This is a genomic window from Cupriavidus sp. NPDC089707 (assembly GCF_044748965.1).
Classification (GTDB): Bacteria; Pseudomonadota; Gammaproteobacteria; order Burkholderiales; family Burkholderiaceae; genus Cupriavidus.
Genome location: NZ_JBIVHB010000032.1, coordinates 1 through 57,671, shown reverse-complemented (window position 1 = coordinate 57,671; position 57,671 = coordinate 1). Strand labels below are relative to the sequence as shown.

Sequence of the window (57,671 nt, the reverse complement as noted above, 5' to 3'; positions counted from 1 at the left end):
AGCGCGATATCGCGCCCCAGGTCCTCCTCTACCATGGCAAGGATCAGGTCGAACACGGCGGTCACGCCGGCCGACGTCCAGACATGCGCGTCGCGAATGAAGATGGCGTCGGCATCCACCAGTATCCCGGGATACCGCTGCCGCATGAGTTCCGCCACACTCCAGTGGGTAGCGGCGCGCCGGCCGCCGAGCAGGCCGGCTTCAGCGAGGAAAAAGCTCCCCGAGCAAAGCCCGACAATGGTTTTTATCCTGTCGGCAGACGTGCGGCACCAGTCCACGACGGCGCCACACGCCGCCAGGACATTGACGATGTCGCGGGCCCCCACGATGACCACCACATCGGCGGGTGGCAGGCCATCGAGCGGCCGCACTGCCTCGAGCGAAATCAGCGTATCGGAACGGATGGCGCCGGCATGCGGCCCGACGATCCGCAGTTCGTACTTCGGATCACAGCCGAGCTGCCGCAAACGGGTGTTGGCATAGTCGAAGACATTGATAGCGCCAACGGCTTCTATTGCCTTGAATCCGGGATAGATGACGATGTCTACAGTAGTTCTCATGCTGCACAGGCGTCGGGTACGGCGCGGTCGGATTTCCTGACCGCATGCGTCAAACGCTGATTGTATCCACGGGCCTCGATATGAGGCACTGGATCGGAAGACATAGGACGTCACTTCGGTCCGCTGCTGAGTGCGCGCTGGATGCGGCGCGCCCAAAACCAGCCAACGCACTCTCTCCTGTTCGACGTGCCCTGCCCGCCTTAAGATTAATTGTTGGCTGTCGCTGGCCCCATCCGGGGGACAAAGCCCCATGCGCTGCGCAAACTGCGGGTTCGAGAATCCGACAGGCGCCAAATTCTGTGAGGAATGTGGCGCCAGGCAGGGGCGCGTCTGCCCGGCCTGCGGGCAGGAGGCGGCTGCAAGTGCCAAATTCTGCAGCGAATGCGGTGCTCCCTTAAGTGCTCCGGCAAGTGCTTCCTCAAGCGCACCCTCAAACGTACCCTCAAGCGCGACGCGGCCGCCCACGGCAACTGCGTCCGGCACTCCCATCGACTACACACCGCCCTATCTGGCCGAGCGCATTCGCTCGGCGCAGGCAGAGATGGAAGCCCGCGGCCAGGCCGACGGCGAGCGCAAGATGGTCACCGCCCTGTTTGCCGACATGGCGGGCTCGACCGCGCTGATCCATGATCTCGATCCCGAGGATGCCCGCCGCCTGATCGACCCGGTACTGGCGTTGATGATGGAGGCCGTGCATCACTATGAGGGCTTTGTGGCCAAGTCGATGGGCGATGGCATCCTGGCGCTGTTCGGCGCCCCCATCGCCAACGAAGACCATCCGCAGCGGGCCTTGCTGGCGGCCCTGCGCATGCAGGAAGCGATGCGCCATTACGCCGACGGCGTGCGCCTCGCCCAGGGCATCGCCCTGCAGATCCGGGTCGGCATCAACTCCGGCGAAGTCGTGGTGCGCACGATCCGCATCAAGGACCTGCACACCGACTACGACCCGGTGGGGAATTCGATCCATATTGCTTCGCGCATGGAGAGCATCGCCGTGCCCGGCTCGATCGTCGCGAGCGAACACACCCGCAACCTGACCGAAGGCTATTTCGCGTTCAAGGCGCTCGGCGCGACGCCGATCAAGGGCTTGCCCGAGCCGCTCGCGGTCTTCGAAGTCCTCGGCCTCGGTCCGCTGCGTACCCGGCTGCAAGTTTCGGCCAGCCGCGGGCTGGCGCGCTTTGTCGGCCGCACCCGCGAGCTCGAAGCCTTGCAGGAAGCGCGCGCACGGGCACGGGCCGGGCACGGGCAGATCGTCGGCCTGGTGGGCGAACCGGGCGTGGGCAAGTCGCGGCTTTGCCACGAGTTCAAGCTGCTTGCGCCGCGCGATTGCCTGGTGCTCGAAACCTTCTCGGTCTCCCACGGCAAGGCCTATCCATACCTGCCGCTGATCGAGCTCCTGCGGAACTACTGCCAGATCACCGCGCAGGACGATGAGCGCCGGCGGCGCGAGAAGCTTACCGGCAAGCTGCTCACGCTGGATCGCGGGCTGGAAGACAGCCTGCCTTATCTTTGCCACCTGCTGGGCGCCGCCGAGCCGGGCTCGGCACTGACGCAGATGGACACCCAGGTCCGGCAGCAACGCACCTTCGAAGCGATCAAGCGCCTGCTCGTGCGCGAAAGCCTGACCCAGCCGCTGGAGCTGATCATCGAAGACCTGCAGTGGCTCGACAGCGAAACCGAGGCATTCCTGGGCTTCCTCGGCGAGAGCGTGCCGAGCGCCCGCATCCTGCTACTGGTCAATTTCCGGCCGGAATACCGGCACGACTGGAGCCGCAAGAGCTATTACACCCAGCTACGCCTGGATCCCCTGGGCGCTGCCGAGGCGCGGGAACTGCTGCGCGCCTTGCTCGGCGACGCCAACGGGCTTGGCCGGCTCGAGCAACTGATCCTGGAGCAGACCGAAGGCAATCCCTTCTTTATCGAGGAAGTGGTGCAGGACCTGGTCGAAGGGCAGGTCCTGCGCGGCGAGCGCGGGCATTACCGCCTCGAGCAAGTTCCGGGCAAGCTGCACATCCCTGCCACCGTGCAGGGGGTGCTCGCCGCGCGCATCGACCGCCTGCAACCGGCCGAGAAAGCGCTGCTGCAAACCCTGGCGGTGATCGGCAAGGTCTTTCCCTGGAGCCTCCTGGTGCGCGTCGTCGAACAGCCGGAGGACAAGACGAAGACCCTGCTGGCGCGGCTGCAAGCCGGGGAGTTCATCTACGAGCAGCCGGCATTTCCCGAAGTGGAGTACAGCTTCAAGCATGCACTGACCCAAGAGGTGACCTACGGCTCCCTGCTGAGCGAGCGGCGCCGCGCACTGCATGAACGCACCGCCCAGGCGGTCGAGGCGCTGTTCGGCGCCCAGCTCGAGGAGCACTGCAGCGAGCTGGCCTATCACTTCAGCCGCAGCGGCAATACGCCGAAGGCAGTGGAATACCTGCACCGTGCCGGGCGCCAGGCCGTGCAGCGCTCGGCTGACGCCGAGGCGGTCACCCACCTCACCATGGCGCTCAACTTGCTCGCCACGCTGCCCGATGGCCAGGAGCGCGCACGCGAGGAACTCGCTATCCAGCTTGCCCTCGGTCCGGCCTGGATGGCCGCCAAAGGCTTTGCTGCCCCGGAGGTGGGAGACACCTACACGCGCGCGCTGGCACTGTGCCGGCAACTCGGCGAGACGGCCCAGTTGTTTACTGCCCTGATGGGACTGCGCACGTTCTATACGGTCCGTGCGGAACTCCGGACTGCGCGAGGGCTGGCGGACCAGCTGCTCGGCCTGGCCGAACAGGCGCAGGAGCTTGCGTTGCAGGTCCAGGCGCGCCGGGCCCTGGGCGCCAATCTCTTCTATCTTGGCGAACTGGTTCCTGCCCGCGAGCGTCTGGAACAGGCCATGGCTCTCTATGACCCGGAGCTGCACCGCTCGCATGCCTATGTCTATGGCCTGGAACCCGGCGTGCAGGGGCTCGCGCTGCTGGCCATGGACCTGTGGCTGCTCGGCTATCCCGACCAGGGCTGCGTGCGCAGCCAGGAGGCGCTGGCCCTGGCCCGGACCCCATCCCATCCTTCCGACTCGGCGGATGCGCTGATCGCCGCCGCCGAGGTCCGCCTGTTCCGCGGCGAGATCCAGCCGGCCCACGAACTCGCCCAGGCGCTCGTCGCCCTCGCCACCGACCATGGCTTGCCGTACGGTCTGGCCTGCGGAACCATACTGACGGGCTGGGCGCTGGCAGCAGAGGGTCGCACGGCAGAGGGCATTGACCTCATCCGAAATGGCTTGAGCGCCTACCGCGCCACCGGCGCCGAGCTGTTGCGGACGCATTTCCTGGCGCTACTGGCCGAGACCTGTGCCAGGGCGGGACAGCTCGAGGCAGGCCTTGCCGCAGTGGACGAGGCGCTGGGCGTCGCAGACCGGACGGACGAACGGATTCACGAGGCGGAACTGCATCGGCTCAAGGGCGAGCTGACGCTGCTGGCACCGGGCCGCCCGGAGGACGGCAACCGGTGCGCCCGCGACGCCGAAGCCTGCTTCCTGCGTGCGCTCGCGATCGCACGCGGGCAAGGGGCCCAATCGCTGGCATTGCGCGCCGTGTTATCCCTGGGCCGGTTGTGGCAGCAGCAGGGCCGGCAGGCCGAGGCCCGTCCCTTGCTGTCGGAATGCTATGGCTGGTTCAGCGAAGGCTTCGATACGGCAGACCTGCGCGCAGCCAGGGTTCTGCTCGCCGGACTCGGCTAGCGCCGCATCATTCGGCCGCGATCGTGGTGACCGGAATCCAGCGCCCATCCTTGACCTGATAGAGGGTCGACGTCGGATTTTTCAGGTCGCCGATCGCGTCGAAGGCAATCTTTCCGGTAATGCCTTCATATTGCGTGGCACGGAGTGCCGGCACAAATTCGGCCGGCTTTGCGGAATTGGCCTGCCTCATCGCGTTGATCGCCACCCACGCGGCGTCATACGCAAAAGGGGAATAGGTCAGGATATCTGTGCCAAAGCGCTTCCTGAAGGTCTGCATGAAGGCCTTGCCTCGCATCAGCGATTCGATCGGGCGCCCGTATTCCCAGGCCATCGCGCCTTCCGCATCGCGACCCGCTACGTTGAGAAAAATGCTGTCGGCAATGCCACCGCTGCCGACAAACTGGGCGCGCATACCCAACTGCTTCATGCGCTTCACGATGCGCGCGGCCTGGTAGTTGCCACCGCCGAAGAACAGCAGATCGGCGTTCGTCCCCCGGATAGTCGTCAACTGTGCGTTGATGTCGATCGCCTTGTCGTTGGTGTATTCCGCTATCGCGATCTTGCCGCCGGCGGCAGTGACGGCCTGCTTGAACTCGTCCACTGCCCCGTGGCCGAACGCAGTCCGGTCATCCATCACGGCAATGCGCTGCGCCTTCATGACATTGACAGCGTACTTCCCCGCCATGCCGGAGTTTTGCGTATCGGTCGCAATGATACGGAAGACCGTCTTCAGTCCTTGATGCGTGATGTCCGGATTGGATGCCGCGGGAAGGATCAACGGAATCCCTGCCTTGGCGAAGATCGGCGCGCACGGCAGGGCGACGCCCGAGTTGTAGTAGCCGACCACCGCGGCCACCTCGTCGTCGACCAGCTTCTGCGCGACCTGAACCCCGATGCGCGGATCGCTTTGGTCGTCCACCGCATCGATCTCGAAACGGACCTCCTGGCCGCCCAGCCTGATGCGCTGCGCATTGGCTTCTTCGACAGCCAGGCGAACACCGTTCTGCATGTCCTTGCCATTGGCGGCATTGATACCGGTCAGGGGACTGGACACCCCGATTTTGACAATTTGTTGCCCATAGGCCTGGCTGAAGGCGCAGGTCAGCAACAAGGCGCCCAGGCTTGTCACGAGCAGCCGTCGGGAAAGATCGATCATGGGTTCAATGCCGGCGACACAGTAATCGGGGGCGGCGCCATCCGTGCGCACCGTGACTCGATTCTAATGTAACCGTGGCGCCGGCGAGGCGCCGGCGGGGGATATCAGGGAGTACCTGGAAGATCCCCCGTGCCTGGCTTTGACCGTTACAGCCATTCGGTCTCGAACGGGAATGTCGATAACGGCGTACATCCCGCGTTGGTCAGCAAGACCTGCTGCTCGAGCTTGACGCCTTCTTCCCCACCTTCTTCGCCGATGTAGCTTTCAATGCACAACGTCATCCCGCTCTCGAAGACGCCGTCGTAGCCGCCGCCTTCCCAATCGCTGTAGTACGCCACCGACGGATATTCATCCACCATGCCGATGCCATGCGCCAGGCAGCTGTAGCGGTTCTGGTGGTAAGCCGACGGCATATCCCAGCTGCGCTGCGCATATTCCTTGAAGGTCATGCCGGGACGCAGCAGTTCCATGTTCGTGTGCAACTGGGTATGCGCCGCCGCATATAAACGACGCTGCTTGTCCGTGGGACGAACGTGGCCAACGGTCCAGGTGCGGGAAATATCGGCGCAATATCCGTGCGGGCCGATCAAGTCGGTGTCGAACGCAATCAGCTCCCCTTTCTTCATGATCCGCGGGCTGCATTCCTGCATCCACGGATTGGTGCGCGGGCCGGAAGCCAGCAACCGTGTCTCGATCCATTCTCCGCCGAGCCGGATATTCTCGTAATGCAGATGGGCCCACAGGTCCTGCTCGCTCATGCCTGGCGCCAGCGCGTCATGCATGCGCTGGATGCCCTGCTCGCAGGCCGCCACCGCGGCCTGCACCAGGACAAGCTCGTCCGCCGACTTGACGGCCCGTGCGCGCTCCATCACGGCCTGCCCGTCGGCAAGCCTGATGCCTTGCCCGAGCAGCGCGTGGACGCCTTCGGGATCCAGCCTGTCGACCGCGATCCGCATATCCGCGGGCGCATGCTGTCGCAACAGGTCCGCGATCTCGTTCGCCCATGCCCTGGCCTTGCGCTCCGACTCCGGGCCGGCGCTGAAGTAGTTCCAGCAGGTGGCCCCGCGGATTTCTGCATCGAGCGCGACGCCGCGCCAGACGTGCTCACAGTTGTGAAACTCGAAGGCGATTATCGGGCCATGCGCAAAGACGACAACATAGCGGGTCGGATTTCTTCCGGTCCATACCTGCATGTTCGACGTATCGGTCGCGTAGCGGATGTTCACCGGGTCGTACAAGATGATGGCGGGACAGCGCTGCGCCAGAAGTTCCTTCCTCACTCGCGCCAGGCGATATGCGCGCACACGTTCCATCAGGCCATCGGATACGGCGTGATTGCTTTCCGTTTCCTTCATCGATACAGCGTGCAGGGTGCTAACCGCGGACATTGCTCCTCCTATTAGTAGGTGTACTTAGGAGGCTCAGTATCGAAAGGAGGAAAATGCGAGTCAACGCGCTATATTTTCGCGCTGACATTACATTAAGTTATTCGACGGAAGGAAGCGCCGCGTTGGCGCGCCGGCGCTTCCTTCCGCGCCGGAGAATCCCCGCCGTCAACGGATGGCGACGTCCTCGCGCAGCCAGTCGATCAACCGGGTCACTACGGGGGTGATGGACCGGCCGTGGGGAACGATCACAAAATAGGCGTCCGTGGGCTTCGAGGATGCGTCCGTGAGACGAACCAGTTCCCCCTTCGCCAGCAGGTCGTGGACCATCCGGCTCCAGCCCAGTGCAACACCTTGCCCGAATCTCGCCGCCTGCACCGCGTCGGTGTACAGGCTGCAACGCAGCACATAGTTGAGTCTTGCCGGACGGTAACCCACCGAGCGAAACCATCCTTCCCACCCCATCCACCCTTCATAGGTGGAATCCGAGTCGATGAGCGGGAGCGTGGCGAGATCCTGCAGTGACTCCGGCGTCTTGTTCTCGGCCAGGAAGGCGGGTGAGCACACGGGAAATACTTCTTCGTCGAACAGCAGCGTCGAAGTGCCGTCTCCCCACTTGCCATCGCCATAGCGCACCGCAACATCCACCTCCACGTGCCGCAGGTCGGCCGTGAACATCTGCGTGGTCAACCGCAATTGCAGTGGTGGGTCCAGACGCTTGAGGTTCGGAAGTCTGGGCATCAGGCGGAACTGCGCGAACGGTGCCGTCGACGCAAGGACAAGCTCCTGCTGTTCAGACCCGGTCGACAGGCGGTCGAATACGCCGGCAATCTTCTGCATCGATTCGGCAACAACGAGGTATAGCGCCTGGCCCTCCTTTGTCAGAGCGATAGAACGATGCATCCGATGAAAGAGCCGGACGTTGAGCGTCTCTTCCAGGAAGCGGACTTGCCGGCTTACCGCCGCCTGAGTCACCCCCAATTCTGTCGCGGCGAGCGTGAAGCTGCTTAAGCGGGCGACCGCTTCAAACTCGACCAGTGCCGTCAAGGACGGCACGATCCGTCGGTATCCCTTCGTTACTTTTGTGGCTCGCATTGAATCTCTTGTCTCGGATAGCGCGGGACCTTCGGTCTTGCCTCTCGCAGGCGCTGTCGCCGGCGCTTCCGGAAGCACTGGATTGGGGTATTCCCTGCCCGGAAATCGTCGTTCCCTGCCTCCGGATTCACAAGGATGGGGCGCCCGCTTTGCATAACTTAGAGTAATGCCAAACGAAGAATAAAGCACGTTGACCCACCCCATGGCGAACACAATAATCGCCCTGCAAAAGCACAACGAAAAGCACAACGAAGTCAACGCCATTGGATTGGAGATACAACATGTCCGCCCCCACACTCAAGACTCATCGTGAACTGCTCGACAGCCGGGAGCCCGGCTTCGGGATGCCTGGCGAGCTATTCGGTCGACAAGACATCTTCGAAACGGATGTGGAAGTCTTCTTTCGCAAGCTGTGGATTCTTGTTGCCGTAACCGCCGACGTGCCCGAGCCAGGCGACGTCTACGCCGTCGACATCGGCAAGGAGTCGATACTGATCGTGCGCGACGACGATGAAAACATCCGTGCCTTCCGCAACATCTGCCGGCACCGTGGCTCGCGCCTGATGAAGCAGGCGGGCAAAGCCAGCGTTGGCATGCTGGTCTGCCCGTATCACCAGTGGACGTATGACCTGGATGGCAGCCTGCGCCATGCAACCCATATGGGCAAGGACTTCAACACAAAATGCCGGAGCCTGATTCCGGTTCACGTCAAGGTTGTCGGCGCCCACGTCTTCGTTTGCCTGGCGGACGAGGCGCCCGAGGATATCGCCAAGCTCGAGACGGTGATGACGCCGCGGTTTGCACCGCACCAGATGCAGCGCACAAAGATCGCGCACGAGATGAGCATCATCGAGAACGGCAACTGGAAGCTCGTCATGGAGAACAACCGTGAGTGCTATCACTGCGGCGGTACGCATCCGGAACTGACCCTTTCGTTCCTCGCGCACGACTTCGGATTTTGTCCGGACGGCCAGAGCGAAGAAACCATCCAGGACTATGAGCAATACCTGAAGCGAAATGCCGCCCGGAAGGACGAGTGGGAGAAGGACGGCTACGTTTGCGAACTGTTCGAATCCCTCGACGAGAGCGTGGAAACCAATTTCCGTACGCAACGGCTGGTGATTGCAGGCAACTGCGAATCCCAGACGATGGACACCAAGGTCGCAAGTACCAAACTGCTGGGCAATCTCGAGCGCCGCGACCTGGGCGATGTCCACATGTGGGGTCATCACTCCTGGACACATGTGATGAGTGACCACGCCATCATCGCGTGTATCCTGCCGCTTGCCCCGGATAAGACGCTGGTGCGCACCGTCTGGCTGGTGCATGAGGATGCCGTCGAGGGTGTCGACTATGACCTGAAGCGGCTCACGGAGGTCTGGACCGCGACGACACAGCAAGACGCGGAGCTGGTGGCCAATACCCACGCCGGCACGCAGGATCCTGGCTATATTCCCGGCCCGTACTCCAAGTACACGGAAGCCCCCCTCGATCAGTTCGCGCGCTGGTATGACGCGCGCCTGAAGGCACATGGCGTGTGAGCATTATCATGATAGTCAGAGACGCATTTTGTGTGAGCCAGCCGGCGTCGGACGCGACGGACCGTTTCACCACTTCCAGCACCTGGGAACGCGCCGACGCCCAGTGGGAGAGCCATGAGCGCCGGCGGCTGGTTTGCTGCCGGACTGTCGCGGAGACGCATGATGTGCGGACCTTCGTGTTCAGTGCCGAAAACGGACAGCCGTTCAGCTTTGAACCTGGCCAGTTCATTACCGTGTCGGCCGACATCGATGGCGAGACGGTCAGTCGTTGCTATACGATCTCGTCGCCACCGACCCGTCCCTACACGCTGTCCATCACCGTAAAGCGCACGCCTGGCGGGCGCATGTCAAACTGGCTGCATGACCATATGAAGCCAGGCGTCGTGCTGCACGCCTATGGTCCGGCTGGCATCTTCACGCCGGCGTCTGCCCCGGCAGCCAAGGCGCTCTATCTGTCCGCCGGCTCTGGCGTAACACCGCTCATGTCGATGACGAGGACGGCTTTCGATCTCGGATTGAATCGCGACATCGTCTTCGTGCACAGCGCGCGGAGCCCCGATGACATTATCTTCCGCGACGAGTTGAACGGGCTCTGCGCGGCCGCGGACAAGTTGAAAGTCATTCACGTGTGCGAAGGCCAGGGCACCGAGCGTGACTGGGGCGGCCCGCTGGGCAGGCTGAGCCTCGAACTCCTGCAACAGCAGGTGCCGGACTTCCGGGACCGCGAGGTGTTCACCTGTGGGCCGGCGGGATATATGAACTCGGTAAAGGAAGTCCTTCTGCAGGGCGGCCACAATCCCGCCCGGTACCATCAGGAAAGCTTCAATTTCGCCGAAACGGTGGAGCCGGTTGCCGATGCGCCTCCGTCGCCAACCGAGATCGGGGAATCGACCGCTTCCACGTACACGGTGCGCCTGGCGAAATCCGGAAAGACGTTCGCAATAACACCCTCCGAGACCGTCCTCGCAGCGGCACGAAAGGCCGGTGTCGCCTTGCCCTCCTCCTGCAGCCAAGGGCTGTGCGGCACGTGCAAGACAGCGGTACTGGAAGGCTCCGTCGAAATGCGCCACAACGGTGGCATCCGCCAGCGAGAAATCGATAAGGGCCTTCGCTTGATGTGCTGCAGCCGCGCGACGTCGGACCTTGTATTGGACCTCTAAATCCACCAGGCGCCGCAACTCCGCAGTCGCATCGAAGCGGAAAACTCCAGTGGCGGCGCCCCGCCATGTACGGCGATATCAGCGATGTTGAAAATCCGGTGAGGCGGTGTACCGCCACCTCACCGGATTTTTTTCGCCTTGTGGTGGGCGATGTCCGGAAGTTCCCGTCCTCCTGGCAACTCCCGGTTGTGCTGCCAATCTTCCGGTACTCGACCGAACCGGACTAATGGTGCTGATCATGTAGCCTGGCTCTGGCCTTGGCCGCAGCTGCCTTGATATGAAAACGGGGTCGGACCGCCAGGCTGGTCCGACCCCTTTATCTCAACACGCAACGCTTGCTGCAACTGCCTTACTTCTGTCCGAGCCAGACGGAGAACTTCTGATTCAGGTCGTCGGCATGGTCAGCCCAGAAGGCAACATTCACGTCGATGGCGTTCTTCTGGTTTTCCGGAGCGGTCGGGAGATACCGGGCAACCTTCTCGTCGACAAGCTTGGCCGACGACTGCCTCATGGGCCCCAGAGCCGTCGCGGATGCGAGCTTGGCGAGCGCTTCGGTGGACGTCGAATAGCGGATGAACTCCTGGGCCGCCTTCACATTCCTGGATCCCTTTACGATGGCATAACCTTCGATATTCTTGACCTGGCCATCCCACAGAAATCCAAAGGGCTTCTTGTCCTGCACCACAGCGGTATAGATGCGGTTTGGATAAGCGCTGGTCATGGACACCTCACCATCGGCCAACAGTTGCGGCGGCTGGGCGCCGGCTTCCCACCAGACAATGGAGGACTTGATCGTGTCCAGCTTCTTGAATGCGCGTTTCAGGCCATCCGGGGTAGCCAGCACCTTATAGACGTCCGCGGCAGGAACGCCGTCGGCGAGCAGCGCCCACTCCAGTGCGCCTTCCGGGGATTTCCGCAGCCCACGTTTGCCAGGGAAGCGCTTCAGGTCGAAGAAATCGGCGATCCTGGCCGGCTCACCGTCCTTGAATGCACTCTTGTTGTAAGTGATCATGGTGGACCATGCCACATTGCCGACGATGCATTGCGACAGCCCGCCAGGGAGGAAATCGGCTTTGGCCGCCGTACCCGTCGCGGATGCCGGCAGAGACGAGGTGTCGATCTTCTCGAGCAATCCTTCGTCGCATGCTCGCGTTGCGTCAGCGAGCTGCATATCGACCACGTCCCACGTGACGTTCCTGGATTCCACCTGGCTTCGAATCTGTGCAATCCCGCCGTTGTACGTATCCATTTTGACCCGGGTGCCGGATTTCGCCATGAACGGGCGCACCGCGGTCGTATTTTGCGCGTCCTGATACGAACCGCCCCATGATGCAAAAACAAGGTCTGCCGCCGTGGCAGGCAGACTGACCGCGCCCATCGCCAGTAGCGACAATGCCTTCCGATAACTAATCATTTAACGTCTCCATCGAGTGACTTTCAAATGCTCCCCGCGATTGCCGCACTTCTGCTTACTGCTTACTGCTTACTGCTTACTGCTTACTGCTTACTGCTTACTGCTTAATGCCTACTGCTGGGACCCGCCCGCGTCCCGGCGAATCGCGTAGCATTTCACCCTGTCGATAACGGACTCCGGGACGTCAATCTCATGAGCGGTGATGTGACTGCCCGGAATCCGCACGCCTTCGGCTGCCAGCCGCGCAATCTGCGACGTGAGCCTTTCCTTGAAGTCCGGCGCAAACAATTCCGGCTTGATTGCCATGAGGAAGAGGCCAACGCCGGGTGATCGCGTGCCGTCCGAGTAGGACGGTGCATCCATCGACCAGTTTGCACCCGTGACGGCTGCAGCAAGAACTTCCGCCATCATGGCGATGTTGGCGCCTCGCGCACCGCCAAACGCCACCAGCAATCCCTTGACGGCTTCCCTGGCATCGGTCGTTGGTTCTCCCTTCTCATCGACGGCCCAGCCCTCCGGAATGGATTCGCCATTTTCGGCGGCGCGCCTGATGTTGACGAATGCGGTAGCGCTGCAGGCCTGGTCGATGACCAGGGGCCGGCCGCTGGAAAATGGCGCAGCGAACGAAATCGGATTGGTGCCATACACCGCCCTGCCGCTTTCCAGCGTGGTCATTTGCGCAGTTGCATTGCACGTGGCCAACGACACCAATCCCGACTCGGCCAGCCGGCGGGTATAGTAGCCAAGCTCGCCAACGGTAAAGCTGTTCGACAATGCCAGGACGACCACGCCATAGGTATCGGCCCGGCGCACCAGTTCATCGAACACGCGGTCGAATCCAAGCTGCGCGATGCCCTCTTGCGCGTCCACCAGGACTGCCGCCGGTACGGGCAGGCTGACTTTTGGCTCCGCGTCCTTCCTGATCCGCCCCTTGAGCAAGCCATCCAGATAGTCTGGCAGGTGGGCGAACCCTACGGCCTTGCTACCCGCAATCTCGGCGGATAACACAGCGTTGGTCAGGGACCTCGCCATCGCGTCACTGGCGCCAACCGCCTTTAACGCTTCATGCGCAATCCGTTGAGCGTCTTCAAATTCGTATCGCATTACGTGTTCCCACGGCGTCTCCGCGCGAAGGGCGTGCCGGCCCTCCGCGCAGTGACGTATTGCAGCCAGGTATCAGGCCATCATGCCCAGATGTCGCCCACCGTAAAACCGTTGACGAACGGGTCATCGGGATCGAGAACGTAGGTGCTGTAACCGTAGATCCAGGAGCGGCCGGAAATGGTCGGCACCACCGCCTTGAACTCGCCGATTTGCGCTTCTTCGACGAGCTGCCCGGTAAAGACCGTGCCCAGCACCCCTTCGTGGCGAAACGGCTGGTTCAGTTGCAGCTGTTCTTTCGCATAGAGCGTCGCCATCTTGGCCGAGGTGCCGGTACCGCAGGGACAGCGATCAAGAGCGCCGGTCCAGGTGGCAGGATTCTCGAAATCGATGTCGCCGCTAGCCACGGTCACCGCATTTTTCCAGTCGGCATTGGGATTGTCCGTTGGCCCGGAAAGCTGCGCGATGGTGATGCCAATGCCCGGGTAATCGGGGTGCTGGACGGGCAGTTGTTCCTGGGCTGCCTTCAGGATCAACGCAGAGATCCGCGCAATTTCAGCGCCCTGCTCGGGAACAAGCTGCACGCCCTTGAACTGGCGGACGTCGGCAATGACATAGAACATGCCACCCCAGCCGACATCGACGGTCACCTTCCCAAGGTGAGGCACGTCGATCACGGTATCGAGATAGGGCGCAAAGGCAGGGACATTCCGGAATGTCACCTGGGTAACCTTGCCGTTGCTGCACTCCGCCCGGATCCCGATCAAGCCCGCCGGTGCCTCCAGCTGAAACTCCGTCACCGGCTCCTGCATGGGCAGCATGCCGGTTTCCAGCAGCACCGTCGCCACGGAGATGGTATTGCCACCGCTCATCACCGGATATTCGACCTGCTCCATGATGATGTATCCCGCGGCAGCGTCGGGATGCTTGGCGGGAACGATCAGGTTGCAGCACAACGGAGGATATCCGCGCGGTTCGCGCAACATCAGCAGGCGGATCTGGTCATCGTTCTTTTCGAGCCATTTCATCTGCTCATAAACGGAGTTTCCGGGGATATGCGGCACCCCCCCGGTAATGACGCGCATCGGCTCGCCGGCATGCGTTTCGACCGCATGAAACATACGCTTGAATGTCATTTCAATTCCTATCGCAATTTTTCCACGCCGATATTGACGGCTTACTTGCTCAACCAGACAGCAAACTTCTGATTCAAATCGTCCGCATGGTCGGCCCAGAACACAGCGTCGACGTCGATCGCGCCCTTCTCGTTATCGGGATGCGTGGGCAGGTATGGCGCGAGCTTTGCATCGATCAGGCGCAGCGAAGACTTCCGGATCGGACCGTTTGCTGTCAGCGGCGCAAGCTTGGCCAGGACATCGGCCTGCGTCGCATACCGGATAAAGTCCCTGGCTTCCTTCAGATTCTTCGTGCCCTTGACGATGGCGTAGCCCTCTACGTTCTTGGCCTGGCCATCCCAGATGAAGCCAAATGGCTTGTTGTCATTGATCATTGCCGCGTAAATTCGCCCGTTATATGCGGCCGACATGGTCACCTCGCCGTCCGCCAGAAGCTGGGCAGGCTGGGCGCCTGTTTCCCACCAGACGATCGACGACTTGATGGTATCCAGCTTCCTGAAGGCCCGGTTGACGCCTTCGCGCGTGGCCAGGACCCGATAGACATCCTTCGGCGCAACGCCATCGGCCAGAAGCGCCCATTCCAATGCCGACTCTGGCGACCGGCGCAATCCCCGTTTTCCCGGGAAATCCTTCAGATTGAAGAAGTCTGCGATCTTCGACGGCTCGCGGCTTTTGAACTTGTCCTTGCTGTACGCGATCAGCGTGGACCAGGCGATGTTCCCGGCCATGCACTCTGAAACGGAGCCGGGGATGAAATCGTTCTTTGCGGGCGTGCCATCGGCTGCCGGCGCCAGGTCGTTGGGTTCGATCCTTTCCAGCAAGCCTTCGTCACAGGCCCGGACGATGTCACCGAGTTGCATGTCAACGACGTCCCAGGCAACGTTCCTGGTCTGCACCTGGGTCCGAAGCTGGGCGAGGCCACCGTTGTACGTGTCGCTTTTGACTCTGACGCCCGCCTTTTCGCCATAAGGTTTCAGCGCGGTCTTTTCCTGGGCCGATTGATAGGTACCGCCCCACGACACAAAGGTGAGCTGAGCAGCAGCTGCAACCGTGCTCACGCTGCAACAAGCGGCCAGCATTCCTGCGACTACCATCCTGTTCATTGTCTATTCCTCTATCCACATGGCTGTTGCAGCCGGTTGGGGCCCGCACTCTGGTCATGCCCACGCAGACGCCGCCTGTTTGCATGGTATGAAGGGCCCGGAATCGGTTCAACTTAACAACGATGGCTTATGTCGAGAATCGTCGATCGTTATGAACTTTTTCCATGCCAGCGAACGACCACCCAATTTGGGGCGCCCCCATTACGCTGCATTGCAGCAATCGCCTGGGCTATTAGGCACTGCCCCGCCCTGGTGCCTTGCTCGCCATGTAAAAAGCCCGACAGATAACTGTCGGGCCAACCCATTACCCTGCAGCAGACGGCTCGAATGCTTCAGCGTAGTGGGAGGAGAAAACGAAATCGCAGCGCTACATATTGGGATAGTTGGGGCCGCCACCGCCCTCCGGTGTCACCCACACGATATTCTGGGTCGGATCCTTGATATCGCACGTCTTGCAATGTACGCAGTTCTGCGCATTGATGATCAGTGCCGGCTCTCCGCCAGACCTGGCGGCAAATTCGTAGACGCCGGCTGGACAAAACCTGGCCTCCGGGCCTGCGTAACGGGCCAGGTTGATCTGCACCGGTACGCGTGCGTCCTTGAGTGTCAGGTGGGACGGCTGACTATCCCCATGGTTTGTATTCGACAGAAACACCGAGGACAGGCGATCGAAAGTCAGTTTCCCATCCGGCTTCGGGTAAACAATCTCCTTGCAGCTGGAAGCTGGCTTCAGCGTCTCATGGTCAGCGTGCCGGTGGTGTAGCGTCCATGGCACGCACCCACCTAGCAGTTTTTGCTCGACCCCCACCATCAGCGTGCCCAGGTAAAGGCCCTTGCTCATCCACTGCTTGAAGTTTCGCGAGCCGTGCAACTCCTGCTTTAGCCAGGAGCGCTCGAAGGCTTGTGGATACGCTTCGAGCACGTCGCGCTGCCGGCCTTCCCGGATGGCGTCAAAGATGGCCTCGGCTGCCATCTTGCCGCTGGCGATCGCTGCATGGCTGCCTTTGATCCTGGAGGCGTTCAGGAATCCCGCTTCACAGCCAATCAGCGCCCCGCCGGGGAAGACAAGCCTGGGCAACGACATCAGGCCGCCCGCGGCAATGGCCCGCGCTCCATACGACACCCGCTTCCCGCCTTCGAGAAACTGCCGAATCGCCGGATGCGTTTTGTAGCGCTGAAACTCTTCGAAGGGCGACAAGTAGGGATTTGTATAACCGAGGCCAACAACGAACCCGACTACTACCTGGTTATTGTCGAGGTGGTAAAGGAAGGAGCCGCCATAGGTGTCGCTGTCCAACGGCCAGCCCGCCGTATGAATGACCAGGCCAGGTTGGTGCCTGGCCGGGTCGATCTCCCACAACTCCTTGATACCGAGACCGTGCACCTGCGGGTCGACGCCGTCGCGCAGCTGGAAACGGTCCATGAGCTGCCGGCCAAGATGCCCGCGCGCGCCTTCCGCGAAGACGGTGTACCTGGCATGCAGTTCCATACCGAGCTGGAAATTTTCCGTTGGCTCGCCGTTCTTGCCGACGCCAACGTTGCCCGTGGCGACGCCAATGACCTCGCCAGCGTCCCCGTACAGCACCTCGGCCGCCGCGAAACCGGCGAAGACCTCTACTCCCATGTCTTCGGCCCGCTGTCCGAGCCAACGCACCACGTTGCCAAGGCTGATGACATAGTTGCCATGGTTCTTGAAGTTGTCGGGCAAGAGCCAATTCGGCACTTGCCGTGCACCCTTCTCGGACAGGAACAGGAAGCGGTCTTCGGTAACCGGGACGTCCAGCGGAGCGCCAGCCTCACGCCAGTCCGGCAGCAACTCGGAAAGCGCCCGGGGATCCATCACGGCACCGGACAACGTATGGGCGCCCACCTCCGAGCCCTTTTCCAGCACGCAGACGCTAACGTCCTGGCCAGTCTCCCGCGCCATCTGTTTGAGCCGGATTGCCGCGGACAGGCCGGCAGGCCCGCCCCCGACAATGACGACGTCGTACTCCATCGATTCGCGAGGGCCGGATTGTGCGGCGAAGGTCTGAATGCTCATGTGTCGGAATAACAGGATGCTATGTTTCAAACATCCTATTCCAGGCTTCACGGAAGTGTCTCGGCATCAGAATTTCTTATGCTTCGCACAACCTTCGGTTTCCTTTACTGCCCGCTCCCGTGCAATCGGCGTCAGAAGAAATGGCGAATCGCCGCACGAACCAGCAACTGGCTCCGGTTCGAGGAAACATTGGCGGCACCAGGAATATAGGCGGTATCAAGCACGGTACCGGTCGCATCTCCGGCAACGCGTTGGTACACCGCCTGCAGGTAGACATCGGTGCGCTTTGACAAAATATAGTCACCCATCAGGCCGACGGAATGGTAGACCGGATGCTGCTTGCCTGAAGTCGCGTTAAAGCTGGCACGCGTGTACGTGTACATGGCGCCCAGCCAAAAGGAAGGCCCGAACTGGTATTTGCCGTTGATTTCGAAGTTCTGGAACCGGAGGGACGACAACGTACCGGACGGGGGCGTGATCGCACCCACATAACCCGAGCTTTGCGGATCGTTGACCGTCGAGTTGGAATAGACAAAGCCCAGCGCGGCGGGTCCGACGGTATAGGTGGCGCCAGCGCCAAACATCTTCAGTTTGCTGCCCAGAAAGTTCTGGTCGCCACCATTGTTGATCGCGCCATAGGATGTCGCCGAAGGATTGTCGGCCTGAAGGTATGCCGCGGCGAGCAGCAATCCTCCGTTGGTGTATTGCGTGCCGAAGCTGAACTGGCGATTCTTCGCAAAATTCACGTCATCGCTGAAGCTATACGTACCGCCGAACTTCAGCCCCCCCAGCGACGGACTTGTGTACTTCACCGTGTTATTCACACGGAATGAATACACCATGTTGTCATTGTCATATGGATGACCGAACGCATAGCCGCCCCAGCTGCCTCCAACCGATGTCTGCGACAGGAAATCGACGAGCGAGTCGTACTGGCGTCCCCCAGTGATCGATCCCAGGCTGTCGCTCGACAGGCCAACGTATGCCTGCCGGCCAAACAACAGCCCGCCCTGCGCAGAGCGCCCGTTGTCTACGTTGTTACCGCCTTCGAGCTGGAAGAGCGCCTTGACGCCGCCACCGAGGTCTTCAGTTCCCTTCAGACCCCAGCGGCTACCATGCGGAAAGCCGCTCGCCAGCTCGAACACACTGTCGCCACCCACGTTGTTGGTGTAGTTAAGGCCCTCGTCGAGAACCCCGTACAAGGTCACGGAGCTTTGCGCAAAGGCGGGTACGGCTAACGCGGACAACAGGGACACAGCATACAACTGCTTCTTCATATCGACCTCCCAGGCCATTATCAAGTTTTCGTGTGTTGAGGAAACTTGTTTTTACTTTTAATGCTTTGCTGTTTTACGCGGCTTCCCGAGGCGAAGTGCCGTCTCATCGTCCCACTTCTGACTCACTGGTCGTGACGACCAGGACAATGCAGCCGTCCTTTGAGAAGGAGCGATGACGTGACCCGGCCTGGTAGATCACCGTCTCTCCGGGGCCAAAATCCGTCCCGTCGCTGTCAGTGAAAATGCCTTGCCATACCACCAGCAATTCGGTCGTCATGTGGACATGCTCCGGCGACGTTGCGCCGGGGTCGATGCGCATCCAATAGCTTGACCAGGCACCACTTTCGTCGGCGCCCAGCGATATGCGGCTGAACCCCGGCAATACCGCCTCGCCGATCCTCATTGGCGACCAATCGCCCTCAGCCATGGCGTAGCAAAGTCGCTCCGGGGTATGACGCTGCCCACGCAGCTGCGCCTTTGCGCCCACTTGTTCCATGTTGAAACCCTGAAGTATTGAAGGGAAGAGTCCGGCTACGGCTAGAGGCCGTCCTCACTCAGGACCATCAGTTGCGTATTGCCACCCGCCGCGCTTGCGTTGACCGTCGTGACACGCTCGCGCACCAGCCCCGTCCAGTCGTATGTGCCCTGCTCATCGGCGAGCACCACCGATACCATCCTCTTGATGGCGGCTGCCCGGATCTGCCGCAAGTCTCCGTGCCCCGATGTCACCAGCACCGCAGACGGACGGACGCCTGAAACGGCGCCACCGATGACACTAACGGCATCATGCGCATCGACGACCTGGCAAGTCCCCTGAAGCCGTGCGGCGACCTCACTGCCTGCAGCGGATTTCAGCAGGATCACTTCATTGCCAAATGCCGTTGCCGCCATGGCCTGGGCGATTAGCGTTTGCAGTGAGTCGCCAATGCACAGGACCTGCCCGCGCGGAAGGTACTCATACGTATTTTCCTCGCCCGTCAATGCCGGCAAGGTGACCGGTGCCAGTGCCGCAATCGTCCCCGTAACACGCGCGGCTTGACTCGAGACTTCCGCCATGGCCCCGCGCTGCTCTGCGGCCAGCGCGCGCAGCGCTTCCACTCTTGCTCGCGCAGACATCTTCTCTTTCTGCATGAATTCGCGTCGGACCACCAGGCGGCCGCCTTTGCCGTGGACCGGGAATTCATGGAACTTGTCGCTCGACAGCGTCGCCGATGGTGCAAACGGCCCCGTGGCCGCCACCACCGGCTTCTCTTCCTTGCGTTGCAACGCGTACAGCGTCAGCGGCCCCGCTGCCATGGGACCGATTCCCGCGGCACCACTGCCGCCATGCGGCTGCATGCCGACAAACGGCTTGTGCATGGCGCGATTCACGCAAACGCTATGCGCCTGAGTTCTCGACAGAAGCGCGCCAGCAGCCTCATTGATCCGCGTATGCAGTCCCACAACACCGCATCCGACGGCATTCAGCCGGTCGATCATGCTGTCCAGCGCTCCGGTACGCCAGCGAACGACATGAAGCACGGGCCCAAGTACCGAAGGGGTGATTTCCTTCAGCGCGTCGGCCTCTCCAAGGTCAATGATCGTGGGGGCAACGAAGTTGCCCTTGTCGCAACCCTTTCCGAGGCGACCGCGAACGACCTTGAATCCGCGTCGGGTCATGTCCGCCACATAAGATTCCGCGGCATCGCGTTGTTCCCGGGTCGCCACGGGTCCGATATCGGCAGACGAGGAGAAGGGATCGCCGGTCTCCCGCTCACTCAGCATGCCGGAGAGCATGCGCAGCACCGTGTCGGCCGTGGAATCCTGCAGGCACAGGACGCGCAACGACGTCGCCAGCTGGCCCGCGTTCCGGAATGCGGAAACCATCGCGTCGGAAATGACCTGCTCCGGCAGCGCGGTGCTGTCTACGATCATGGCATTCACGGTCGCGACACGGGCCAGGAACCTCGGCTGATGACCGGCTTCTGCCACTTGTGCGGCGATCAGGCTCGCGTTGACGTTGTCCCCCTCGTACAGCACCGCGGCGACCCGCCGATCTGCCAGCAACGCCTTCAAGACCGCCGGTTCCGCGCCAAGCAAGAGCTGCAGGGCGCCTTCAGGCATGCCGCAGCGCGCGAAAAGGTTGGTGGCCTCGTAGGCGACAAGCGATCCTGCCAGCGAAGGCCGGGCAATCACGACGTTGCCTGCAGCCACGCTCGCGGCAACGTGGTCGATAAAGCTCGACAACGGACTGCCGCACTGCGTCAGGCTCGCGACGATACCCAATGCCTGCCCGCTGCCGGCCCCCTGCTCTGCCTTGAGCTGATACGCGTAGAGGCGGCAAAGATTCACCGCGTTGCGCACCTCCTCCGCCGCTTCCTGCAGCGTGGCGCCACAGGCGTAGACCAGCAGTGCGCCCAGGCGGCAGGCATTCCTTTCGAGTTCGCCGGCAAACTGCTCAAGGCAGGACGCCCGGGTATGCGCATCGCTTTGGGCCCAGGCCGGCGCGGCCAGCGCGGCGGCATCCAGCGCCGCGTTGACCGTCGTGCCGTGACAAGCCGCGACCGTGCCTACCACTTCCGAGTTGTCGCTGGCGCAATATACCAATGCCGTGGCTTCGGATTGGACTTCGTGCCCGCCTGATACCACCGAGTGTGCTACCACCCGAACGGTGCGCAGGGCCTCCACCGCCGCATCGAAATCCTTCGACCTGGCAAAGTTCAGGCTACCGGCGTTGACACGCCCCGGCAGCACGCCGGTGGGCATGACAATCCCTGCATGAGGTTTCCCGCCGGTTCGCATGGCGCGCGCAACGGGATCCTCGACGATATCCGCGATGCTGACTTCGGGATCGACAATCTGGTTGACGAAGGACGAATTCGCGCCATTTTCCAGCAGGCGCCGGACCAGGTAGGCAAGCAGCGTGGCATGCGGGCCGACCGGCGCATAAATGCGGCACGGGCGCCCGAGCTTCGACTTGCCGACCACCTGGTCGTACACGGTCTCGCCCATGCCATGCAGGCATTGGAATTCATATTCCTGGTTGCCGGCCAGCGTATGCACCGCAGCGATCGAGAAGGCATTGTGCGTCGCAAATTGCGGGAAGATGGCATCCGGCGCCGCCAGCAGGATCTTCGCGCACGCCAGGTAACTGACGTCGGAGTGGACCTTGCGCGTGAATACCGGGTAACCGGCGCTGCCGGCGTCCTGGGACAGCTTGATCTCGGTATCCCAGTATGCGCCCTTGACCAGCCGGATATTGATGCGACGCCCGGTGGCCCGCGCCAGCGCGACAATCCATTGCGCGACGGCATGGCCGCGCTTCTGGTACGCCTGCAACGAGATGCCGATACCGTTCCAGCCGCGCAGGCTCGGCTCACGGCACAGGCGCTCCAGCATTTCCAGCGTCAGGTCAAACCGGGCGGACTCTTCCTGGTCAAGATGGAATCCGATCTGATACCGCTTGGCCAGCTCAGCCAGGCGCAACAGGCGCGGATACATCTCGCTGATGACCCGGTCGCGCTGAGCCAGTTCATAGCGCGGATGCAGGCCGGAAATCTTTACCGAGACGCCCGGCCCGTCAATCGGCCCCCTGCCCTTGGCGTCTTGGCCAATGGCTTCGATGGCATGCATATAGGAATTGAAGTACGCATTCGCGTCCTCATCCGTCAATGCTGCCTCGCCGAGCATGTCGTAGGAGTAACGGTATCCATTGGACTCGCGGCCCTTCGCGGCACCGATGGCTTCTTCGATGGCCTGTCCGGTGACGAACTGCTTGCCGAGCATGCGCATGGCATAGGCGACCCCGGCGCGCACAACCGCCTCTCCGCCCTTGCGCAGCACGCTGGTCAGCGCCTCGGTCAGGGCGGATTCATCCGGCTGCTTCAGCAGCTTTCCGGTTACCAGCAGCCCCCACGCCGTGGCATTGACGAAAAGCGACGGCGACTTGCCGATGTGCGCGCGCCAGTCGCCATCGACGATCTTGTCGCGAATCAGCTGGTTGCGCGTCGCGGTGTCGGGAATGCGCAGCATGGCCTCGGCGAGACACATCAGCGCAATCCCCTCGCGGCTGTCGAGAGAAAACTCCTGCGTCAGCAGGTCGACTCCACCGGCGTTGATGCGTGCGTCCCGGACGCCTTGGGCGAGCCTGATGGCCAGCTCCTGCGTCCTGGCCAGTGTCGGGCCGTCCATCCTGGCTTCACGCATCAGCGCCTGCACGACGACTTCTTCGCTCAACCCTGACGCCTCGTCAATGCGTTGACGCAGTACGCCCAGATCCGCGGTTGCGGTTTGCATTTGTTTGAGTTCCGACAACATATGAGTAATCCGGAAAAACGTTCGACTGAATTCGATGTCCGAGGCGGACGGCTATTAATGGGCGAAGGCGGCGCTGCCGCGCAGGCGCTCGGTTCTGCGTCGCAATGCTTCGAGCGTGAGCAGGAGGAGTGTCGAGACGACCACCATCACCGTCGCAACCGCGAGGATGGTCGGGCTCAGCTGCTCGCGGATCCCCGACCACATCTGCCTCGGCACCGTGCGCTCGTCCGTACCCGTCAGGAACAGCGCCACGACAATCTCGTCGAACGATGTGGCAAAGGCAAACAACGCACCGGATACGACGCCGGGGGCAATAATGGGCAGCTTGATTTCCATGAACACGCGCATCGGCGACGCACCGAGGCTGCGGCCCGCACGAGTCAGCGTTTCATTGAAGCCGGCCAGCGTGGCTGTCACGGTCACGACGACGAACGGCACACCGAGCGCTGCGTGGGCGAGAGTCAGCCCCACCAGGCTGTTCGATAGTCCCCGTGGGCTAAAGGCAAAGTAAACCCCGACCGCGGTGATGATCAGGGGAACAATCATCGGAGACACCAGGATGCCGGTAATGATCGACTTGCCCTTGAGCCTGGGGTGCATCAGCCCGAGCGAAGCACCGATGCCAAGGATCGTCGCCAGCAGCGTTGAGGCAACGCCGACCATCATCGTATTGCGCAATGCCAGCATCCATTCCTCGCTGCCGAAGAAGTCGCGATACCAACGCAGGCTGAATTCGTGAATCGGATAGGTGAAGTAAGGCTGCGAATTGAACGACAGCGGCATCACAACCAGCACCGGCAGGCAAAGGAAGACCAGGATCAGCAGGGAAATGCCGACATGGGCATAGCGTCCGACACGGCCCCACAGGGTCACATAGGCAGGAAAATTGAACATGGTCTTACCCCAGCTTCACACCGGCACCGCCGGTCAATCGCACGAACATGGCATAGACGAGGACCACGCCGACCAGGAGAATCGAGGCAAGCGCACTGGCCAGGCCCCAGTTGAGCGTTGTGTTGACGTGGTTGGCGATGTAGTAGCTGGCAAGCTGGTCGTCCGGCCCCCCGACAATCGCCGGCGTAATGTAGTAGCCGACCGCTAGGATGAAAGTCAGCATTCCTGCCGCGCCGACACCCGGCAAGGTTTGCGGGAAGTAGGCCTGGAAAAAGGACTGGATCGGGCCTGCTCCCAGCGATCGCGCCGCCTTCATGTAGATGTTGGGGATACCCTTCATGACGCTGTAGAGCGACAAGATGGCGTACGGCAGAAGGATGTGGGTCATCGACACCAGTACGCTGAAGCGCCGGTAAATTAGTGCCAGGCCCGTGTCCGTAATACCGAGGCCGATCAGAATGTCATTCAGCACGCCATTGGTCTGCAGTACGACCACCCACGCCGAGGTGCGCACCAGGATGGAAGTCCAGAACGGCAGCAGCACCATGATCATCAGGATGTTGCTGTACCGGGCCGGGATGTTCGCGAGGAGATAGGCAACCGGGTAACCCAGCAGCAGGCACAGCAGGCTGACAAGCACGCTGACCCATGCAGTGCGGATAAACACGTCGATGTAGAGTCGTTCGCTCGGCTCCTGCATCACGATCGAGCCATCGGCATCCCGCTTGAAATCGAGCGCTTTGATGTAGTTGGCGAGGGTCCAGGGCGAGGACGCGTACTTGATCGTCGACCATGTGCCGATTTCCGCCCAGCGCCCGTCGATCGCGGACAGGCGCTGCTGCCATGGCTGCCCATCCTCTCCGGGCAGCCGGCGCGCCGTCTTCATGATCAGGCTGCGCATTCCCGCCTCATCGAAGTTCAGCCGGGAGGCAATGCGCGTGGCGCCACCGGCTTCCTTGCTGGCCATCAGCTCTTCGCCAAAAGCCGCATAGACCTTTTCTTCCGGCAGCTTTCCCGCTTTCGGGTCCCATTCGCGCAGCATTGCGGCCGCGCGAGGCAACTCCTGGGAAATGGTCGGGTCCTGGAAGCTCTTCATCAGCAAGCTGCCAATGGGGAGCAGGAAGGTGACAAGCAGAAAGGCAAGCAGCGGCAGGATCAGCAGCAGCGCCTTCATCTGGCCTGCCCGCTCCGCGTTCCGCAGCCGTGCCTTGAGGCTCTTCGAATCGGCAGCGGCAACCTGCAGGACTTTGCTTGTCGGCGCCGAAATATCAGTAGGAATCATCATCTTGTCCGGCGGTCGCTACCGCGCCTCCTCGTTGAGTCAATGGATCGGCAGGCTGCCTTGCTTGCGCCACAGCCCCACGGCAAACGTCTGGTTGACGTCGCCGGCTACAGTGCACGGCATGCTTCAGCCATCCAGCCGATCTCCACGGCATCCCCGACCCGCAGCCTGCGGGCGGGTCCATCGTTCGGCAGCTTCACGACGAAATCAGGCCGGCCGCAGACATCCATGACAATGCGCAGGTGGTCGCCGTAGTAAATGAGGTCCTTCACGCCGCCCTTGAAGACGTTGTCACAGGCGCGGGCCGCCTCGCCAACGGCAATACGCTCCGGCCGCAACGAAATGCTCGTGCTTGAGGACTGGCGGACAGCCTTGCTCGCGCTTGCGCGGATCGTGTGGCCACCGTCCAGGTTCACGATGCAGCGGTCCCGCTCCAGCGTGGAGATCACGCCCTTGAGCTCATTGCTTTCACCAATGAACCTGGCGACGAATGCGTTCTCCGGCTGTTCGTACAGTTCGGACGGCGGCGCCAGCTGCTGGATGACGCCGTTGTTGAAGACGGCGACGCGGTCTGACATGGTCATCGCCTCGCCCTGGTCGTGCGTCACATAGACGACCGTCAGGCCGCTCTGTTCGTGGATCTGCTTGATCTCGTACTGCATCTGCTCACGCAGTTGCTTGTCGAGCGCACCCAGGGGCTCGTCCATCAGCACCAGTGCCGGCTCGAACACCAGCGCCCGCGCGACTGCGATGCGCTGCTGCTGGCCGCCCGACATCTGCGCGGGCATGCGGTCGGCAAACTTGTCCATGTTCACCATGCGCAATGCGCGCGACACCCTGGCCTCGATCTCGCTCTTCGGCATCTTGCGCACTTTCAGCGGGAACGCCAGGTTCTCGGCAACGGACTTGTGCGGGAACAGCGCGTAGCTCTGGAACACCATGCCGATATTCCGGCGCTCCGGCGGAATACGGTTGATCGGCTTCCCTTCAAGAAGAATCTCGCCATGCGTGGCCGTTTCAAAGCCGGCCAGCATCATCAGGCATGTCGTCTTGCCAGAGCCAGACGGTCCGAGCATCGTGAGAAATTCGCCCTTTTCAATCTCAAGGTTGAGATTCTTCACAACCAACGTTTCACCGTCGTAGGTCTTCTGGACGTTTTTGAATGAGACAATCGTCGACATCGTGTTCTCCTTTGGGGGAAGCCGGACCTGGCAATCAGGCGCCAAAGCGCCAGTCGCGCGGGGGCAGGTACGTTTCCTTGACGACGCGCGGCGACGCCCAGCGCAGCAGGTTCAGATACGAGCCGGCCTTGTCATTGGTGCCGCTGGCACGCCCGCCGCCGAAAGGTTGCTGGCCGATCATGGCGCCAGTGGGCTTGTCGTTCAGGTACAGGTTGCCGGCCGCATTGATCAGCACCGACTCAGCCTGGTGCAATGCGAAGCGGTCATAGCTGAAGATCGCCCCCGTCAGCGCGTAGGGGCTGGTCGCGTCGATCAGCGCGAGGGTCTCGTCCCACGCGTTGTCGTCGTAGACATAGACCGACAGCACCGGGCCGAACAACTCTTGCGTCATCAGGTCATGCTTCGGGTTCGACACCTCCAGCACTGTCGGCTCGACAAAGTAACCGGGCTCCGACCATGTCTTGCCGCCGAAGACCACGTTCACGGCACTGTCGTCCCTGGCGGCCGCCAGCACGCGGCTTAGCTTTTCATACGACGCCTGGGAGATCACGGCGCCCATGAAGGTATTGAAGTCGGCGACATCGCCCACCTTGAGCTCGGCAAGCCGGGCGCGCAGTTCCTGCGAAACGGCCGGCCACAGGCTGCGCGGAATATAGGCGCGCGAAGCGGCGCTGCACTTTTGCCCCTGGTACTCGAAGGCGCCGCGGATCAGCGCGATCGCGACTTCCGACGCGTTGGCGGATGCGTGCGCCAGGACGAAATCCTTGCCGCCGGTCTCGCCGACCAGGCGCGGAATCGTACGGTATCCGTCGACCTTGGACGCAACGCCCTTCCACAGCGACTGGAACACCGACGACGAACCGGTGAAATGGATGCCGGCGAGGTCCGCCGAGCCGAGTGCCACGCGGGTGGTCATCTCGGCTTCGCCCGGGACGAAGTTGATCACGCCCGGCGGCAGGCCGGCCTCCTCGAGCGCTTCGTAGAAGATGTAGTTGGCCAGCGCCGATTTCTCGGACGGCTTCCAGAGCACCGTATTACCCATGATTGCCGGCGCTGTGGTCAGGTTGCCGCCAATTGCCGTGAAGTTGAACGGCGAGACGGCATAGACGAAGCCCTCCAGGGGGCGCCAGTCAGCGCGGTTGACGGCCGTCGGCACTGACAGGGGCTGCTCGGCATAGACGCGCTGCGCATTGAAGGCGTTGAAGCGCAGGAAGTCGATCAGTTCACAAGCGCTGTCGGGTTCGGCCTGGTCGATCGTCTTGCTTTGGCCCAGCATGGTTGCCGCATTGATCTTGACGCGCAGTCGGGTCGCGATGATCTCCGCGGCACGGTGCAGGATCGTGGCGCGGCTTGCTTGCGTCAGGGCCGCCCAGTCGCGCGCCACGGTCTTCGAGTTTGCGATGGCTTCCTGTACCTGGCTCTCCGTGGGCCGGTGGATGCGGGCGAGCAGCCGTTGGTGATCATGCGGGGCGCGGACGTCGACCGTGTCATTCGAGAAGTACTTCTTGCCGCCAATGACGGTCGGAATATCGACGACTTCGCGCTGCTCGAGGGCTTTGCTCAGTGCATGTGCTGCTTCCGTTCCCGGACGAAAACTCACTTCCGGTTCATTTGTCGGCATCGGAAATTGGGGACCTGAAATCACGCTCACTCCTTAACAAAACGTTTAAAACAAAACCGGGTAGTCGGGTGGGATGGAGAGGGCTTCTGTGTTTCTCTTTCGCCCTGCCGACTTCGCTTTCGAGATTAGTGGGAACAAAAAGAACTCCTTATTGCTTCATCCCCACTTATGCAATGAATCCAATGCAGTGATGGGTAATCGGGAGCCCCTTCAACGTGGTCGCTTTTCGACAACCCGGCGTGATCTGTGCATTGCTTGCCGGAACGACCCATGACTCACGGCGCACATCTCCCTTGCCCGATGGCGGCAGATTTCGCTGATCGCTCGTTCACCCGAATTGGCCAATTTCGCCGGGACAGAGCGGAGACAGAGGCGCTGCCGACGTCATTGGCGCATGCATCCGGAGATTCCGGCGGGGTCAAAACTGAACAGACGTTCAACACAGTGCGACGGAACGAACTATACAACCAAAGGCGCGAGAGTCAAATATCTGGTATTCCCTTAGTTGCCTCGCATAAAATAAGGGAAAACCCGAGGATTGGAATGCAAAAAGTTGGCGCGTATGGCACCAAATCAGTGAACGTCTGTTCAAGAAGACAACCTCTGATCCGGCGAGAGATGACGCCCGAACGCCCTGAACGCGTGTTCAGAGCGCAGAAAATGGAGGTACCATTAGGCCCAACGCCCCGCCCGCCCTAAGAGACGGCTCAGTCAAGTACCGTTGGAATGAATAAAGACACCATGGAAACCCCCGGCGCTCGCAATGCCAGGGAAGATGCCGCCCTGTTCGAGGGCATGCCGCTCAAGCTTGTGGAAGCCACGCTGGAGGTGGTCGGCCAGGTAGGCCTGGAGAACCTCACCATTCGCAAGGTCAGTGAATTTGCCGGCGTCTCGGTCGGGCTGGTGCATCACCACTTCGATAACAAGAGCGACCTGGTCTACAGGACGTTCGTGTACCTGATCAAGCGCGTACGGGAACAACTGACGGCCGGCAGGCGGGACATCGCGGATCCCATCGATCGCATGAAGTTCACGGCGGATATGTGTTTCAGCGATGAAGTGCTAAGCCCCGGTGTGGCCAACGTCTGGCCACACATGTGGAGTTCATCCGCACACGACCGTCAGGTTCAGCGGCTGTGTGTGGCCTTCTCGCGCCGCTTGCGCTCGAACTTCACGCATGATCTGCGAGAAGCCGGCTGCAGCCGGGCCCTGGCCAATGTCTACGCAATCCAGGCCATGGGCCTGGTGCACGGGCTCTGGATCGAACACCGTGTTGCCGCAACCATCTCCATTGAAGAGGTGCGCGGCGTTTTCCATGGCGTCATCGACGATGCCACGGGAGATGTCTGGAAACGGAATCTGCGCGTGGCGCCGCGGACCAAAGGTTGATCGCGCCGGCAGCCGCCGGGCAGGCGCTGCGGGCCCTACTCCTCGCCTTGCAGGCAAACGTCTTCCGGCTTCAGCGCCATCGCCCTGGCGATATCGTGCGAAACCTGTCGCTCGAAGACGCGCCGGAGCATGTCATAGAGGTCCGCAGGCAAATGGCCAAGCTCATTCTCGCGAAACGAGAGGAAAAACGAACGGCTCAAGCCGCCGTACGGGCGTCCATGGCGTGAGAACGCCGACAGCGGCACGACCTTGATTTCAGGCACATAGTGGCGCGACTGCCATACGCACAGTGGCGTGGTAATGGCAAATCCAAGCCCGGCAGCCACCAGGCTAAGCATTGGGTCAGTCGCGTCGAACTCGCACGAGCGCTCGATATTCTCTGCATGCGCCGCGAGATACGAGTCTACGTGCTGGCCGATGACGGAACGCGCGCTATACCGGATCAGCTGGAGGTGTTTGCTCAGGTCCGCCAGCGTCGTAAAGCGATCGATGTCGAAATCCTTCGGCAGGACGACGAAGTAGGGCTCGGTGAACAACTTGCGTTTCCGCACCCCCGGCGATTGCGCCATATCGCTTGTCGTCACGGCGATATCAAGCTGGCGTGCCTCCAGCTGGGCATCGAGTGCCGGGGTAATACCGGACCAGAGCCGAATCTGGTGTGAGGTGCCCGACAACGCCTTGATGATGATCGGACCGATCGTTGCCGCAAACGAATCAACGCAACCGAGCCGGACGACGACGCGCTTGGCGCGGGTAACGTTCCGTACGCTCTCCACCATCTGGTCGGCGCCCTGCAGCAGGACGGTCGCCTGGTCGAACAGCCGCTGGCCCGCAGCCGTCGGGCGAGCGGGCCGCGTTGCGCGGTCGAGAAGCATCGTATCGAGCAGCGTCTCCAGGGCCTTGATGCGCTGCGAAACGCCAGCCTGGGAGATATTCAGCCGGTCGGCGGCGTCGGATATCGAACCCGCTTCGACAACAGCCACCCAGCTGGCGAGGAGGTCCCAGTCCGGGTACCGTTCGGTTGCTCTCTCTCTCATTATCGGCATTCAAGTGAGCGGTGACTCTAACATGGAATGGCGGCGCCCTGACATTGCGCTGCACCCGGGCCGATGATCCCCATTGCCGTCAGGGCTTGCTGCTGTCACTCCAGCAGGCCGGGCTCCCTCGCCCGCTTCGGCCGGATCAATTCATCGTCGGGGCGGCTGCCAGCAAAGTAGAACTGCGCGGGCCACCATAGCAAGGAGTAGCGCCTCGTCCCGTCCTTGCACCGAAGCCAGCAGCGGCCATTTCTGTCCCTGGCCACCGCAAGCAGCGTGACAACGAACTCGGGATTATCGAAGCTTCGCACCTCGACATGCCCCTTGCCTTCCAGGTCCTCTGTCCAGAATCGCTCAACCTCCACGGCAAGGGAGTCATAGTCGGTTTCATTCGGCATGGTCGCACTCCGTTCCTTCACCTCAGTGCGCGCCAGACCCAACCCATTACACGGACGCGCCTTTTATTCATTCTAGGAGCCGTCGCCACGATACGTGATATGGCCTGCGATCCGCGAAAGGAGCGTCCGGTTCGCGGCGATTATCAGCCAACCCTCGGCCAGGAATGTCGCTGGAACGGCGATGGCCCCTAAAACATGCCGCAAAAGGCACCCAGGTTTGCTTCCGATTCTGCTAAGAATCGCTTGCGCTTATATAAGCCGGCCCACCGCTGCTCCTGCACCAGACTTCCGACACAACCTCTCAATGGAAGGTGCATCTGTGAACTCATACGACGTAGTGGTGATTGGCGCCGGTGTCATCGGCAGCTCGGTAGCATTTCATCTCGCCAGGTTCGGCGCAAAGAACGTCCTGGTGCTCGACCGGGGCAGCATCGGTGCCGGGACGACCTCCCAATCCTCGGGCATTCTCCGTACCCACTATTCGGTCAAGGAGAACGTCGAGCTGGCTCGCCATTCCTGGGCAGTGTTCGAGGACTTCGCCACGTATCTCGGCGATGACGAGGCTTCGTGCGGGCTGGTCAAGTGCGGCTACATGATCGTCTCCCCGGAAGGCGACAAGCTTGAGCCGCTGCGCGCTTCGCTCAGGCAGCAGCAGGAACAAGGTATTCCCCTGGAGTTTCTGGACCGCAAGCAGGCGAAAGAACTGTTGCCCATCGCGCAGTTCGAAGACGCGGCCCTGATCGGCTATGAGCCCGAAGCGGGATTTGCGGACGCCTATCTGGTCGCCACCAGCTTTGCCCGTGCCGCGCGCCGCGGCGGCGTGACCGTTCGCGAGAATGCCGAGGTCCATCGCGTCCTGATCGAGAATGGCAAGGTTGTCGGCGTCTCGACTTCGATCGGCGACTTCTCCACCCCGATGGTGATCAGCACCCAGAACATCTGGACGCCGGAACTGGCCGGCTGGACCGGCCGTTCGCTGCCCGTGGTGCCGGAACGCCATGCCGTGCTGGCCCTGGAATGCAACGAAGCGAAGTACAGCTACTCGATGCCGGTCTTCAAGGATCTGGGCTCGCCCGGCATGCTCTACTGCCGCAGCTATGGCGGCAGCCAGATGCTGGTGAGCGAAGGCATCGTAGGCGAGAAGCTGCAATCCGCGGAGGTGGAGCAAGGCGACATCCCGATGGATTACATCGTCGAAGTCGGCGCGCAGGTGGCCGAGCGCTTCCCGAACTACGAGACGGCCGGCATCGCGTCTTCGTGGACCGGGGTCTACGACGTGACGCCGGACTGGAATCCCGTCCTTGGCAAGCTGCCGGGAATCGAAGGCCTGGTTGTCGGCTATGGCTTCTCGGGCCATGGATTCAAGCTGTCGCCGACGGTCGGTCGCGTGCTCGCGCAGGAGGCGCTTGGCCTGCCGACGGACGTTTCGCTGAAGCCGTACTCCATCGAGCGCTTCGAAACCGGCGATCTCCTGACCGGGAAGTACGGCCTCGGCGCGGTTTCGTGATCGCTGCGGACATGAGCCAGCTCGAAGCGAAATGGCTGAGCCTCGTGCCCGCACAGCCCTGGCAGAACGGCGGCGGGGTCACGCGATTGCTGGCCGAGCGCGATGGCGAGTGGCGCATCAGCCTGGCCAATGTGGATGCGAACGGGCCGTACTCGCGCTTCGAAGGCATGACACGGTTATCGCTCATCGTTGAAGGAAAAGGCGTGGTGCTGCGAGCTGCGGAGCGGGTGGTCCCGCTCCAGTACCTGGTGCCGACGATCTATGACGGTTCCATCGACTGGACGGCATCGCTGATCGACGCTCCGGTGGTGGCACTGAACATCATGGCACGGACGGACAAATACCTGCCGAGCGCCCACCTTGTCGACTCGGAATTCATCCTGCCGGCCGGCTCGGCCGCGGTGATTCTCGCCGGCCACTCCCGATGCGTCGTGCGCGGGGATCGCGCCGGCACCGCCATCACCATTCCACCGAGGCAGTTTCTCGCGCTCCCTTCGGTTGCGGAAACGGTGCGGGTGATCCGCGATGACCGCAACCCCATCGGCAACCACCCACCAGTTGTGGCGTTGATCGAGCCAATTCAACGCACCACGAAGCACATTTAGGAACACGCAATGAAAGTTATCGCAGCAGTCAAACGAGTCGTGGACTACAACGTCAAGGTCCGCGTCAAGTCGGACCAGACCGGTGTCGACATCGGCAATGTCAAGATGTCCATCAACCCGTTCGATGAAATCGCCGTCGAAGCGGCCACCCGCATGAAGGAGGCCGGCGTTGCTTCCGAAGTGATCGCCGTGTCGTGCGGCACCACGCAAAGCCAGGAAACGCTGCGCACCGCGCTGGCGATCGGTGCCGATCGCGGCGTCCTGGTCGAAACGGACGCAGAACTGCAGTCCCTCGCCGTCGCCAAGCTGCTCAAGGCCGTCGTCGACAAGGAGCAGCCCGCCCTGGTCATCCTGGGCAAGCAAGCCATCGACGACGACGCGGGCCAGACGGGCCAGCTGCTGGCCGCGCTGCTCGATTGGCCCCAGGCCACCTTCGCCAGCCAGATCGAAGTGAACGACGGCTGGGCGACGGTGACGCGGGAAGTCGACGGGGGCCAGGAAGTCATTTCGCTGAAGCTTCCGGCGATCGTCACGACGGACCTGCGCCTCAATGAGCCGCGCTACGTGACGCTGCCGAACATCATGAAGGCGAAGAAGAAGCCGCTGGACATCGTGACCGCCGCAGCGCTGAACGTCGATCCAGGCCCGCGCCTGAAAACGCTCCGCGTCGAAGAGCCTGCCGCCCGCAAGCCGGGCGTCGTCGTGCCAGACGTCGCCACTCTCATCGCCAAACTGAAAAACGAAGCAAAGGTGATCTAACTATGACGACCCTCGCTATTGCCGAACACGACAACACCCAGCTCAAGGGAGCGACGTACAACACTGTCAGCGCTGCCTTGAAGGTCGGTGCGCCCGTCCACGTGCTGGTAGCGGGCCATGCAGCGCAAGCCGCGGCAGAAGCTGCCGGCCGCATCCAGGGCGCCGACAAGGTTATTCTGGTGGATGCCCCCCATTTTGCCGACGCGCTGGCGGAGAATTTCGCAGCGCAGATCGTCGCGCTGGCGCCTGCGTACACGCACATCTTCTTCGCGGCGACCCCATCCGGCAAGAACATTGCGCCTCGCGTCGCAGCCAGGCTCGACGTGGCCCAGATCTCCGAGATCGTTACCGTCGAAGCCGCCGACACGTTCAAACGCCCGATCTACGCGGGCAACGCCATCGCGACGGTGCAGTCCGCCGACGCAGTCATCGTCGCCACGGTGCGCACGACGGCCTTCGATGCCGCGCCGGCGGACGGCGGCAACGCCGCGATCGAGCAGGCACCGGCAGTTGGCGACAGCGGCTTGTCCAGGTTCGTCCGCCGCGACCTGGTGAAGAGCGACCGCCCGGACCTGACGAGCGCCAAAGTGGTGGTGTCTGGCGGACGGGGCCTGGGCAGTGCCGAGAACTTTGCGCTGCTGAATCCGCTGGCCGAGAAGCTCAACGCTGCCATTGGCGCCTCGCGCGCCGCGGTGGACTCCGGCTTCGCACCGAACGACCTGCAGATCGGCCAGACCGGGAAGATTGTCGCGCCGGAGCTGTATATTGCAGTCGGCATTTCCGGTGCCATCCAGCATCTGGCGGGGATGAAGGACTCGAAGGTGATCGTCGCGGTCAACAAGGACCCGGAAGCGCCGATCTTCGGCGTCGCTGACTATGGCATTGTCGGCGACCTGTTTGAAGTGCTTCCTCAGCTGACCGGCAACGTCTGAAGCGGGAATGCGTTAGCACCTTGACGCCCGCATGGGTACGGTGCTTTCTCCTCGCACCCGCGTCGTCTCCCACCAAAATGGACCTCCATCGAGGTCCATTCATGCCTGGTGCAGCCGACGGTTCCCCTGCCGGCACCCAACGGGCCTACTTCTCAAGAACCGCTGCCAGGGCAGCCCGGACCATGCGCTCGACCACGGGCTTGACGCCTTCGGCAAGATCGTCCCGATATTCGAACGGCGCCAGCTCATTCATGTAAGTGGACTGGCACATCTCGAGCTGAATCGCGTGGATGCCTTGCCCGGGATTACCGTAGTGGCGGGTGATATAGCCGCCCTTGAACCGCCCGTTCGCGACCCAGCTGAAGGGCTGGTCGGACAGCGTCGCAGTGACTGCCTGCAGGATGTGTGGCGCACAGCTCTTCCCCGAATCCGTACCGAGATTGAGATCGGGCAGCTTGCCGTCGAACAGCCGCGGAAGCTCGCTCGCAATGGAGTGCCCTTCCCAAAGGAGTACCGCGCCGAATTCCGCCTTCAGCCGCGCGAGTTCACTCTCGATCTTTGCATGATATGGCCGCCAGTAGGTCTCCAGGCGTTCCACCGCAGTGGCGGCATCCGGCCCTTTCTCTTTCCGGTACAACGGCTCGCCGCGAAAGGTCTCGGTAGGAAACAACCCCGTCGTGGTCTGGCCGGGATAAAGGCTCTCGCCCGACGCCGGACGATTCAGGTCCACCACGTAGCGGGAGTAACGGGCGCAGAGCACCGACGCACCGATTGACTCGGCGAATGCATAGATGCGGTCGAGGTGCCAGTCGGTGTCCGATACTTCGGCCGCGTGGGGATTCATTTCTGCCTGGATCTCCGGCGGGATTTCCCTGCCCAGGTGGGGGATGGAAATGAGTATGGGCGCCGTGCCCTTTCGGAACTTGTATTGGGTATCGGTCATCGCATTGTTTCCTGGCAAACGGGCACAGGCCTCGAACTTTGACCATATCTCGGCCAAAGGGATCCCGCCGGATCATTAGCCGCGATGAAGCTCTGCATCACGATTGCTGATCCAGATACCGCAGCGCCGAACCCCGCGCAGAGAATATCTTGCGGGTAGCGCGGGCGCTGTGCTGGTGAACAGGGCGAGCCCGCTGGCCCGAGTCGACCGTCGCTTCCCATCCCGGGATCAATCCAAGAAACCGACCAGCCAGCAATACCAATGTTCCCCCGAGACCTGCCGAATTCCGTCGCAACGGAAAATCCGGAGGCAGACCGTCCAGGTCCGCTGTCCGAAGCATCCCTGCTTGGTGCCGTCCACAACAGCCCGACTTCCGGGGCAACGACGGTCACCTGCCCATCTGCCAGCGTATATCCGGGACTTCTCGGACTGCTTGCCGCTTACGGGGTGTTCATTGTAGGTAACGGCCTCTTCACGAGCGCGATCCCGTTCCAGATGCTGCGCTTCAACGCGTCAACCACACTGATCGGCGTGGTCCAGTCCTGCTACTACGGCGGTTTCATTCTGGGCGCATTCTTCACCCGCGCACTGATCGAGCGCATTGGCCAGCATCGTGCATTCGTAGCGTTCGCTGCCACGGCCTCGCTGTTTGCGATGGCGTTCTCCTTGTCCAACTCCATACTCAGCCTCTGTGCCTTCCGCCTGGGAACCGGATTCGCGCTGATGGGCATCTATACCACGGTGGAAAGCTGGCTCAACGGCTCGGTGCCGAACTCGATGCGCGGCAGCGTCTTCGGTTCCTATCAGGCCATCAACTTCCTGGCCGTGGGCGCTGGCCAGCTCCTGCTGAATGTCGGTGCGCCAGGCAGCCAGGCACAGCTCCTTCTCGTCCTTGCGCTGTTCACCGCCGCGGTGCTGCCGATCACGATCATGCAAGGATGGCCGTCACGGGTGCCGGACAACCGCCTTGCAAGGACAGATGCCAACGCGTGGACCGACAGCGTGCGCGACATGATGCACAAGGCGCCTGTCGCCGTGCCTGGTTGCATCCTCGCCGGCCTTCTTTATGGCACCTTTTACTCCCTGATGCCGGTGTACCTTGCCCACAGCGGGTTCTCGATCGCGGAGCTTTCCCTGGTAACCGGTGGTTCGCTCATGTGCGCCCTGTTCAGCCAATGGCCAGTCGGAAGGCTATCGGACCGCATGAACCGATGCGCGCTCTCCGCCCGGCTGGCCGTATGCTCTGCTTGCGTGAGCTTGCCACCTGTCATCATGGAGTCGTCCTGGCTCGCCACGGCGTCGACATTCCTGTTTGTCGCAATGACTTTCACGCAATACGGCCTGATCGCCTCGCACGTCAACGATCGCACTTCGCCGGAGCATCGGGTAGCACTCAGCGCCATGCTGATCATCCTCTTCTCCATCGGCGGCCTCATTGGGCCGGCGCTGGTTTCCGCCATGATGGCCGGATTCGGACAGAACGCCTTGCACGTCTTCAATGCTGCGGCATCGCTGTCGCTGGCCTGCTTCACCTGGGGCGAAAGCCGGCGTACCAGGTAACCGTCTGCACTACTTCGCACAACGCGCCGACGGGCTCCGATGCACCTCCAGGGCGCCTCATGCCCCCGTGGCGCCCCAACTGGGGGACAAAACAAGGCTTTCTGAATTCTGTCATTAGCCTTCTTAATACTGGTGCTGCAAGTTGGTGCGATGGCCTAGCATCTCCTCTACTAACGAGGAGACATCGTGAACGAGTTGCGGTTTGACGTGCGCTCTCTGCGTGTATTCGAAGCGGTAGCCAAGAGCGGCAGCGTGTCCATGGCCGCAAGCAAGCTTGGCGTCACGCAGTCAGCCGTGTCGCAGGCCATCATGCAGATCGAGGAGCTGCTCGGCACCAAGGTGCTCGACCGCGCGCGCCGGCCGATGAAGCTGACGCCCGCCGGCATGGCGCTGCGGCGCCACGGGCATAACGTCGTCGATGAGATGGACCGGCTGCTGGCACTGGTTCGCGCATCGGACCTTGTCAATCGCCCGGAGATCCGCATCGGCATGGTCGACTCGTACGCGGCAACCGTCGGGCCAGCGGTCATCAAGGAAGCCATCCAGAAGGGAAACCAGGTGCTGCTTTGGTCTGGCCTGGCCGACAGCCACGCGCAAGCGCTGCTGCAGCGGCAACTCGACCTGATTGTCACCTCGGATCCGATGGATGATAGCGAGAACCTGGTGCGACGGCCATTGTTCACCGAGCCGTTCGTCATCGTGCTGCCCGCCGCGCGACGCGACCAGTTTCGCGACGGCGACCTGCGAAAACTGGCGCGCGAGCTTCCGCTGGTGCGCTTCAGCACCAGATCTCACTACGGGGCCCTCACGGAGCGCTATCTGCGACGCTGCGGCATTACCGCAAAGCGGCATATCGAGATCGATGCCTCCGACCTGGTGCTGGCGATGGTGACCGCCGACCTCGGCTGGGCCATCACCACTCCTCTTGTCCTCTTGCAGAACCGTGCGCATCTCAACAATGTGCACATCCTGCCGATCAAGGGCCCGCCGCTGGCGCGGACGATCTACCAGATATCACGTGCCGGCGAATATGAAGAGACCGGAGAGTTCTTCTACCAGGCGAGCCGCCATGTCCTTGCTGACAACGTTCTTGCCGAGATTGCCAGCGTCATGCCGGTGGTCAGTGCCACATTGCATCTCAACTAGTCATTCCGAACTGAAGATCTATGTCATCCATTGATTCGTCCGTCGGCATGTACCCGACATACCAGCAGCGCTCTGGCTGGAACGCCATGTTGCCGCCGCGGCGGCCGCGAACTTCGGCGGCCACGCGCCGATTTGGCACCATCGTGATCGGCGGCGGCTATACCGGACTTGCCGCGGCGCGGCGCGTTGCGGAATTGCGCCCCAACGAGCAAGTGCTGGTGCTGGAAGCTGCCACGGTCGGTGAAGGGTCCTCCGGCCGCAACTCCGGCTTCATCATCAACGTGCCGCACAACACCAGGTTGGGTGGTCATACCAGTCCCGTCGAAGTCGCCCGCAAGCAGATCCGCATGTACGACGCCGGGCTGCGCTGGCTCGAACAGGCAGTGCGCGAACACGGCATTGATTGCGGCTGGAATCCGATCGGCAAATTCCATGCGGCAGCCAGCGAGGCAGGAGTGGAAAACCTCCAGGCCACGCTAAGCCAATACCGCGACTGGGGCGTGGCCTACACGGAGTTCGACCGTTCCGCGCTTGAGCAGAAGCTTGGCACCAGTTATTACCGATACGGCTATCACGCGCCGAACAACGTCTTTGTCCAGCCGGCGGCGCTGATTCGGGGTCTCGCAGATTCCCTGCCGGCCAATGTCACGCTGGCGGAGAACGAGCCCGTAGTCTCGCTGAGCCATGCTGCACCCTTCAAGGTCAAGACGATCCGCGCGGAGTACACCGCCGATCGCGTCATACTCGCCAACAACGGCTTCGCGAAAGCGCTTGGCATTCTGCGCGACCGGCTCATCACCATTTTCACCTACGCCGCCGTGACACCCCGGCTGCCGGAGGCCGAGCTCGCAAAACTTGGCGATGCCGCCGAATGGGGAGTCATCCCTGCCAACCGGCTCGGTACGACACTGCGCCGCATTCGGGATGGGCGCTTCATGGTGCGCAGTGCGTACTCATATGAGCGTGAGCAATCGTCGAGCGAAACGCTGGCCTTGCTGACGCAAAGCTATCAGCGCCGCTATCCCAATATGCGTTCCCATCAGTTCGAGTACGTCTGGGGCGGAACAACGGCTTTGACACGCAATGGCGCCACGTTCTTCGGGCAGCTCAAGCCGGGACTCTTCGCCTCACTGGGCTGCAATGGCGCCGGCGTTCTCAAGGGCAGCACGTACGGCAGGCTGCTCGGCGAACTGGCCCTGGACGAACATTCCTCGTACCTGGCTGATGCACTCAGCCTGGAAGGTCCCAGCTGGCTGCCCCCGGAGCCGTTCCGGCGCATCGGCGTCGTGTCCGCCATCCGATACCAGGCCTCGCAAGCGGGTCCTGAACGCTAGATCTTCAACCACCACACCGAGAAATTGATATGCCTGACATTCATCGTAGTCATGTAGGAAAGCGCCTGTCCCAGGTCGCCATGCACCAGGGCGTGCTGTACCTCGCAGGTCAAGTACCGAGTGACATCTCGCAGGACATGGCGGGGCAGACCCGCCAGGTGCTTGCATCGGTGGATGCGCTGCTGGCCGAGCACGGCTCGGACAAATCCCGCATCCTGTCCTGCCAGATCTTCCTGACCGATATGTCGCAAGTTGCGGCGATGAATGAGGTATGGGATGCGTGGGTGATCCCGGGCCATACCCCGCCACGCGCGACAGTGGGCGCTATGCTCGCGTCGCCCGACAAGCTTATTGAGGTGGTCATCGTGGCGGCTGCTGGTTGAGCGAACCAGGAACACCATCTCGATGGCACACCCTCCCCTTTTTATTGGCTGTCCGATCGGGGGACAGCGTACAAAAAGGGGCAATCGGAACGGATTTCACCCCCGGACCCGACGCTGTCACCGGGAAACCGAACCGCCGCGGCCGCAGATCTTGCGGCCGCGGATCTCAGCAAGCGCCTTTCAGGGGTAGTAGATGACACTCACTAAGCCTTCCTTTTACAGCGTGACCCGACGTGATCTCGGCAGTCAACTCGCGATGAATATTCCACCCTATATGGCAAACAATAATGCGGTGTTCAAGAAACCATCAGAAGTCCTGATGAACAACTCGAACGACCGTCCCGATGTAGCCGATATCGCCGTTCTTGGCTACAACTGACAGCGGCGTCACGGGGCTGGCAAACCCCCTTCCCTGCTGGCACCATCGTTTGTTGGTTTGCTAGCTCGGCGATTAATTGCATTTTCTGCCCGACAGCCTTTGAGTTGTTTCTGTTTGATGCTCTCGCTTTTGGGTAGCGGACCCAACCTCAGTTTGCACACTGCTGCTGGCGGTCGCCGCCTACGCGTTCTACACCACCATCTTCACCCGCCCGGACCTGCTGCTGCCGTTGTATGCGCTGGCGGGCTTCCTGGTCGGTACCATTGGCGCGGTGCCGTTCGTGCTGGTCAATGCGTTCCCGGCGCAGGTGCGCTTCTCCGGCCTGTCGTTCTCGTATAACGTGGCCTACGCCGTCTTTGGCGGCCTCACGCCGATGATCGTCACGCTGATGCTCAAGCAGGACAAGCTCGCGCCCGCGCACTACGTGGTCGCGCTGTGCGTGCTGGGCATGGTGACGGCGCTGTTCGTCAAGGACCGCTCGCGCGGCTGAAGCGCGGCAGCGGTCGCCTGATACGCAAAGGGAGGGCAGTTGCCCTCCCTTTGTTCATGCCTGCGTGGTCACGGCTCAGCGCCGGTGCTGACGCAGGAAATCCCACATCATCGCGCTGGCATCGGGCCCGATGTCGCTGTGGAAACCGTAGCTGGCGTCGCCGCCACTCCAGGCATGGTCCAGGCCTTCCACCTCCACCAGCGTGACCAGGTCGCGGCTCCAGCGGCCATAGCGGTATTCGCGACTGCGGCCGGGTTCTTCGGCCGGTTCTTCGGCCGGCGCGGCGTCCGGCGTGCCGGCAAGCCGGTCCTCCAGGCCGTTGTAGGCGAGGAACTGGCGCGCCAGCAGCCTGCCGTTGACCGGATGCACCGCATCATCGGCGAGCCCGTGTATCACCAGCGCGGGCATCTCGGGGCCGCCCGGTGTCACGCCGGCGGCGTCCAGCAGCCATGCGGGCTCGGCCGTGGCGCCGTGCCGCATGGCGTGCAGGCCGGCGCGCGGGGTATCGGCGGCGCCGATCACGACGCCGGAATGCAAGGCCACCGCCGCCACCTTGGCGGGATAGCGCAGCGCCACCACCGCGGCCATGGTCGCACCGGCGGACATGCCGGCAAGGTAGATCTCGCGCTCGCGCACATCCTGCCGCGCGGCCAGCGCATCGAGCAGCACCGCCACGGCCTGCGCCTCGCGCCCGCCTTCGGCGGCGCTCAGATCGAACCATTGCCAGCAACGCTGCACCTGCCGCCGCAGCGGCTGTTGCGGGTAAGCGACGATAAAGCCTTCCTGCTCGGCCAGCGCGTTCATGCGCGTGCCGGCGCTGAGCGCATCGGGGGTCTGCCGACATCCGTGCAGCAGCACCACCACCGGCAACGGGCCGCGATGGCGCTTGGACGGGATATAGAGCTGATAGGACAGCTGCGGCACCAGCTCGCCTGGCAGCGCTGCCAGGCGCAGCCGGTGTGCCTGCCAGGTGCCGGGCAATTCATCCGGCGCGACGGGTGGCCTGACGGGACGGCGCAGCCGGGCCGGCAGGTCCTGCGGACGCGATGGTGTCAGCGGGTTCAGTGAGTCAAAGCGTTCCAGCCAGGACTTCACCTGTGTTTCCGTTCGGGCCTGCACCCGGCTCAGGCGCCGGAGTTGTGCGTGCCAGTCAGCGGCTAGGCTCTTGGTCATGAGGACTCCTGCTCATATGACGGAATCTCCCCCTGTGCCTTTGTTGTTGCGTTGCAGCATACCATACCCGGCGAGAGACGGAAGTGAGACAAAGATGGCGTTACAGATCACCGTACTTCCTCGCCGTTTTCCTCCTGGTTTGGCGAAAATATTGAACACCGGATTCGAAAGAATGAAGATCCCGGCAAGTTAGCAGGCGATGCCGGCGTTTTATACTGGCTTGTCGATTACCCTTACCCAGAACTCCCATGCCGGACCACGGCGCCCCCGCCTGTTCGCTTTGCCTGTTCCATGCCGTCTGTGGCGTAGCCGAGACGGGCGGCACGCCGGCGCCCGCGAGCAGCATGCGCTTGCAGCCTGAGCGCCTGACGGTGCGCGCCGGCGACTTTGTATTCCGCCAGGGCCGTCCGGCACTGACTGTGTATCCGCTGCGCGCGGGCAGCGCCAAGCAGGTCTACGAATCGCCACTGGGCTGGCGCCAGGTCACCGGCTTTGCCTTGCCGGGCGATGTGCTGGGACTGGAACCGCATGAAGCGCCGCAGCACAGCACCACCGCGGTGGCACTGCAGGATTCGGTGGTGTGCGCGGTTTCGGTCGAAACGCTGCGCGAGTCGATGGCGGCGCCGCCCTTCCGCATTGCCGCGCTGGAGGTCATGCGCCGCAATGCCGAGCGCGAGCGCACGCTGCTGGTTGCCGTGGGATCCATGAAGGCGCCGCAGCGGATGGCCATGCTGCTGCTGGATCTTGCCGGTGAGCAGGCACGCCGCCATGGCCGGCAGGACGGCACGCTGACGCTGGCGATGTCACGCAGCGATATCGCCAGCCTGCTGGGCCTGACGCTGGAAACGGTATCGCGGCTGCTGTCGCGCTTTGCCTCGGTCGGGCTGATCGCGGTACGCCAGCGGCGGCTGCGCATCATCGACCCCACGGGGCTTGCCTCGATCTATGCCGATCTCGGAGCCGACGCACAGCGGCCAGCGCGCGAAAGAGATCCGGGCGCGGAATTCGCGCCCGGGGTGACGATGTGCCGAGTGGCTTAGTGAGGGTCTTAGTGGCCGGCAGCTCAGTGGTCAGCAGCTCAGTGATCGGCGACCCGCTGCCAGCCGTCCGGCGCGAAACTGCGCTGTGACCTCGCGCGCGCCGCCGTGCCCGGTCCCAGGTCGCGCTGATAGAACACGCGGTCGCTGCCGAGCATGAAAGTATGGACGCCGGTGTCGCCGTAACGGACCGGCCACGCGATGAAGCCGAATTTCGCGTCGCTGCCCCTGGCTGGCGGCAGCAAGCGGTAGTGGTAGCCGTAAAAGGCATCCACCGCCGGTGTGCCCGGCCCCATGGCAAGCGCATCGGGGCCGAGCGGGCTGGCATCCTGTTCGGTCGCAGAGGGCCAGTACAGGCCGTTGGTCTTGCCCGGGGTGCTGATCAACTGGGTCGCATAGCGTCCCTCACCGACCTGCTCCGCATAGCGCTGCTGTGCATCGGCAAGCTGCAGCAGCGTTTCCATCGTGACCAGTTCGTTACGCCCGAGCCGGCGCCGGCGCACCTCCTGCTGGCCGGCCGGCACGTCGAACTGCCAGCCCCGCTGCTGGCGCACCAGTGGTACGGGGAAGGTCCAGCCGCTCTCGCCGACCTCCAGCAAGGCACGGCGCTCGCCTTCGGTCTTGAGCGCGTGGTGCCGCGCCCAGGCGCCCAGGAAGTCATAGATGTCCTCCTGTTCGACACCGCCCGGCGGCAACAGCGACGGGTACTTCGGGCCCAGCACTTGCCGCAGCGCGTCATGGTCGCTGCGCGCGATGGCATCGCCCAGTGCAGCGGCGGCCGCGTCGGGGCTGGGATAGGCCTGCTGCGCCAGCGCGGGCACGCCCGCCGAAAGCGCCACGGCAGCCGCCAGCACACGCAGCACTCGGGCACCCGCCGCGAAAATGAAGGTATCGGTCACGCGCATCATGTCTTACCTCCGGCCATGGCCGAAATGTTCGCCGCCGCCATGCATGCGGCCGCCACCACCCATGCCGCCTTCGCGCATGCCGCCGCCTTGCTGGAAGCCGCCCGCCCGCTGCGGAGCCTGGTGCTGCGGCATCTGGCGTTGCGATGACGCAGCACGCTGCGTCTGCTGGCGCACGCGATCGCCGTTGCCGGCATCGCGCAGCGCGCTGTCCCGGTTGGCGTTGCGGGCCCGGTCGCGGGCCTGCGCCTGGTCCGCCCGCTGGCGCTCGGCACCCGCGGGGCGCGGATTCTGCACGCCGCCACCGGCGGCACCCGGCCGGGTTCGCGCTGCCGCGTTGGCATGGGCTGCATGCCCGGGTATGGCCTGGCCGGTGCGATGCTCGAACGACTGTGCGGCGCGCTCGCGCGCCTGGTCGCGCGACGACGGCTGGCGCTGCACCCCGCCACCGCCACCGCCGGCGCCCGGCCGCTGCGTGCCCGGCGCCGCGCCCGCCTGCCGGTTGGCCAGCCCCGCCTGGCGCTGCTGGTCATAGCGTCCGCGCACCTGGGGATTGTTGTACGGCACGTTGCCGCGATTGACGGCGTTGTGCTGCCAGCTGACATTGGCGCGGTTGACGTCCAGCCGCTGGTTGACGTTGATGTTGTTGTAGCGGTTGACGTTGATATTGACGTCGTGATGGCCCCAGTCGAAGCCGCCCCACATGGCGTCGACCGCGGCCACGCCCAGCCCGAAGCCGATGCCCGCCACCAGCGCGGTGGCAAAGACGGACCCGGGTGGCGGCGGGTAGTAGGCCGGCGGATACGCCGGATACGGCCAGGGGCCATACACCACGGTCGGGTTGTAGGTCGGCACGTACACCACCTGCGGATTCGCCGGAGCGATCTGCACGACCGTGGTGCCGCCGGTCGTCTGCGTGACTACCGTCTGCTGCTCGGTGGTCTTGAGCGTGCCGGCCTTCTGCGCCTGCAGGCGCAGGCGCTGGACCGAATCCATCACATCGTTGGGCTGCGCCAGGAAGGCATCGCCGAGCGACTGCACCCATTGCGGCTCCCGCCCCATCATGTCGAGCACCGAAGGAAAGGCCGCCAGCGACTGTACGCTGGGATCCCATGACTGGCCGCTGACGGCCTTGGTCGCGGCATCGCCCGACAGGCTGGGATTGGCCTTGGACCACTGCGCCGCCGCCGCGACATCGGCCGGGTAGGTCGCTGCCATCAGCACCTGCGACAGCAGCGCATCGGGGTAGAGCGCGATCGGTGCGGTCAGCTGGTCAAGCTGGGCATTGCCGAGTCTGGACTGCGCGGTGGCGGCGCCCAGCGGCGCCATCAGCATGAGTGCCAGGCACCACGCAAAGAGGTGTTTGAGACGTTGCATGTTCACGCTCCACAATCCCGCGATCCCTCGATCCGCGCAGGCGGCCTGCGCCCCCGGGTTGCGCACTCAGCGACGTTGCTGCGTGCATTCTTGCCGATACGCCTCTTCCAGCCGCTTGCGATCCGCCTGGCGCTCCAGTGTCGGGTATGTGCGCCCGTCTGCCGTGGTCACCGACGACTTGCCTTCGGACCACTGGGGGCCCTTCGGCAGCGCATTGATCTGGTCCAGCAACGCCTGGCAGTGCTGGCGCTGCGACGCGGACAAGGTGCCACCGGGGCCTTCGACCACTGCTGTGGCTTCGTCCAGCATCCGCGGCGGCGGTGGCGCCACCATCGGCGTACCGCCGGCGGCAGCGGCGGATGCGGCATGACTCGCTGCCCACGATGTGGCATGCAGGGAAATTGCCACCACGGCGGCCGTCAGCAGGCCGCACTTGCAAACGAACTTCTTCAAAACCAGTACTCCAGGGGCCATGCGCAGCGCATGGCGGCAGCCATGGTGCGCGGCATTGCGTTGCGGAAACCGGCCGTGCCTTCAGCGATCCTTGCTGTTACCCTGGCGGCGGCCGGAATGGTTGCGCAACAGCTCAAGCTTGAGCAGTGCGTCCGCAAGCATACTCTTGAGCCGCGCATTCTCCTCTTGCAGCTCGCGCAGCTTGCGCCCGTCACGGGCATCGTTCTGGCTCTGGTCCCCGTAGCGCGCGCGCCATCCATAAAACGAAGCGTCACTGAAGCCGTAGCGCGCGCACAGCTCGCGCACCGGCACGCCGCTGGCCGCCTCGGCCAGGTAGCTGCGGATCTGTTCTTCCGAATACCGTCTGTTCACGAATCTCTCCGCTCCACAACGGCGCCGGCGCTGGCGCGGGCGCGGGCAACGCCGGCCGCGCCGCCAACCGTGCCGACTCTGGGCGTACGTTAGCCCACGGCTGCGTCAAAAGGCAATTCAGTGTCTTCGCAAGGCGAGTTAAGAAAATTATCTGGGTGGACGTGGCGTGCAGCGTCGCAGCAATAGCCTGCGCATGCCGCCGGCCCCAGGCCTGCGGGCATTTCCGGCACCTCATCTTTCACAAAATCCGCAGGCCTCGCCGTCGCCGCACAGGCTTGCAGGCCGTGCCGGCAAGGCCGCTGCCACGGCCATATTTTGTTAAGCCAATTTGGAGTCCACTTTGTTTCAGCTCGATGGCAATAGCCTGGAAAGCCATGGAAAGCCACGCGCCGCCTGTGCGCCGACAGGGCTGCCCCCATGTACAGCGCGGCGGATAAGGGCGATGAAAACAAAACTAGAAGTCTGTGATCAAATCAAGTTTCTAGGACTTTTGCAGACCATGTATTAAGATTCCTCGGCACAACTAAATTTCGCACGCTTTCGCAATGCGCCACGCGGCGCAAGCAGGAAGCGGCCCGGCAGCCCGCAGCCACCGTTAAAAGAACCGGTGCGCGGTTCTCACGCTGCCGGCAAATATCAGGCCTGAAGGATCGAGAAGTCACCGCGCCAATTTGTCGACGCAAGTCGGAAATTAGGAGTCGTGCATGGTCATTCAATGTGTCCTGCCGGGGCGGCTGGGGCCGATCCGGTCTGTTGCGCTGCCTGTGACGGGCGCTATTTTCCAAGCTGGCTTTGCAGGATGGGCAGGGAACTGCCGCCCCGTCGGATAAGCATGTTTCATGCTTTGCTGCGCGCTCCAGTGCGCGCAGCGTTGTACGCATCAGACAAACAAAAAAACAGAAAAAGATCGCGGATCGGGAGAAGTCAGAATGCGTCACGTCAGCACCAAGCTATTACATGTCTTCGTCCTCGTGATGGAGTATCGCGACCTCAACGCGGTCGCAGCCTGTACCCAGGGACGCGTGCCCACAGTCGCTTATAGCCTGACGCGCCTGCGCGAAATCACAGGCGATCCGCTGTTCATCAAGCGCAATGGCATGCTCGAACCGACGCCCCACGCCTTGCGCCTGGAGCAAACCGCACGCCAGATCCTGGCCAAGTGGAACCAGCTGGTGCGCCCGGGCGAAGCGGGCGTAAGCCAGCGCCGCGCGGACGGCAGGCGGATTTCCATCGGCTTCTCGTCGTCGATCGGCGATCCGGTCATTACGGAAATCCTGACGACGCTGTGCGAGCAGTTCCCGCAGGACAGTTTCATCACGCGTCCCGTGATCGCCGATGCCGCGCTTGCCAGCCATCTCGATAGCGGCGAACTGGATTGCGCGTTTGTCGTCGACGGCGGGCACGACTCCGCGCGCGTGCAGCAGCAGAACATCATGGCCACACCGCGCCGCCTCGTCAGTGCCACCCGCGAAGGCAGCCACGACGAAGGCGAAACGGACTGGATTCTGCTGCAGGAAGATTGCGAAGCCGGCAGCCCGCTGCGCGCGTTCCTGAGCCGGCAGGCCGGCACGCCCGGGCACCGCGAGACCGTAGTGCCTTCCTGGCATACGCAGATCACGCTGCTGCATGCCGCCGGCGGCATCTGCCCGGTGCTGGACTTCAACGTGCCGCTGGTCACGCGCGAGCGCAAGACGCGGCTGCTGGCACCGCCGAGCAGTTTTCCCGAATGGGCCGCCCTGCATTTCTGGGGACCGGAGCGCAGCCGCGACAAGGCGGTGCTGCGCGACATCATGGAAGTCGGCAGCGCGGTGCTGCGCGATCCGCTCAAGGCCATCGACGGCCGCCGCAGCCGGCGGGCCTTCGCTGCCCAGGCCGAGGCTCTCGCCTGACTCGCGCAACGGCGCCTGCGCTCAAGTAGCCGATCCTTCAACGCATTCGATGCGCCGTCAGGCGCTGGCCACCGGCGGCCAGCGCCTTTTTTTATCCTGCGACACGGTGGCGACAGCGCTTTGCGAATTCTCCTACTTTCGCGGCAGGGCATAGCCAGTATTCTGCCCATGCATCGCAGCACGCCGGCCGTCTCCCGTTTGGCCCGACCTGCGGCGATGTGCAGTTGTCTGGCGTCAACTTGTGTGGCGTCGCCATTTCGCCGCACGTCGGCCGACGTGCGGCGTTTTCTTGAGCGCGGCGCGGCATGACGCTCAGCACGAATCTGGACCGAGGAGACCCGATGGCATTGAGGATCCTGCTTGCCGATGACCATCCGGTGGTCAGCGCGGCCGTTGCCGACCGCCTGCACACCCAGACCGGTTGGGAAATCTGCGGCACAGTGACCAGCGCAACGGCACTACTGAACAGCGTCGCGACCCTGCGGCCCGATGTCGTCGTCACCGACTACCACATGCCATCGCAGCAGGAAGGCAGCGGCGACGGGCTGCGCATGCTGGCCGCCCTGCGCCGGCGCCATCCGTCGCTGGCCGTGACCGTGCTGACCATGATCACCAACCCGCTGGTGCTGCGCTCCATCCTCGATACGCAGGTGCATGGCCTGCTGCTGAAAGACGCCCCGCTACCGGAGCTGGTCACCATGATCAGCCGCATCCAGCGCGGCTTCCGCTACATCGGCAAGTCGGCCATGGAGATCCTGTCCCAGGCCGATCCCGGCAACCCGGCGGCAAGCCATGGCGGCGCCGAGCGGCTGTCGGCGCGTGAAATGGAAGTGCTGCGGATGTACCTGGCCGGGCGCTCCGTCAGCGAGATAGCGATTTTGCTGTGCCGCAGCGTCAAGACCATCAGCCGCCAGAAGAACTGCGCCATGCACAAGCTGGGGGTCACCAACGACCGCGAGCTGTTCGAATTCGCTGCTCTCAACGGCATGCTGCTGTCCGGCTGCTGAATGGCCGGTGCCAGCACGGGCCCCGCCCTTGGCCCCAGCACTCAGGACACGGCGTCCGGCTGCTCCAGCCGCGCCAGCGCATGCGTGATGCCGGTCTCCAACTGCGCCAGCCCGCGCGACAGGTCTTGCATGGTCTCCGCCGAGACCTCGGTCAGCAGATCCTGCAGGAAGGCAGAGCGCAGCGGCATCACGCGCGCCACCACTTGCTGCCCGGCCTGCGACAGCGTGACATGGGTCACGCGGTTGTCGCGCTCCGATGTGGTTCGCTCTACCCAGCCCATTTCCTGGATGGCCTTGAGCTGGCGCGTCAGCGCGCCCGGATCCATGCCGACGCGGTCGGCCAGCGCCCGCTGCGCGATGGCATCCTCCTGCAGGTAAAGCGCATGCAGGATCCGCCAGCGCGCCAGCGGCAGGCCGATGCATTGCTCGAATGCGGCCGCATACGCGCGGTAGGTGCGTCCGAACTGCTGCAGTACGGCCACGCTTTGTCGCTCCAGTTCCATCCATTCTCCTCAGGGACACACAGGTGCCATCACAGGCGCAAGCGCCGCATCCGGCATGCGTTCACTCCGCCGCCATCGCCGGCTCCGCGGTGCGCACCAGCGTGACCGGCGGCACCCGGTGCGCGCACCAGACGCCCACCGCCGCGGCGATCCCGGCGGCCAGCAGGCCCAGGTGGATCGCGCTGACCAGCGACATGCGCGCCTGCTCCAGCAGCAAGGCGCCATTGTGCCCGGCCTGGCCGAGTTCGCCGAGGAGTGCCAGTTGCGAGGCCTTGTCGATCAGCACCTGCGGATCGCCCATGCGCGCCGCCCATTGGCTGGCACCGGCGGCGGCCATGGCGTGGTCGACGCCGCCGGTATAGCTGCGCGTGACCAGCGTGCCGACGATCGCCGTACCGACCATGCCGCCCACCATGCGCAACGATTGCAGCATCGCCGTGGCAATGCCCAGATGCTCGCGCCCGGCGGTCTGCTGCGCGAACACCGTCAGGTTGGGCATGATGAAGCCGAGCCCGCATCCGCCCACCAGCATGATGGCGAGCAGCATCCCATGCGGCATGGCGCGCGTGGCCTGCGACAGGACCAGCGTGGCCAGCGCCAGCATGCCAAAGCCAGCATACAGCATCGCGTTGGGCCGGCGGATACGGGTGATGACGCGGCCATTGACGATGCTGCCGACCGTGATGCAGACCACCAGCGGCGTGATCAGCAACCCCGCCTCCTTCGGCGACAGGCCAAAGCCGCCCTGGAACAGCAACGGTGCATACAGCAGCAGCGCGAACATCGTGAAGCCGGCGAACACCGACAACAGGAACAGCGGCGCCAGCCCGGGATCGCGGAACATCTCCACCGGCAGGATCGGGTTGGCGCAGCGCTGCTCCCAGTGCCACAGCGCTACCATCGCGAGGGCCGACAGCACCAGCAGGCCCGCGGTATAGGCATCGAAGCCGCGCCCGGGCAGCAGTTCAACGCTCATCTGCATGGCGCCCAGGCCAAGGGCGATCAGCAAGGCCCCGAGCCAGTCCACGCGCACCGGCCCGCTGTGCGCCTGCTGGCGCAGATGCGGCAGATAGCGCCAGGCAAACCACAAGCCCAGCACACCGACCGGCAGATTGACATAGAAGACCGCGCGCCAGCCGTACCACTCGGTCAGCACACCCCCCAAAGAGGGCCCGATGGCATTGGCGATGCCGAATGCCGCACTTAGCATCACCTGCCAGCGCAGCCGCACATGCGAATCGGGAAACAGGTCGGCAATGCAGGCGAAGGCCGTGCCCACCAGCATGCCGCCACCGATGCCCTGCAGCGCCCGCGCCAGCACCAGGAACGGCATGCTGGTCGCGAGCCCGCACAGCACCGAGGCGACGGTGAACACCACGATCGACGCCAGCACGAAGGGCTTGCGTCCGTAATAGTCGCCCAGCCGGCCGAAGATCGGCACGGTGATGACGGATGTCAGCAGGTACGCCGTGGCCACCCACGCGTAGTACTCGAAGCCTTGCAGCTCCGCCACGACAGTCGGCAGCGCGGTACCGACCACAGTCTGGTCCAGCGCCACCAGCATCACCACGAAGGACACGCCGAGCATGGCCAGCAAAGACTTGCGAAACGGCAGGACCTGGCCGGTGGCCTCACCGCTGTGTGGCTGGGGCGTCATGTGATTGCTCGATCAATCGTTGTTATGTCAATGATTATAGGGCAAAGCGAGGCGGCTTGTTGAAGGCGCTCCCGACCAGGAGCCCGACGAGATTGCAGGCGCAGGCAACCTGAATTAGGCCTCCCTCTCAAATTGACAAAGGACGCTGGCCTGACCGCTATCCCAAACTGGAGGCCCCCGCTAACCGGCGCCGAGATACCAATGCCGGAACATCTCGCGCGCCGGCGCCAGGTAACTGCCGATATCTTCCTGCCGGCCGTTGGCGTACCAGTGGCAATAGCAGCCATGGAATACCGCCAGCAACGTGCGCGCCATCTCCGGCGGCAGCGGGCGCTCCGGCGTGCCGAGTGCCTCCACCAGAACCCGCACATGGCCGTTCCACCCTTCGCGGATATGCTCGCGCACGCTCTGCGGCGCATTGCCTGAAAACAGCAGCGCCAGCACGATCCCCTTGGTTTCCGGGTTGCGCGTGAAGTAGTCGGCTACACGCTCGAACAACTCATCCACGCGCTGCGACACGGTCAGGCCTGGCAGGTCGGCCGGGTCGAACTGCACCTCGATTTCCTGGAACAGGCTGATCGCAGCCTCCGCGAGCAGCATTTCCTTGCTGCCGAAATGCCACAGCAAGCTGCTCTTGGCCACGCCCGCGTGCGCAGAGACCTGGTCCAGCGTGACTTCACCATAGCCGTGCTCGGCGATCAGAGCCTTGGTCAGGCCGATGACCCGCTGCCGCGTTTCGAGGCCGCGCCGGTATTTGGTCGCCCCGGCCCCGCGTGGCGGTGGTGTTTCCGGTGCTGTGTCGTGGGGGCGGTCGATGCCTGGGGCACCTTCTTCCGATGTATGCATGGCTGCTTCGGCACTGGGCCTGGTAAATGTTTAGCTTCGGCCACTTTTCCTCTCGGTATTTGCCCTAAAGGCCGCACGCCGTCCTTGACAGCCTACCATCACCCTCACCAAACTTGAAATTGTACTGACTGTTCAGAACAAATTAAGGGGATATGTTTATGGTGGATGCTGCACAATCAACGGGCCTGCAGGCGCTGCTGGCAAGGCAGCGGTCAGCCTTCATGGCGTCGCCCTTCCCCTCGCTCGCCCAGCGCCGAAACACACTGCAGCGGCTGCGCCGGGCGATTCGCGGCCACGCCCACCGGCTCTCCGCCGCCGCGGCCCGCGACTTCAGCGCGCGCGCCGAAGCCGAGACGCTGATGGTGGACGTACTGCCGTCAGTGCTTCATATCAACCACCTGCTGCGCGGCCTGCGGCGCTGGATGAAGCCATCGCGCCGGCACACCGAACTATTGTTCCTCGGCAATGGTGCACACGTGATGTACCAGCCCAAGGGGGTGGTCGGCATCGTGGTGCCGTGGAATTTCCCGGTCTATCTTGCGCTCGGTCCGCTGGCGACGGCGCTGGCCGCCGGCAACCGCTGTATGGTGAAAACTTCGGAATACGCGCCGCACACCTCGGCCGCGCTGCGCGCGCTGCTGGCCGAAGCCTTCGACGAAGACGCGGTGGCCGTGGTCGAGGGCGATGCCGACGTGGCGCGCGCCTTCACCGGCCTGCCGTTCGACCATATCGTCTTCACCGGCTCGCCCGAGGTGGGCCGCCACGTCATGCGTGCCGCCGCCGACAACCTCACGCCCGTGACGCTGGAACTGGGCGGCAAGTCGCCGGCGATCGTGTCGCGCAGCGCGGCGCTGGCGACAGCGGCCACGCGCATCGCCCATGGCAAGACCCTGAACGGCGGCCAGATCTGCGTCGCGCCCGACTACGCGCTGGTGCCGGAAGAGCTGGCAGGATGTTTTGCCGAAGCCGTGCTGGCTGCCGCCGCCCGCATGCATCCACAGGGCAGCGACGACTACACTGCCGTTATCCACGACGCCGCGCTGGCCCGCCAGCGGGCGCTGCTCGACGACGCCCGCGCAAAGGGCGCGCAGGTCCTCGCGGCGGCGATGCCGGCGGACGGCCGGCGCCTGCCCTTGCATGTCGTGCTCGGCGTCACGCCGCAGATGCGCCTGGCGCGCGAGGAGATCTTCGGTCCGATCCTGCCGGTCGTGACCTACCGCACCTTCGACGACGCCGTCGCCCACGTGCAGCGCGGCACGCGGCCGCTGGCGCTCTACTACTTCGGCCATGACAAGGCCGAGACCGGTCCGCTGCTGGAGCGCACTCACGCCGGCGGCGTCACGCTCAACGACTGGGGCTGGCACGTGGTCAACCACGACCTGCCCTTCGGCGGCACCGGCACTTCCGGCATGGGCAACTACCACGGCGCCGAAGGCTTCCGCGAGCTGTCACACGCCAAGGCCGTGTTCAGCGAGCGCCGCTGGTTCCCGATTGCGCTGTTCCACCCGCCATACGGCGGCCGGATCCAGCGGCTCGCACTGCGCATGTTTCTCGGCAAGCCACATCCGACCGAGGCAGGTACCGCCCTCCCCGCCGGCACGAGGGCGGCCCCGCCGGCCACGCCCCGCTGAGCCAGGTGCCCGCCGGCCATCTGCAATGGGCCGGCAACGGACACATGCTCCCCTGACAACGACCCTACCCAGCAACACTGGAGACACCATGTTTCGCAAGTCCGCCGCTTCCGCGATCTCTATCGCCTGCGCCCTGATGCTGCCGCTGCCCGCCAACGCTGCCGAACCGCAGGTAGCCCCGGGCGATGTCACCGCGGCCACGCGCCAGGCCAACGCCGAGGTGCTGAAGCGCCTGCCTTTCGCCAACCGGCAGGATTTCGAGGACGCCCGCCGCGGCTTTATCGGCACCCTCGACCGTGGCGAGATCCGCGACGCCAGCGGCCGCGTCATCTGGAACCTCGACGCCTACGCCTTCCTGAAGGACGACGCCGCGCCGGCATCGGTCAACCCGAGCCTGTGGCGCCAGGCGCAACTCAACCTGCACCACGGCCTGTTCCGCGTGACCGAGCGTATCTACCAGGTGCGCGGCTTCGACCTGTCCAACATGACCGTGGTGGAAGGCGACACCGGCCTCATCATCATTGACCCGCTGCTCACCGCCGAAACCGCGCGCGCCGCGCTCGACCTGTACTACAAGCACCGCCCGAAGAAGCCGGTCGTCGCGGTGATCTACACCCATAGCCATGTCGACCACTTCGGCGGCGTCAAGGGCGTGGTCAGCGAAGACGACGTCAAGGCGGGCCGCGTCAAGATCATTGCCCCCGAAGGCTTCATGGAAGAAGCCGTCAGCGAGAACATCTACGCCGGCAACGCCATGAGCCGGCGCGCGCAGTACATGTATGGCCCGCTGCTGCCGAAGGGCCCGCGCGGACAGGTCGATGCGGGGCTGGGCAAGACGGTGTCGCTCGGCACCGTCACGCTGATCCCGCCCACCGACCTGGTCGGCAAGACCGGCGAGACCCGCACCATCGACGGCGTGCAGATCGAGTTCCAGATGGCGCCCGGCACCGAGGCGCCGGCCGAGATGATGATGTACTTCCCGCAGTGGAAGGCACTGTGCGCGGCCGAGGACGCCACCCACACGCTGCACAACCTTTACACCATCCGCGGCGCGCAGGTGCGCGACGCCAACCAGTGGTGGCGTGCGCTGGACGAGACCGCCGACCGCTATGGCCACCGCACCGAAGTGGTCTTCGCCCAGCATCACTGGCCGATGTGGGGCCAGCAGAATATCCTTGCGTACCTGGGCAAGCAGCGCGACGGCTACAAGTACATCCACGACCAGTCGCTGCGGCTGGCCAACCAGGGCTACACCATGACCGAGATCGCGGAAATGGTGAAGCTGCCGCCGTCGCTGGCCAACCAGTGGGACCTGCGCGACTACTACGGCACCGTCAACCACAACGCCAAGGCGATCTACCAGCGCTATCTCGGCTGGTACAGCGGCAACCCGGCGGACCTGCACCCGCTGCCGCCCGAGCAGTCCGCACAGCGTTACGTGCGCTTCATGGGCGGCGCCGACAAGGCGCTGGAGCAGGCGCGCGCGTCGTACGCGCAAGGCGACTACCGCTGGGTGGCCGAGGTGGTCAAGCACGTGGTCTTTGCCGATCCGAAGAACCAGGCGGCGCGCAAGCTGCTGGCTGACGCGCTCGAGCAGATGGGCTACCAGGCCGAGTCCGCGGCCTGGCGCAGCGCCTACCTGGTGGGCGCGTACGAGTTGCGCAACGGCGTGCCCAAGGCCCAGTCCACGCACTCGGCCAGCCCCGACATGGTCCGAGCGATGACTGACACCATGTTCCTGGACTTTCTCGCCGTGCGCCTGAACAGCGAACGCGCAGCCGGCAAGCAGGTGAAGATCAACTGGGTCCAGCCCGACACCGGCAAGCGCTACGCGCTGTCCGTCGACAACTCGGTCTTCATGTATCGCGCGGAACGCCAGCACGCCGACGCGCAGGTCACGCTGACCGCGCCGCGCGCCGTGCTGGTCAGCGCGCTGCTTGGCCAGACCACGCTGCAGGCGGCAACGGCTGCCGGACAGGCAAAGCTCGACGGCGATCCCGCCGCGCTGCAGACGCTGTTCGGCATGCTCGATAAGTTCGACCCGCAATTCGAGATCGTGGCACCGTGATCCACGCCGACGGCGCGCGATCTTCTCCGCTTTAAAATCCTGCTTGACCGAGGCACCATGACCACAAAACCCTGGCTCGCCAGCTATGGCGACATTTCCGTCGAGATCGATGCGGACACGCCGTGCTCGCTGACCGCGCTGTTCGACGCCGCACTGCGCCAGCATGCCGACCGCCCCGCCTTCACCTGCCTGGGCCAGACGGTGCGCTACGCCGATATCGACGCGCAGTCGCTCGCCTTCGCCGCTTACCTGCAGTCTGCGCTGGGCGTGCGCAAGGGTGACCGCGTCGGCGTGATGCTGCCCAACCTCATTGCCTTCCCGATCGCGCTGATCGCGATTGCGCGCATTGGCGCGGTGCAGGTCAACATCAATCCGATGTACACGGCGCGCGAGCTCGAGCACCAACTCAACGACGCCGGGGTGGAGATACTGGTGGTCTTCAGCGGTGTCAGCGGCACCGTTGCCGAAGTGATGGCGCGAACGCCGCTCAGGACCATCATCGCCGCCGGACCCGGCGACGGTACCGGGACGGCGTTGCCATCGCCGCCGGTCGATGCGCGGCTGGCGCAGGCAATCGGCCTCGACGCGGCCATCGCGCAGGGTCGCCTGCTGCCGCTGCAGCCTGTGGAAGTCGAAGGCAACGACCTGATCTTCCTGCAGTACACCGGCGGCACCACAGGGGTGTCGAAGGGCGCGGCGCTGTCGCACCGCAACCTGGTCGCCAACGTGGCGCAGTTCAAGGCGATGGTGGCGGACAACCTGGCCGACGGCAAGGAAGTGGTGGTGACCGCGATCCCGCTGTACCACATCTTCGCGCTGATGGTGAACTTCATCACCTTCTTCACGGTCGGCGCACGCAACTGGCTGGTGCCGAACCCGCGCGACATGGACGCCTTCATCGACGTGCTCAAGGCTTCTCGCTGCACCGTGCTGACGGGAGTCAATACGCTCTACGCCGGCCTGGTTGCGCATCCGCGCATCGGCGAGGTCGATTTCTCGGCCTTGCGGCTGGCCGCGGGCGGCGGCGCTGCAATCGTGCCGGCCACGTCGCAGCGGTGGAAGGCGCTGACCGGTGTGTTTATCCGCGAGGGCTACGGTTTGTCCGAGACCAGCCCGATCATCAGCTTCAACCCGCCGACGGCCGACGCCTTCAATGGCACGACCGGCCTGCCGCTGCCGTCCACCGATGTCAGGCTGCTTGGCGAAGACGGCCGCGACGTGCCGCCTGGCGCGGCGGGCGAAGTCTGCGTCAAGGGGCCGCAGGTCATGCGCGGCTACTGGAACAAGCCGGAGGCCAACGCCGAAGCGTTCACCGCCGACGGCTACTTCCGTACCGGCGACATCGGCATGCTGACCGAGCAGGGCTACCTGAAGATCGTCGACCGCAAGAAGGACATGGTGATCGTCTCCGGCTTCAATGTGTTCCCCAATGAAATCGAGGCCGTGGTCAGCGACTGCCCCGGCGTGATCGAATGCGCGTGCGTGGGCGTCAGCGACGGCCACTCCGGCGAGGCGCTGAAAGCCTACGTGGTGAAGGCCGCAGGCGCGACGCTGGATGCCGCGGCATTGCAGGCACATTGCCGGGCGCAACTGACCGGGTACAAGGTGCCGAAATCGTTTGAATTCGTCGAGGCCTTGCCGAAGTCGACGGTAGGCAAGGTGCTGCGGCGGGAGTTGCGGCCGCGAGGGTAGAGTCAGTTCGCGAGCCTCACCGCTATGGCCGCGGAAGGATGTGGCGGCAGGCATTTGCTTTCGCCCGTCCGGCTGGTCAAAGCGCATTAACGCCTTTTTCCTGTGGCTGATTGCGACCGTGCCGAGGACGGTGGCGGCATCAAGCCGGGCTAGTGTCCTGCGTCAGAAATTCGCAGACAAAATCGCCTGATGCTGGCGAGGATGTCATCGGCGGACTTCGTCCACACGAAAGGCGTGGGGTTGG

46 protein-coding genes and 1 pseudogene (1 of these 47 running past the window's edge) are annotated in these 57,671 nt (G+C 63.3%); 20 read left to right on the top strand and 27 right to left on the bottom strand.

The genetic code is table 11. The annotated features are described in order from the left end of the window. Positions 1-560, bottom strand: partial view of a GlxA family transcriptional regulator gene (locus ACIP1U_RS30080; RefSeq protein ID WP_400322843.1) — the 5' portion only. Its footprint begins 439 nt before the window's first position; 560 of the gene's 999 nt are visible here — the first part of the coding sequence; its start codon is at positions 558-560; its stop codon lies off the left edge, out of view. 250 nt (positions 561-810) lie between these two features. On the opposite strand from ACIP1U_RS30080, the gene ACIP1U_RS30075 reads away from it, so the two are divergent. Further along, positions 811-4,272, top strand: a complete 3,462-nt coding sequence (locus tag ACIP1U_RS30075; protein ID WP_400322847.1) for an AAA family ATPase — start codon at positions 811-813, stop codon at positions 4,270-4,272. Between the two features lie 7 nt (positions 4,273-4,279). Here ACIP1U_RS30075 and ACIP1U_RS30070 read toward each other — a convergent pair whose 3' ends face one another. From ACIP1U_RS30070 to ACIP1U_RS30060, 3 genes are all read right to left on the bottom strand, one after another. Beyond that, a complete protein-coding gene (locus ACIP1U_RS30070) occupies positions 4,280-5,428 on the bottom strand; it encodes a branched-chain amino acid ABC transporter substrate-binding protein (protein WP_400322841.1) in 1,149 nt (382 codons plus the stop codon). A 146-nt stretch (positions 5,429-5,574) separates the two neighbouring features. Beyond that, a complete protein-coding gene (locus ACIP1U_RS30065) occupies positions 5,575-6,816 on the bottom strand; it encodes a M24 family metallopeptidase (RefSeq protein WP_400322839.1) in 1,242 nt (413 codons plus the stop codon). Positions 6,817-6,981: 165 nt separating this feature from the next. Beyond that, a complete protein-coding gene (locus tag ACIP1U_RS30060; RefSeq protein WP_400322837.1) occupies positions 6,982-7,908 on the bottom strand; it encodes a LysR substrate-binding domain-containing protein in 927 nt (308 codons plus the stop codon). 281 nt (positions 7,909-8,189) lie between these two features. Between ACIP1U_RS30060 and ACIP1U_RS30055 the strand changes: the two genes are divergently transcribed. Together ACIP1U_RS30055 and ACIP1U_RS30050 are read left to right on the top strand one after the other, a co-directional pair. Next, a complete protein-coding gene (locus tag ACIP1U_RS30055) occupies positions 8,190-9,449 on the top strand; it encodes an SRPBCC family protein (protein ID WP_400322835.1) in 1,260 nt (419 codons plus the stop codon). Positions 9,450-9,457: 8 nt separating this feature from the next. Further along, a complete protein-coding gene (locus ACIP1U_RS30050) occupies positions 9,458-10,609 on the top strand; it encodes an FAD-binding oxidoreductase (RefSeq protein WP_400322833.1) in 1,152 nt (383 codons plus the stop codon). A 349-nt stretch (positions 10,610-10,958) separates the two neighbouring features. Here the strand turns inward: ACIP1U_RS30050 and ACIP1U_RS30045 are convergent, their stop codons facing one another. From ACIP1U_RS30045 to pruA, 12 genes are all read right to left on the bottom strand, one after another. After that, positions 10,959-12,023 (bottom strand): ABC transporter substrate-binding protein, encoded by a 1,065-nt coding sequence (locus ACIP1U_RS30045; protein ID WP_400322831.1) that lies wholly within the window; start codon positions 12,021-12,023, stop codon positions 10,959-10,961. Between the two features lie 111 nt (positions 12,024-12,134). Beyond that, positions 12,135-13,127, bottom strand: a complete 993-nt coding sequence (locus tag ACIP1U_RS30040; protein WP_400322829.1) for an Ldh family oxidoreductase — start codon at positions 13,125-13,127, stop codon at positions 12,135-12,137. An 80-nt stretch (positions 13,128-13,207) separates the two neighbouring features. Continuing rightward, positions 13,208-14,260: a proline racemase family protein gene (locus ACIP1U_RS30035; protein WP_400322827.1), complete on the bottom strand. Its 1,053-nt coding sequence runs from the start codon at positions 14,258-14,260 to the stop codon at positions 13,208-13,210. A gap of 41 nt (positions 14,261-14,301) precedes the next feature. Then, a complete protein-coding gene (locus ACIP1U_RS30030) occupies positions 14,302-15,363 on the bottom strand; it encodes an ABC transporter substrate-binding protein (protein ID WP_400322825.1) in 1,062 nt (353 codons plus the stop codon). 367 nt (positions 15,364-15,730) lie between these two features. After that, positions 15,731-17,404 carry an electron transfer flavoprotein-ubiquinone oxidoreductase gene (locus tag ACIP1U_RS30025; protein ID WP_400322823.1) on the bottom strand — a complete coding sequence of 558 codons (1,674 nt, stop codon included), beginning with the start codon at positions 17,402-17,404 and terminating at the stop codon, positions 15,731-15,733. 131 nt (positions 17,405-17,535) lie between these two features. Then, complete coding sequence (locus ACIP1U_RS30020; protein WP_400322821.1) at positions 17,536-18,681, bottom strand: porin; 1,146 nt, start codon at positions 18,679-18,681, stop codon at positions 17,536-17,538. A 103-nt stretch (positions 18,682-18,784) separates the two neighbouring features. Continuing rightward, a complete protein-coding gene (locus ACIP1U_RS30015) occupies positions 18,785-19,177 on the bottom strand; it encodes a cupin domain-containing protein (RefSeq protein WP_400322819.1) in 393 nt (130 codons plus the stop codon). A gap of 41 nt (positions 19,178-19,218) precedes the next feature. Next, positions 19,219-22,977, bottom strand: a complete 3,759-nt coding sequence (gene putA, locus ACIP1U_RS30010) for a bifunctional proline dehydrogenase/L-glutamate gamma-semialdehyde dehydrogenase PutA (RefSeq protein ID WP_400322817.1) — start codon at positions 22,975-22,977, stop codon at positions 19,219-19,221. A gap of 54 nt (positions 22,978-23,031) precedes the next feature. Next, positions 23,032-23,871, bottom strand: coding sequence for an ABC transporter permease (locus ACIP1U_RS30005; RefSeq protein WP_400322815.1), 840 nt, complete (start codon positions 23,869-23,871; stop codon positions 23,032-23,034). Between the two features lie 4 nt (positions 23,872-23,875). Beyond that, positions 23,876-25,156 carry an ABC transporter permease gene (locus tag ACIP1U_RS30000; RefSeq protein ID WP_400322813.1) on the bottom strand — a complete coding sequence of 427 codons (1,281 nt, stop codon included), beginning with the start codon at positions 25,154-25,156 and terminating at the stop codon, positions 23,876-23,878. Between the two features lie 104 nt (positions 25,157-25,260). Then, positions 25,261-26,334 (bottom strand): ABC transporter ATP-binding protein, encoded by a 1,074-nt coding sequence (locus ACIP1U_RS29995; protein WP_400322811.1) that lies wholly within the window; start codon positions 26,332-26,334, stop codon positions 25,261-25,263. A 34-nt stretch (positions 26,335-26,368) separates the two neighbouring features. Further along, a complete protein-coding gene (pruA, locus tag ACIP1U_RS29990) occupies positions 26,369-27,955 on the bottom strand; it encodes an L-glutamate gamma-semialdehyde dehydrogenase (protein ID WP_400322809.1) in 1,587 nt (528 codons plus the stop codon). A gap of 726 nt (positions 27,956-28,681) precedes the next feature. Here pruA and ACIP1U_RS29985 point away from each other — a divergent pair. Further along, positions 28,682-29,344 (top strand): TetR family transcriptional regulator C-terminal domain-containing protein, encoded by a 663-nt coding sequence (locus ACIP1U_RS29985; protein WP_400322807.1) that lies wholly within the window; start codon positions 28,682-28,684, stop codon positions 29,342-29,344. Positions 29,345-29,379: 35 nt separating this feature from the next. Here ACIP1U_RS29985 and ACIP1U_RS29980 read toward each other — a convergent pair whose 3' ends face one another. Next, positions 29,380-30,390 (bottom strand): LysR substrate-binding domain-containing protein, encoded by a 1,011-nt coding sequence (locus tag ACIP1U_RS29980; protein ID WP_400322805.1) that lies wholly within the window; start codon positions 30,388-30,390, stop codon positions 29,380-29,382. Between the two features lie 95 nt (positions 30,391-30,485). Then, positions 30,486-30,779, bottom strand: a complete 294-nt coding sequence (locus ACIP1U_RS29975) for a hypothetical protein (RefSeq protein ID WP_400322803.1) — start codon at positions 30,777-30,779, stop codon at positions 30,486-30,488. A gap of 319 nt (positions 30,780-31,098) precedes the next feature. On the opposite strand from ACIP1U_RS29975, the gene ACIP1U_RS29970 reads away from it, so the two are divergent. The 4 genes from ACIP1U_RS29970 to ACIP1U_RS29955 are packed head-to-tail and all read left to right on the top strand — an operon-like array spanning position 31,099 to position 34,582. Further along, entirely contained in the window at positions 31,099-32,286 is a 1,188-nt protein-coding gene (locus ACIP1U_RS29970) for an NAD(P)/FAD-dependent oxidoreductase (RefSeq protein ID WP_400322802.1), read from the top strand. An 11-nt stretch (positions 32,287-32,297) separates the two neighbouring features. Further along, positions 32,298-32,891 (top strand): HutD family protein, encoded by a 594-nt coding sequence (locus tag ACIP1U_RS29965; RefSeq protein WP_400322801.1) that lies wholly within the window; start codon positions 32,298-32,300, stop codon positions 32,889-32,891. A gap of 9 nt (positions 32,892-32,900) precedes the next feature. Then, positions 32,901-33,650 (top strand): electron transfer flavoprotein subunit beta/FixA family protein, encoded by a 750-nt coding sequence (locus ACIP1U_RS29960; RefSeq protein WP_400322800.1) that lies wholly within the window; start codon positions 32,901-32,903, stop codon positions 33,648-33,650. Between the two features lie 2 nt (positions 33,651-33,652). After that, entirely contained in the window at positions 33,653-34,582 is a 930-nt protein-coding gene (locus ACIP1U_RS29955) for an electron transfer flavoprotein subunit alpha/FixB family protein (protein ID WP_400322798.1), read from the top strand. 145 nt (positions 34,583-34,727) lie between these two features. On the opposite strand, the gene hutG is transcribed toward ACIP1U_RS29955, so the two are convergent. Further along, complete coding sequence (gene hutG, locus ACIP1U_RS29950; protein WP_400322797.1) at positions 34,728-35,525, bottom strand: N-formylglutamate deformylase; 798 nt, start codon at positions 35,523-35,525, stop codon at positions 34,728-34,730. Positions 35,526-35,786: 261 nt separating this feature from the next. On the opposite strand from hutG, the gene ACIP1U_RS29945 reads away from it, so the two are divergent. From ACIP1U_RS29945 to ACIP1U_RS29920, 6 genes and pseudogenes are all read left to right on the top strand, one after another. Next, positions 35,787-37,085, top strand: coding sequence for an MFS transporter (locus tag ACIP1U_RS29945; protein WP_400322796.1), 1,299 nt, complete (start codon positions 35,787-35,789; stop codon positions 37,083-37,085). 186 nt (positions 37,086-37,271) lie between these two features. Further along, the gene (locus ACIP1U_RS29940) at positions 37,272-38,231 is read left to right on the top strand and encodes a LysR family transcriptional regulator (RefSeq protein ID WP_400322795.1); all 960 of its coding nucleotides are present in this window, start codon (positions 37,272-37,274) and stop codon (positions 38,229-38,231) included. 20 nt (positions 38,232-38,251) lie between these two features. Next, the gene (locus tag ACIP1U_RS29935) at positions 38,252-39,565 is read left to right on the top strand and encodes an NAD(P)/FAD-dependent oxidoreductase (protein WP_400322793.1); all 1,314 of its coding nucleotides are present in this window, start codon (positions 38,252-38,254) and stop codon (positions 39,563-39,565) included. 29 nt (positions 39,566-39,594) lie between these two features. Then, entirely contained in the window at positions 39,595-39,948 is a 354-nt protein-coding gene (locus ACIP1U_RS29930) for a RidA family protein (protein WP_400322791.1), read from the top strand. Positions 39,949-40,141: 193 nt separating this feature from the next. Continuing rightward, positions 40,142-40,327 carry a hypothetical protein gene (locus ACIP1U_RS29925; protein WP_400322789.1) on the top strand — a complete coding sequence of 62 codons (186 nt, stop codon included), beginning with the start codon at positions 40,142-40,144 and terminating at the stop codon, positions 40,325-40,327. A 160-nt stretch (positions 40,328-40,487) separates the two neighbouring features. Continuing rightward, positions 40,488-40,817: pseudogene (locus tag ACIP1U_RS29920) on the top strand (MFS transporter); the annotation flags it as partial. Positions 40,818-40,892: 75 nt separating this feature from the next. Here the strand turns inward: ACIP1U_RS29920 and ACIP1U_RS29915 are convergent. Continuing rightward, positions 40,893-41,990 (bottom strand): alpha/beta hydrolase family esterase, encoded by a 1,098-nt coding sequence (locus ACIP1U_RS29915; RefSeq protein ID WP_400322788.1) that lies wholly within the window; start codon positions 41,988-41,990, stop codon positions 40,893-40,895. A gap of 248 nt (positions 41,991-42,238) precedes the next feature. Between ACIP1U_RS29915 and ACIP1U_RS29910 the strand changes: the two genes are divergently transcribed. Then, positions 42,239-43,030 (top strand): Crp/Fnr family transcriptional regulator, encoded by a 792-nt coding sequence (locus tag ACIP1U_RS29910; protein WP_400322786.1) that lies wholly within the window; start codon positions 42,239-42,241, stop codon positions 43,028-43,030. A gap of 38 nt (positions 43,031-43,068) precedes the next feature. Here the strand turns inward: ACIP1U_RS29910 and ACIP1U_RS29905 are convergent, their stop codons facing one another. From ACIP1U_RS29905 to ACIP1U_RS29890, 4 genes are all read right to left on the bottom strand, one after another. After that, positions 43,069-43,935 carry a DUF2950 family protein gene (locus ACIP1U_RS29905; protein ID WP_400322784.1) on the bottom strand — a complete coding sequence of 289 codons (867 nt, stop codon included), beginning with the start codon at positions 43,933-43,935 and terminating at the stop codon, positions 43,069-43,071. A 3-nt stretch (positions 43,936-43,938) separates the two neighbouring features. After that, complete coding sequence (locus tag ACIP1U_RS29900; protein WP_400322782.1) at positions 43,939-45,309, bottom strand: DUF3300 domain-containing protein; 1,371 nt, start codon at positions 45,307-45,309, stop codon at positions 43,939-43,941. Between the two features lie 66 nt (positions 45,310-45,375). Further along, a complete protein-coding gene (locus ACIP1U_RS29895) occupies positions 45,376-45,762 on the bottom strand; it encodes a hypothetical protein (RefSeq protein ID WP_400322780.1) in 387 nt (128 codons plus the stop codon). A gap of 81 nt (positions 45,763-45,843) precedes the next feature. After that, on the bottom strand, positions 45,844-46,134 hold the full coding sequence (locus tag ACIP1U_RS29890) for a transposase (protein WP_400322778.1): 291 nt from the start codon (positions 46,132-46,134) through the stop codon (positions 45,844-45,846). A gap of 929 nt (positions 46,135-47,063) precedes the next feature. Here ACIP1U_RS29890 and ACIP1U_RS29885 point away from each other — a divergent pair. After that, positions 47,064-48,023 carry a LysR substrate-binding domain-containing protein gene (locus ACIP1U_RS29885; RefSeq protein ID WP_400322776.1) on the top strand — a complete coding sequence of 320 codons (960 nt, stop codon included), beginning with the start codon at positions 47,064-47,066 and terminating at the stop codon, positions 48,021-48,023. Positions 48,024-48,364: 341 nt separating this feature from the next. Next, complete coding sequence (locus ACIP1U_RS29880; protein ID WP_400322774.1) at positions 48,365-49,030, top strand: response regulator; 666 nt, start codon at positions 48,365-48,367, stop codon at positions 49,028-49,030. Positions 49,031-49,071: 41 nt separating this feature from the next. Here ACIP1U_RS29880 and ACIP1U_RS29875 read toward each other — a convergent pair whose 3' ends face one another. The 3 genes from ACIP1U_RS29875 to ACIP1U_RS29865 form a co-directional block, all read right to left on the bottom strand. Next, on the bottom strand, positions 49,072-49,533 hold the full coding sequence (locus ACIP1U_RS29875) for a MarR family winged helix-turn-helix transcriptional regulator (protein WP_400322772.1): 462 nt from the start codon (positions 49,531-49,533) through the stop codon (positions 49,072-49,074). Between the two features lie 61 nt (positions 49,534-49,594). Then, the gene (locus ACIP1U_RS29870) at positions 49,595-51,190 is read right to left on the bottom strand and encodes an MFS transporter (protein ID WP_400322770.1); all 1,596 of its coding nucleotides are present in this window, start codon (positions 51,188-51,190) and stop codon (positions 49,595-49,597) included. A gap of 180 nt (positions 51,191-51,370) precedes the next feature. After that, entirely contained in the window at positions 51,371-52,036 is a 666-nt protein-coding gene (locus ACIP1U_RS29865) for a TetR/AcrR family transcriptional regulator (protein WP_400322768.1), read from the bottom strand. Between the two features lie 158 nt (positions 52,037-52,194). Between ACIP1U_RS29865 and ACIP1U_RS29860 the strand changes: the two genes are divergently transcribed. The 3 genes from ACIP1U_RS29860 to ACIP1U_RS29850 all read left to right on the top strand — a co-directional run bounded on the left by ACIP1U_RS29860 (position 52,195) and on the right by ACIP1U_RS29850 (position 57,427). Continuing rightward, positions 52,195-53,667: a coniferyl aldehyde dehydrogenase gene (locus ACIP1U_RS29860; RefSeq protein WP_400322766.1), complete on the top strand. Its 1,473-nt coding sequence runs from the start codon at positions 52,195-52,197 to the stop codon at positions 53,665-53,667. A gap of 88 nt (positions 53,668-53,755) precedes the next feature. Then, positions 53,756-55,735: an alkyl/aryl-sulfatase gene (locus ACIP1U_RS29855; protein WP_400322764.1), complete on the top strand. Its 1,980-nt coding sequence runs from the start codon at positions 53,756-53,758 to the stop codon at positions 55,733-55,735. Between the two features lie 57 nt (positions 55,736-55,792). After that, the gene (locus ACIP1U_RS29850; RefSeq protein WP_400322762.1) at positions 55,793-57,427 is read left to right on the top strand and encodes an AMP-binding protein; all 1,635 of its coding nucleotides are present in this window, start codon (positions 55,793-55,795) and stop codon (positions 57,425-57,427) included. Positions 57,428-57,671: the final 244 nt, after the last annotated feature.

Excerpts from the sequence above, each read along its gene's own strand:
- ACIP1U_RS30075 (WP_400322847.1), top strand. The coding sequence starts at position 811 with ATGCGCTGCGCAAACTGCGGGTTCGAGAATCCGACAGGCGCCAAATTC.
- ACIP1U_RS30070 (WP_400322841.1), bottom strand. The coding sequence starts at position 5,428 with ATGATCGATCTTTCCCGACGGCTGCTCGTGACAAGCCTGGGCGCCTTG.
- ACIP1U_RS30065 (WP_400322839.1), bottom strand. The coding sequence starts at position 6,816 with ATGTCCGCGGTTAGCACCCTGCACGCTGTATCGATGAAGGAAACGGAA.
- ACIP1U_RS30060 (WP_400322837.1), bottom strand. The coding sequence starts at position 7,908 with ATGCGAGCCACAAAAGTAACGAAGGGATACCGACGGATCGTGCCGTCC.
- ACIP1U_RS30055 (WP_400322835.1), top strand. The coding sequence starts at position 8,190 with ATGTCCGCCCCCACACTCAAGACTCATCGTGAACTGCTCGACAGCCGG.
- ACIP1U_RS30050 (WP_400322833.1), top strand. The coding sequence starts at position 9,458 with ATGATAGTCAGAGACGCATTTTGTGTGAGCCAGCCGGCGTCGGACGCG.
- ACIP1U_RS30045 (WP_400322831.1), bottom strand. The coding sequence starts at position 12,023 with ATGATTAGTTATCGGAAGGCATTGTCGCTACTGGCGATGGGCGCGGTC.
- ACIP1U_RS30040 (WP_400322829.1), bottom strand. The coding sequence starts at position 13,127 with ATGCGATACGAATTTGAAGACGCTCAACGGATTGCGCATGAAGCGTTA.
- ACIP1U_RS30035 (WP_400322827.1), bottom strand. The coding sequence starts at position 14,260 with ATGACATTCAAGCGTATGTTTCATGCGGTCGAAACGCATGCCGGCGAG.
- ACIP1U_RS30030 (WP_400322825.1), bottom strand. The coding sequence starts at position 15,363 with ATGAACAGGATGGTAGTCGCAGGAATGCTGGCCGCTTGTTGCAGCGTG.
- ACIP1U_RS30025 (WP_400322823.1), bottom strand. The coding sequence starts at position 17,404 with ATGAGCATTCAGACCTTCGCCGCACAATCCGGCCCTCGCGAATCGATG.
- ACIP1U_RS30020 (WP_400322821.1), bottom strand. The coding sequence starts at position 18,681 with ATGAAGAAGCAGTTGTATGCTGTGTCCCTGTTGTCCGCGTTAGCCGTA.
- ACIP1U_RS30015 (WP_400322819.1), bottom strand. The coding sequence starts at position 19,177 with ATGGAACAAGTGGGCGCAAAGGCGCAGCTGCGTGGGCAGCGTCATACC.
- putA (WP_400322817.1), bottom strand. The coding sequence starts at position 22,977 with ATGTTGTCGGAACTCAAACAAATGCAAACCGCAACCGCGGATCTGGGC.
- ACIP1U_RS30005 (WP_400322815.1), bottom strand. The coding sequence starts at position 23,871 with ATGTTCAATTTTCCTGCCTATGTGACCCTGTGGGGCCGTGTCGGACGC.
- ACIP1U_RS30000 (WP_400322813.1), bottom strand. The coding sequence starts at position 25,156 with ATGATGATTCCTACTGATATTTCGGCGCCGACAAGCAAAGTCCTGCAG.
- ACIP1U_RS29995 (WP_400322811.1), bottom strand. The coding sequence starts at position 26,334 with ATGTCGACGATTGTCTCATTCAAAAACGTCCAGAAGACCTACGACGGT.
- pruA (WP_400322809.1), bottom strand. The coding sequence starts at position 27,955 with ATGCCGACAAATGAACCGGAAGTGAGTTTTCGTCCGGGAACGGAAGCA.
- ACIP1U_RS29985 (WP_400322807.1), top strand. The coding sequence starts at position 28,682 with ATGAATAAAGACACCATGGAAACCCCCGGCGCTCGCAATGCCAGGGAA.
- ACIP1U_RS29980 (WP_400322805.1), bottom strand. The coding sequence starts at position 30,390 with ATGCCGATAATGAGAGAGAGAGCAACCGAACGGTACCCGGACTGGGAC.
- ACIP1U_RS29975 (WP_400322803.1), bottom strand. The coding sequence starts at position 30,779 with ATGCCGAATGAAACCGACTATGACTCCCTTGCCGTGGAGGTTGAGCGA.
- ACIP1U_RS29965 (WP_400322801.1), top strand. The coding sequence starts at position 32,298 with ATGAGCCAGCTCGAAGCGAAATGGCTGAGCCTCGTGCCCGCACAGCCC.
- ACIP1U_RS29960 (WP_400322800.1), top strand. The coding sequence starts at position 32,901 with ATGAAAGTTATCGCAGCAGTCAAACGAGTCGTGGACTACAACGTCAAG.
- ACIP1U_RS29955 (WP_400322798.1), top strand. The coding sequence starts at position 33,653 with ATGACGACCCTCGCTATTGCCGAACACGACAACACCCAGCTCAAGGGA.
- hutG (WP_400322797.1), bottom strand. The coding sequence starts at position 35,525 with ATGACCGATACCCAATACAAGTTCCGAAAGGGCACGGCGCCCATACTC.
- ACIP1U_RS29945 (WP_400322796.1), top strand. The coding sequence starts at position 35,787 with ATGTTCCCCCGAGACCTGCCGAATTCCGTCGCAACGGAAAATCCGGAG.
- ACIP1U_RS29935 (WP_400322793.1), top strand. The coding sequence starts at position 38,252 with ATGTCATCCATTGATTCGTCCGTCGGCATGTACCCGACATACCAGCAG.
- ACIP1U_RS29930 (WP_400322791.1), top strand. The coding sequence starts at position 39,595 with ATGCCTGACATTCATCGTAGTCATGTAGGAAAGCGCCTGTCCCAGGTC.
- ACIP1U_RS29925 (WP_400322789.1), top strand. The coding sequence starts at position 40,142 with ATGACACTCACTAAGCCTTCCTTTTACAGCGTGACCCGACGTGATCTC.
- ACIP1U_RS29915 (WP_400322788.1), bottom strand. The coding sequence starts at position 41,990 with ATGACCAAGAGCCTAGCCGCTGACTGGCACGCACAACTCCGGCGCCTG.
- ACIP1U_RS29910 (WP_400322786.1), top strand. The coding sequence starts at position 42,239 with ATGCCGGACCACGGCGCCCCCGCCTGTTCGCTTTGCCTGTTCCATGCC.
- ACIP1U_RS29905 (WP_400322784.1), bottom strand. The coding sequence starts at position 43,935 with ATGATGCGCGTGACCGATACCTTCATTTTCGCGGCGGGTGCCCGAGTG.
- ACIP1U_RS29900 (WP_400322782.1), bottom strand. The coding sequence starts at position 45,309 with ATGCAACGTCTCAAACACCTCTTTGCGTGGTGCCTGGCACTCATGCTG.
- ACIP1U_RS29885 (WP_400322776.1), top strand. The coding sequence starts at position 47,064 with ATGCGTCACGTCAGCACCAAGCTATTACATGTCTTCGTCCTCGTGATG.
- ACIP1U_RS29880 (WP_400322774.1), top strand. The coding sequence starts at position 48,365 with ATGGCATTGAGGATCCTGCTTGCCGATGACCATCCGGTGGTCAGCGCG.
- ACIP1U_RS29875 (WP_400322772.1), bottom strand. The coding sequence starts at position 49,533 with ATGGAACTGGAGCGACAAAGCGTGGCCGTACTGCAGCAGTTCGGACGC.
- ACIP1U_RS29870 (WP_400322770.1), bottom strand. The coding sequence starts at position 51,190 with ATGACGCCCCAGCCACACAGCGGTGAGGCCACCGGCCAGGTCCTGCCG.
- ACIP1U_RS29865 (WP_400322768.1), bottom strand. The coding sequence starts at position 52,036 with ATGCATACATCGGAAGAAGGTGCCCCAGGCATCGACCGCCCCCACGAC.
- ACIP1U_RS29860 (WP_400322766.1), top strand. The coding sequence starts at position 52,195 with ATGGTGGATGCTGCACAATCAACGGGCCTGCAGGCGCTGCTGGCAAGG.
- ACIP1U_RS29855 (WP_400322764.1), top strand. The coding sequence starts at position 53,756 with ATGTTTCGCAAGTCCGCCGCTTCCGCGATCTCTATCGCCTGCGCCCTG.
- ACIP1U_RS29850 (WP_400322762.1), top strand. The coding sequence starts at position 55,793 with ATGACCACAAAACCCTGGCTCGCCAGCTATGGCGACATTTCCGTCGAG.